Below are 55804 nucleotides of genomic sequence, written 5' to 3' on the forward strand. Positions count from 1 at the left end.
TGAGTTGCGCACGAGTCACACAGGAGTCCTACCCGATCAGCACTCCGTCCGGGACTCAAAACTCGATTCTGATCACAACCACAGACAGCCCCTAGCGTGCTGGTCATGGCAACCACCACTTCCACCGCAGCCAACACGTCCCTTGCGTCCGTCACCCTTGAGGTGGCCGACCCCGAGGCCGCCCACCGCTTCTACAGCGCCTTCGGCGTGGACACGTACATACGCCTGCGGGCGTCCGAGGCGCACTCCACCGGATTCCGCGGCTTCACCCTGGCGCTCACGGTGTCCGGGCCGGCCACCGTCGACAGCTTCGTCGGCGCCGCCGTGGACGCCGGCGCCACGGTGCTGAAGCCCGCCGCGAAGTCGCTGTGGGGCTACGGCGGTGTCGTCCAGGCCCCGGACGGGACGATCTGGAAGATCGCGACCTCGGCGAAGAAGGACACCGGCCCCGCCACCCGCGAGATCGACGAGGTCGTCCTGCTGCTCGGCGTCGAGGACATGAAGGCCACCAAGCAGTTCTACGTCGGCCGGGGCCTGACCGTGGCCAAGAGCTTCGGTGGCAAGTACACCGAGTTCGCCCCCGGTCAGTCCAGCCCCGTCAAGCTGGCGCTGTACAAGCGCCGTGCCCTTGCCAAGGACCTCGGCGTCCCCGCCGACGGCACCGGCTCGCACCGCATCGTCCTCGGCAGCACCGCCGACACCTTCACCGACCCGGACGGGTTCGCCTGGGAGGCTGCCGTGTCGCTCGCCTCCACACCGTCCTGACTCCCGGCCCCCGCACTCCCGCCCCGCCTGATCCTGTACGAGAGGAAACTTGCCGAGCCGTCCACGAAGTCGCCCGCCGAGGACTCCGCCACGACCACCGAGAAGTACAACGGATTCACCGCCGAGGAGCGGGCCGCGATGAAGGAGCACGCACGCGGGGAGAAGAAGGCGGCGGCGCGGCGCGGTTCGTCCCGGGCGGAGAAGGAGGCGACAACGGGCACGGCTCGCCGACATCCGCGACAACCTCGTCGCCCGCATCACCGAGGCCGAGCGCGAAGGCCGGCTCGGTGAGGTGGCGGGCCTTCCGGTCAGCCTCGCCGGCACCCAGGACAAGCTCAACAGCTCGATGCCGAGGCGCACCGGATTCAGCGGCGAGAGCCGATCCGCCTCGGCCTACCAGCCATCGGCTCCTGGAACGGATCAGGACACCGACACCAGCGGGACCTTCACCGACGTCGATCTGGAGACGCGCCGCCCCGACCGGCCGGTACCGCCGCTGGCCGGTACCGCCGCGATCGGGGCGGTTGTGCTTCTGCCGGCCGCCGCCATCGAGGAGGGCCGGGGCCTCTCCTCGATGGCGGCGTCCTGGCCGACGCCGCCTTACCGTTTGCTGCGGGTCAGGCGGCCCGGCCTCACCTCAGGTGCCGGGCGAAGAACCGGTCCCCGTCCTTCACCTCGAACCACGGGGTGCCGGTGTGTCCGCCCATATTGGCGTGCAGCGTCTTCTCCTTGGTGCCGAAGGCGTCGAACAGGTCCAAGGCCCGCTGCCGGGGATTCCCTTCGTCGTCCCACTGCAGCAGGAACAGCAGCGGAATGCTGACCTGCCGGGCCTCCTCGCGCTGGGCGCGGGGCACGTAACCCCCGGCGAAGAGACCGGCAGCCTTGATGCGCGGCTCGACCACTGCCAGCCGAATGCCGACGGCGGTCCACCCCGAGTACCCGACCGGGCCGCCGATCTCGGGCAGCGCAAGGAGGGCGTCCAGGGTGGTCCGCCATTCCGGGACCGCCTTTTCGACCAGCGGGCCGATGAAGGACTCGAAGATCTCATCGACCGGCTCACCGGCCTGCATCGCCCGGCGGAGGTCGGCGCGAGCCTGCTCGTCGGCGGCGGAACGGGGCCGGTCACCGCACCCGGCGGCGTCGATGGTGGCCACCGCGTAGCCGTAGGCCGCGGTTTGCCGGGCCCGGGCCACCAACCGGGGTTCCCCCTTGGGCAGGCCGTTGTTGTGGGCCATCAGGATCAGCGGGGCCGGTGCGGAGGATCCGGGCGTCCACAGGGTGCCGGGGATCTCGCCGAGGGTGAATTCGCGTTCGAGGACACCGTCGTCGAGACGCTGTTCAGAGGTGAAGTGCATGGACGTGCCTTTCGGGAGGGCTCAGAGACGGCGCTCCCGGACGACCTACCGCCCGACCGTGACCCCGGAGGGGAGCACCCATGTCGATACTGCGTTCACGGGTACCACCTCCTCGTTCTCTCGCACGGCCTCCGGAAAAGTAGCAGTGGTCGCCGTGGTTCACCAACGGGTTTTCACGGAGGCTCCGGGGCCGCCCTGTCCTACCGCAAGAGCCCCCACCTTCCCAGCGCCTCAACCCATCGTGCCAGCACTGGAGTTGATGCATCAGGCCGATGTACAGATCGGTGGACGCTCGATCAGGCCCGGACTCCTCGGCCACCCCGATCTCCAAAAGCTCGACGCGGACGGCGACGAGGCCGTCGCGTAGGGTGCGGTGGCCAGGGCCTCAAGGTCCGGGTTCGCAGCCCGACCTGCGGGGCCCTCTCCTCTTGTCCGGGCCGCCGAGCCGTGCGGAACGGCTCTGCGGTCGTCCGATCCGGAAGGAAAGCACATGGCACTACAGGTTCTGCGGGCGCAGGAGAGAACACCCGCGCCGTGGAAGAACGGCGGAGGTGTCACCACCGAGGTGGCCGCCCGTCCCGAGGGAGCGGGGACCGGCGATTTCCTCTGGCGTGTCAGCATCGCCGATGTCGCGCAGAGCGGACCGTTCTCCGTCTTCGAGGGCGTGGACAGGACCATCACCGTCGTCGACGGCCCCGGCATGGCCCTGACGGTCGACGGCACCCCGCACGTGATGGCCGCCCCGTACGAGCCGTTCGCCTTCTCCGGTGACTCCGACACGGAGTGCGAGCTGCTCGGCGGCCCGATCGTCGACTTCAACGTCATGGTGCGGCGCGCCGATGCGACGGCGCGGGTCCGGATCGTGCGCGACCGCGTCGCGGTGCGGCCGGAAGCCGGAACGTGCGTGCTCGCAGTGGTCCTGGAAGGGTCGGCCGCCCTCGGCCGGGAGTCCGTCCGCCTCGACCGCCTGGACGCCGCACTGCTCGCCGAGGGAGACGCCGACGACATCGACGTCGATGGGCATCTCGCGCTGGTCACCGTCACCGACCACGGTTCGGACTGACCCGGCGGGCCCGGTTGCCCCATCCTGCTCATCGCCTGGCCACCGAGGCCGTGATGAAGCCCGTCCGCCGCTCCGAGCGCGACCGGCCAGGCGTGCTCGGCTGGCAGCTGCCGCTGGAGTTAGGCGACGTTCCGGGCCGTTGCCCGCACCTCGACCGGTACGCATCTCACTCAGCGCGGGCCTGCCCCTCCCGTCACGCATCCTTCAGCGGCAGCGGCAGCGTCGGCGCGGTCTGGGTTGGCATCGCCTCGTGAGGGCGTCTTCGTACTCTCCCCGGCCGCCGGTGTACCGCTCATCGCCAGGGAGCGAACGAGCCGACGACCCTTCCGTTGCCCGCACCGGCTACCCGCCGAGCAGGTCGGCGAGTTGGGTGCGGGAGCTGATGCCGAGCTTGGGGAACGCCCGGTAGAGGTGGTGTCCCACCGTGCGCGGGCTCAGTAGCAGCTGGGTGGCGATCTCCCGGTTGGTCGCGCCGGTCGCGGCGAGCCGCACCACCTCGCGCTCCTGCGGACTCAGCCGCGCGATCGGCGAGTCCGCGGCGAGCGCCGGGTCGTGGTGCCCGCCGGCCGCCCGCAGCTCGGTCCGGGCCCGCCGCACCCACGGCCGCGCGCCCACTCGGTCGAAGCGCTCCAGCGCGGCGCGCAGCCGGTCGCGTGCGTCGAGCTTGCGGCGCTGCCGGCGCAGCCACTCGCCATAGAGCAGCTCGGTGCGGGCCCGCTCGAAGCTGTCGTCGGCCGGGTGCAGATCGAGGGCGGCGAGGTAGTGCTCCTCGGCCCGGGAATCCGGTCCGGTCAGGGCCCGGCAGCGGAGGGACTGCGCGCCGATCGCGGGCTGCCGGAGGGCGTCCGCGCAGGCCGCGAGGGCTTCCGCGGGTGCCTTCGCCCGCTCCGGGCGGCCGGCCCGCACGGCGGCCTCGACCAGGTCGGGCAGCAGGTGGCGGGCCATCAGCGGGTGACCGGCCGCGTCCCGCGCCGCCTCCAGCCAGTCCAGCGCCCGCTGGCCCTGCCCGGAGCCGAGGTCGAGCAGGCCCAGCGCCCACAGCGCGTCGGAGGCGCCCCGGCCGACGCCCCGCGGGCGGGTGTACTCCAGGGCCCGGTCGGCGAGTTCACGGGTGCGGTCCTCCTCGCCGCGGGCGGCGGCCAGCACGGCGAGCAGGGCGCGCAGGTGGGCGACCCGGTGGTCGAGGTCGTAGTAGTCGGCGAGCCGGAGCGCCTCGGCGGCGTGAGCCCGGGCGTCGTCGCGCCGGCCGAGCGCGAGCTCCACCTGGGCGAGCAGGTGCAGCGTGGTGGGCAACCAGCCGCCGACGCCGCGGTCGCGGCAGTGCGCCACGGCGGCGGAGGCGACCCGGTGCGCGGTCGCGTGATCGGCGAGCAGATGGCAGTAGTGCCCGGTCATCAGCCGGTCCATCAGGCTGACTTCGGCGCGGTCGCAGGCGGCCACCAGCTCGGCGAGCGACCGCCGCGCACCGCGGACAGCAGAGGCAGCGGGGGCAACGGGGGCAGCGGGGACGTCGTCCGCGTCCCCGTCCCCGTCCCCGCGCCGGGCGGCCGCCGCATCGGTGAAGACGTGCGCCGGCACCGCGAGGACCGGCAGACCGGGCGCGCGGGCCGCGATCCCGGCGATCAGCGCCGCGTCCCCCGCGGCGAACGCCGCGTGCAGCGCGTCCGTCAGCAGCACGGGGAGCTTGTCGGGGCGCTCCGCGGCGGTCGCGTCCGCGCCCTCGGCGAGGATCCGGGCGGCCCGCGTCGGGCTGCCGAAGCCGAGCTCGACCACGGCCCGCACCCGGGCGAAGTCCGCCGCCATGCCAGGGTCCCCCAGCGGCTGCGGCACCTGGTCGGCGAGGGCGCCGCAGCGCTCGTCCTGTCCGGCCTCGCTGGCCCGCTGCGCCGCGCCGATCAGACGCCTTGCCCGCACCGCCGGGTCCGCGGTCAGTTGCGCGGCCCGCTCGTAGGCAGCGGAGGCCGACGCCATCGCCTGCCGGCTGCCCGCCCACTCGGCGACGCGCTCCAGCTCCGCGGCCACCCGCTCGTCCGGCCCGGTCGCCGCCGCGGCCAGGTGCCAGGCCCGGCGGTGCGCGTGCCCGGCGCCGTCCAGCGTCTCCGCCAACGCCCGGTGCGCCGCGATCCGCTCCGCGAGCGGCGCGCTCCGGTAGGCGGCGAACCGGACCAGCGGATGCCGGAAGCGCAGCCCCGCGCCGGAGACGGCCAGCAGCCCGGCCCGCTCGGCGGGCGCCAGATCGTCGACCGAACCCCCGGACCTGGCCGCCGCCGCCAGCACCGCGGCCAGGTCCCCGGTGTCGTCCGCGGCGGCCACCGCGAGGATCCGACGGGTGGCCTCGGGCAGCCGGCGGATCCGCTCAGCGAGCGCCTCCTGCAACCGGCTCGGCAGCGCCGACGGCACCTCCGGCAGTACCAGCGGCCCCAGTTGACCGGACCGCTGCGCCGGGGTGAGCGCTGCGGACAGCTCCCGCAGCGCCAGCGGATTGCCTTGCGCCTGGTCGATGATCCGCTCGGCGACGTGCGGCGCGAGCCCGGGCAGCAGTACCGCGGCCGCGGTCCGGTCGATGCCGGTGACGTGCAGCCTGGGCAGCGCCCGCGCCGTACTGCCGGGCAGGTCGCCGCGGGCGGCGAAGAGCATCGCGACGCCCTCGGCGCGCAGTCTGCGGGCGGCGAACGCCAGCACGTCCACGGACGGCTGGTCCAGCCACTGCACGTCGTCGACGAGGCACAGCAGGGGCGTGTCGGCGGCGGCCTCGGCGAGGACGGACAGCGCGGCGAGGGCGACGGTCAGCCGGTCCCGCACCGGCACGTCGACGAGGCCGAAGACCGAGCGCAGCGCCTGGGCCTGCGGGGCGGGCAGCCGGTCGAGCACCTGGAGGATCGGCCCGAGGAGCTGGTGCAGCCCGCTGAAGCCCAGCTCCATCTCGGACTCGATGCCCTCGACGCGCAGCACCCGCAGGCCCTGCGCGCAGGCGGCGGCGTGTTCGAGGAGCGCGGTCTTGCCGATGCCGGCCTCGCCGTGCAGCAGCAGGGCGCCGCTCTCGCCGCGCAGGGCGTCGGCGAGCATCGACTCGATCCGCCGCAGCTCGTCGTCGCGTCCCTGCATCCGTGCCCCCGGATCCGCCAACCCGGCCACCGTCGGGCCTCGTTGATCGTCACTGTACGCGGGCCGGGCGGGACGGACCGGGGACGATCCCGGGGGCGGCGACCGCTGCGCCTACGGCGCTCGCTCCTGCTCGGCCACCGGCGCCGACCAGATCATCCGGATCTCCGCGGTCCGGTAGCCGGCGCGGGCGAAGGCCGCCGCCATCGGCGCGTTCCCGGTGTCGGTGGTGGCGGTGATCAGCTCGGCACCCGCCTCTGCATGGCTCCGGGTGACCTCGGCGAGCAGGTCGTCCACATAGCCGCGGCCGCGGAACTCGGGCAGCACGCCGAGGAATCCGACGTTCCGGGCGTAAGGCGTCGCGGAGGGGATCGCCAGTCCGACGAGCCGCCCGTCGGGGCCGTACGCCAGCCGCCACCACTCCCGCTCGCCCGGGCAGCCGAGGTAGAACTCCAACTCCTCTCGGGCGGCCGCCTCGACGCCCATCGCGGCGACGTTCCGGCGGGTCTCGTCGTCCAGGCTGCCGACCGCGATCCGCCGGAACATCCCGAGGAACTCCTCGTCGGAGGCCGGGGCGAAGGCGAGCCGGCTCCCGCCCCCCGGCAACGCATCGCCGGCGGCCCACTCCAGCCGCAGCCGCTCCACCTCGTGGCCGAGGCCGGCGGCCCGCGCGGCGGTCCGGCGCCAGGTCACCGCGTCCGCCGCCACCGGGTCGTCGCGCCAACCGACCGGCAGCGTCAGGTTGTACAGCGGCGGCTTCGGCGCGCCCGCGGCGGCGAACGCCCGCAGCCCGGCGGTGAGCAACCGGGTCGCCACCCGGGCCCGGTCGCCCGCCCCGGGGTCGACGTGCAGGCAGTCCAGGGCGACCGGGTGGGCGCTGTCCGCCCGGCCCCACCACAGGGCGCGGGCCAGCAGCCGGCCGTCGCCGTCCTCGGCGACCCAGGTCCACTCCGGCCGGTACATCCCTTGCCGGAGCTCGTCGCGGTAGCGGTCAGCGTCGATCCAGCCGACGGGTTCGGGGACCGTTACCGCGGCGACGCGGTCGACCTCGGCACCGGTCGTGGGTCGAAACAGCATCGGTGCTCCTACGGTCGGACGTAGCTGGTCAGGGTGGTGCCGGTGAGGAAGACCCGGGAGTCGCGGAGCTGCCAGGTGGCGGGGGTGAAGGGGGCGCGGAACAGCGGGGTGCCGCTGCCGAACACCACCGGGTAGCGCTTCACCACCAGTTCGTCGATCTCGCTCAGCAGCTGCCCGGCGAGGCTCGCCCCGCCGCACAGCCAGATGCCCGCGCCCGGCTGCCGCTTGAGGCCGCGGACGAGCTCCACCGGGTCCCCCGACACCACCTCCACCTCGGGCTCGGTCCGGGGCAGGGTGGAGGAGAAGACGTACTGCCGCAGGTGCGGATAGGGGCTGGTGACGCCGATCCGCAGGGCGGGCTCGTAGGTGGCGCGGCCCATCAGGATCGTGTCGAAGACCTTGTTGGGTACGTCGGCGAGGCCCAGTGCCTCGCGGGCGTGGGCGGGAATCGTCTCGGGGTACTCGGTGAGGATCGCGTCCTTCAGGTCGCCGTCGAAGCCGGAGGAGTCGGTCTCCCCGTCCGGTCCGGCGATGAAGCCGTCGAGGCTGCAGCCGATGTAGTAGGTGAGCCGGCGCATGGGCCGCCTTCCGCTTGTCGCTGGGTGACCGTCGGGCCGCGGGCGACCGACGAGGACGGTCCGAACCTAGGCCGCGGTCGCCGCCCCGGGCATCGGTCACGGCGACCCAATGTGCCGGTCCGCCCTGCCGACCCTGTCGGCTGCCGTCGTCAGCCGTCGACCTGGAAAGCTCCCGGATCGCGGCGGCGCTCCGGGCCGACTGAAGGCCGAGGCCGCGCGCACCGGCACGAAGGTCGTGGCGATCGGCCCCGCCTCCAGGCGGTGGGCGTCGGCGGGTGGTTCAGCGAGGTGCACCGCATCGTCCACGTCGCGGTGTGGCGGCGGTGGCCGTCGGCGGTGAGGTGGCCGGACGCGGACCGGGGCGCCCGTCCACTCCTCGGACGGGCGCCCCAACTCCTGCAAACTACCGCGCAATGCGCCCGGGTTCAGGCCCGGGCGCCGGGTCAGCGTACGTGGACGGTCTTGGTCTGCGTGGTGATGTCCGCGCGCGGGTGGCCGCCGCGCGGGCCGTCGACGCCGTAGAGCACCCCGCGGAACTGGAGCACGCCCCGATGACCGGCCTTCACCCTCACATCGACCTTGGCGTCGCTGGTGTCCACGGCCACGACGCGGCCGCACTTGACGGTGTGCCACGCACCATGCGTCCCGACCCGCTCCTGCGCGCAGAACTTCGCGAACTGCAGCGCGTCACTGTCCCCCTGCCCCTTGACGTGGACGCTCTGGCCGACCTTCACGGTGCCCGGCGACACACTGACAGTGGCACTTCCCTTGGCGAACGCCGGCGTCACCGCCAACACGGCCGCGGCCACCCCCAAGACACCCACTGCGGCGAACCTCGCCCCCCGCCGCCCGAACATCCCGCTCGCCGCGCGCCCGTCTCCACGATCCGTCATCGCTGCCCTCCCGTTGCTGCGTTCTCTCGTCTCACTCCCGGACGACAATCAGCTTCAACGGTCAGGTTGGCGTTGCACTAACGGACGGCTAATGCGGTGCAGCAGCGCACGGCAGCGCGCCTGCCGCCGACGACATCACCGTCTTCATCCCTGACATTCAGGTGTGCCCGATGCGGCTGTTGCTCCAGACTCCGGGCCACGACTTTTTCGTCCAGGTTCGGCGCGTGAGCAGGACGCGCCCTTCGCGCCCGAGCAAGGCCGGAGATCGGCGAGGCGCTGCGTGCGTACACCCGGCAACGCACCGTCCTGCGAAGGCACGCATCGTCACGGGTCCGAACGGGACGTAGGTCACACAGCGAGCCCCTGGGGTGCGGCTCCGAATTCCCCTACCGTTGTCGACATAGGGAACAAAATGGACTATTTGCTTCCGTTTCATCGCAAGACGTAGGCGATCCAGGAGCAGGCGCATCGGCTGCCGAACCCGTCAGCGCGGCTCAGCCGGCGATCACGCCGGCGCAGCCCGCTCCCCCGTCCCTGCCGTGCGCGAGACACCACCACATCACCGCTGAACAGGCACGCCCGCCCGGGTGCCGCTGGAGGACCTGCTGTGGCATTGACCAGTTCGAAGAAGACGGCAGCCACCGTTGCGATGGCGCTCGCCGGAGCCACCCTGGCGGCGTGCGGAACGCATGCGGCACAGGCGTCGCTGGCAGCCGGGACACCGTCCGCCGCGCCTTCCCGGTCCGTCGTCGCCACCGGCTCGGCCTCCCCTTCCCCGACCCCGTCGCCCAGCGCGTCGTCCGACGCATCGAGCGCCGCGCCGTCGCCCTCGTCGCCCTCCGCCTCGCCCTCCGCCTCGCCCTCCGCCTCGCCGAGTGGCCCGGGCATCGCTTCCACCAGCTCGTCGAGCGGGTTCACGGTGAGTAGCGCGCTCCAACACAGCACCGAGGACGGCGGCAGGTCCGTCGCGCTGACCTTCGACGACGGCCCGGACCCGCGCTGGACGCCGCAGGTACTGGCGCTGCTGGCCCAGCACCATGCCAAGGCCACGTTCTGCGAGATCGGCCCGAACGCGCAGCGTTACCCCTACCTCACCAAGGCGATAGCCGCCGCCGGCGACCGGCTGTGCGACCACTCGGTACACCACAACGAGCGGCAGAGCAGCATGCCGCTGGACTACAACGTCCACGAGATAGTCGACGCCCAACGGGAGATATCCGAAGCGGCCGGTCCCGGGGCCAAGCTCTGGTACTACCGGGCACCCGGCGGTGACTTCAAACCCACCATCCGAAACATCGCCGCCCAACACGGACTTCGCCCCCTCGGCTGGAGCGACGACTCCAACGACTGGAAACGACCCGGCGCCGCGAACATCCTGCGGAACATCAACCGGAACCTGCACCCGGGCTCGATCATCCTGATGCACGACGGCGGAGGCGACCGCTCGCAGAGCGTCGCAGCGCTCGCCAAGCTGCTGGATCAGCTGGATGCCCAGGGCTACACCTACAGTTTCCCGGCCCGCTGAACCTCACCCGTACCCGGCGCCGGGAAGAGCCCGAGCCGAAGAACCCGCCGAGGCCGGCCGAGGTCGACTGTTGCCGATCTTGACGTGACTGACGAGCGTGAAGGCAGATGCGGAACTACGCATTTCCGCGAGCACGAAGTGTGACGAGTGGCGGTACACCGTGGCACGCGGGGCCCGGCTGGAGCGTGTCGTGGGCGCGTGCAGAGGAGGGTGGCGACCCAGCTGCGGTAGGGCCTCCACCGGTCGGCGGCCCTCGCCAGTCGGGCGATGTCGGCGGCGGCCGGGGCGTCGAGCCCGTATGCGGTGGCGATGACTCGGTGGACGCGCGGTTCGTGGCGGGGGAGGACGTCGGGGTGTCCGGCTCCCCGGATGAGGACGAGCTCGGCGGAGAAGGGTCCGATGCCGGGTAGGGCGCACAGTTCGGCGAGGGCGTAGTCGGTGCCGGTGCCGCCGCCTGTTCCCAGGTCCTGCTGGATGGCGGCCGCGACCACGGAGGTCGCGTCGTCGGCGGGGAAGGCCAGGCGGAGGATCCCGTCCGCCGCGTGGTGGTGGCTCGCGGGGGTGAAGCCCTCCAGGAACCGGACGCTGGAGGCGAGCGAGAAGAGCCCGGCCGGGACGAAGGCGGCGGCGTTCACGGTCAGCCTCCGTGTGCGGTGAGCGTGTAGCCCTCCGGGCCCTCGAAGGAGAACATCGACCCGAAGGGGCTGGCCGTCATCGGGGTGAGAATCTTGATCCCGGCGGCGGTGAGCTGGTCGTGGAGCTCGTGAGCGTCGGAGGTCCGGAACCAGAGCGCCACTCCGAGGCCGGGCCGCGCCGTGTTGGCGAGGTCGATGCCCGGGAGGAGCTCGCGGATGGCGAACGGGATCGGCTTGGTGTCGAACACGACCGCGTGTGGCGGCGACACCGCGGCCCGACGCAGGCCCAGATGTCGCTCGCAGAATGCGGCTGCGGCGTCCACGTCGCGGACTTGCAGGGCGACGAAGTCGGGGCCGTCGATGGTGACAGGCATGAGCCTTCCTCAATCCTTATGTCAGGACTTTGACATTGTTGAGGCTAGGGCGCCGGGGTGGCCATGTCAAAATGCTGACATGACGGAGAGCATGCCGACCGAGCCGACCGAGCCGCCCCACCTCGCGAAGGACGTCACCCAACACGTGGGATACCTGCTCAAACGCGCCCAGGCCGCCCTGCGCGGCGCCATGGACAAGGTCTTGCGCGAGCACCGGCTGACCGTGCCGCAGTACTCCACCCTCGAACTCCTGGCCCTGCACCCCGGTATGTCCAACGCCGACCTCGCCCGCGCGACCTTCGTCACCCGGCAGTCCGGCAACGTCGTCCTGCGGGGCTTGCAGGAAGCGGGACTGATCACCCGCCCCGCCACCGCCGACCACGGCCGCGCCCGCCCCGCCCACCTCACCGAGGAGGGCCACGCACGCCTCGCCACGGTCCAGGCCGCCGTCTACGCCATCGAACAGCGCATGGCCCAGGCGATCCCGCCCCAACACATGACAGTGCTCCTCACCGACCTCGACCGCATCGCGGCAGCCCTGGAGGAATGACCCGCCAACCCCTTGCGGAGGCGCCCCGCATGAGGCGCGGGCGCGGACGTTCGCGCCCGGGCCCCGTTCGTTGGCCGCCGCGATCAGCTTCGGCGCGCTCCGGTGCAGCTTGGTGCCGTAGGGCCGTAGGCCGGGGTGTCGGGGCCAACGTCCAGGCGGCCGGTGCCTGTTGGGGCCTTCAGGCTGCCGTTCTCCCGCATGAGCAACGTCAGCGCTCCTGACGGCCAGGGGCGGGTGAGAACGCGGGCTCGGAGCGACTCGTACAAGGCCGGGCCGACAGTGACGGCGTCGACCAACACGTCACCACATCGCCTCACCACGCGTGTGGTGAATGGCGTGGCTGTCAGGTGTTGGGGTGCCCATACGCCCGTGGTGTGTTGGGGGTTGCTTGAAAATCCCCGGCCCTGCTCTTCGGCTTGGTTGCGGGCTCAGTCAGGGGGCGTGTGCGCCCCATGGACCGACGACCGCACCAGCCCACCGGATGGCTAGCCTGGCGGCATGGAAGCAATTCTGGTCAGCGCGTGTCTGCGTGGGGTGCCCTGCCGGTTCGACGGGCGTCACAAAGCGTCGTCGGAGGTGGAGGAGGCAGTGGCCGGTCGTGAAGTCGTGTCCTTCTGCCCGGAGGTCGCGGGCGGGCTCGCGACACCGCGGCGGCCTGCGGAGCTGGTGGGCGGCGACGGGCACGACGTGCTCGACGGGACGGCGCGGGTCGTTGAAGACACTGGGCATGACGTGACGGCGGAGTTCGTGGAAGGAGCACGGCGCGCACTCGCGGCAGCGCGGCACGGAGGCTGCACGGAGGCGCTGCTGATGCCTCGTAGTCCGTCGTGCGGCCGGGGTGTGGTGTACGACGGGTCGTTCGCCGGGCAGCTGGTGCCGGGAGACGGGGTGACGGCGGCGCTGCTTGAGCGGAACGGGGTCGCCGTGCGGCGGGCACCCGGTGTCTGAGGTCGTCTTTCCCGGCGATCAACCGGTACCTGTCTGTCTACGACGTGGACTCAACGACGACCAGGGGCTGTCCGATGGGTCATGTGACGGATAGGCGGTCGGCAGGAAGGCGCGGAGCGACCTGGCCGGTTCAGGTGTAGGCCACCAAGATCCGGGCAGGCGGCGGTGGAGAACGGACCACGAACTACGGACCACGGACTACGGGGTGAACACCATGCACGGCGGCGGAGGGTTCAGCGGGGGCGGCCACCACGGGGGTGGGGTTGGCGGCCACCATCACAGCGGGGGGTTGGGCCACCACGGCAGCCACCACCATCACACCGGGGACTCGCAGGGTTTCGTCTGGATTCCGTCGTTCCGGCGTCGTGGGTCGTCAGGCGCTGCCAGGGGAGCGGCTCCCCTGCCCGTGGCGCTGGGTCTGCTGCTGGCCGGGCTCATCATCGGGGCGCTGCTGGCCGGCCGCTAGATGAATGAGTCATCTAGCGGCTGCCTGACAAGTCGGTAATGGCCTGCACCGCGGATCGTTACCGACCCAACCTTCCCGTTCTCGGCTATCGGCTATCGGCTGTCGGCGGCGAGTCGGAGGGCGTGGCCGGCTCGGTGGCGTCGGGTGTCGCTGGTCGGGGTGGTCCGCTTCGGGCACAGCACCAGGCTGGACCACCCCGACGGTTTGGCGCGGGCGAGCGAGCGCGGGCACGGTGACTGGCCGAGTACCGCGTCGAGAACGGCGTCAAAGCCGTTGATCAGCGCGTTGCCGGCGAAGTGGAACCGCTCGGCGTCGTCTACCCCCGCGCCACTGTGGGCGGCCTCGGGCGGTGACGCCGAGCGGACGGTTACGGCCGCGCCTGCGCCATGGTCGGGTAGTCGGTGTAGCCGCGATGGTCGCCGCGGTAGAAGGTGGTGTGATCGGCCTCGTTGAGGGGGGCGCCGGTGCGGAGGCGGTCCACGAGATCGGGATTGGCGATGAAGTGCGTGCCGAAGGAGAGGATGTCCGCGAGCCCCCCGTCCACCAGGTGCAGTTGACGGGGGCCGGCGGGCCAGTCCTCGGGGGCCTCGTGCGGGTTGAGCATGTACACCCCGTCCCAGCTGCGGCGCAGTTCCACCGTGAGGTCGCGGTGGCCGGGGAACTCGAAGACATGCAGGTAGGCCAGCTGCGGCGGCAGCTGATCGATCAGGGTCAGGTAGAGCTCGTGCAGGTCGGGCTCTACGAGGCCGAACGCGGGGCAGCCGGGGCTGATGCGAAGTGCCAGCCGTTCCTCTCCGATGCGTGCGGCCACGGCTTCGACGAGTTCGACGGGGAACCGGACGCGCCCGGCGACGCTGCCGCCGTAGGCATCGGTGCGGCGGTTGGCGTTGCCCGAGAGGAACTGCTGGATGAGGTAGCCGTATGCGCCGTGCAGCTCGACGCCGTCGAATCCGGCGTCGATCGCGTTCGCGGCCGCGTCGGCGAAGTCGGCGATGGTACCGGCGATCTCCTGCGTGGTCATGGAGCGCGGCACGGGGAAGGGCTTGCGGACGGCGGGCTCGCCTCCGTGGATGCGCACCACCCCGTCGGCTGCGACGGCTGACGGTGCGAGGGGATGCCGGCCGCCGCCCAGGAGTTCGGGGTGGCTGTTGCGGCCGGCGTGCATCAGCTGTGCGTAGATGCTGCCGCCCGCTTCGTGGACGGCCTGTGTGACGGGGCGCCAGGACTCGACCTGGCGGGCGTCGTGCAGACCGGGGGTGTCGGTGTAGCCCTGGCCGACGTGGTTGGGTTGCAGGGCTTCGGCGATGAGCAGTCCTGCGGTGGCACGCTGCCGGTAGTACTCGGCCATGAGCGGGGTCGCTGACAGGCCCTCACCGTAGGCGCGGCGACGGGTCAGCGGTGCCATGGCGATGCGGTTGGCGAGGGTGAGCGGACCGACGGTGATCGGGTCGAACGCGGTGTGCATCGGGACGGTTCCTTCTGTCCGAACGGGTTTCACGCGCCCACCGTCGTCGAACCCACCGTCCGCCACCAGGAAAGCCCCCGGAAATCGGCGATATCCGATGCGCCAGGGCCCTCTGCCGGCGCTATCCGACGATTCCGACGATTGGGAAGGCTTGCTTGAACACGCGCATGCCGGGTGCGCTCTCCACCGACCGGACCCCGGGCGGCGCCGCAGCTCGCCCCGCATCACCGGCGTCTACGTATCGCTCAAGTCCCCCGGGGCCCCCGCCCGAGCCCCACAGCAAGTCCTGCGCAGCCGCCATAACCCATCGCCGCATGGCCAGTGGTCGTTGTCGCCCAAGGGGAACGCCTCGCCAGGAACCGAAGCCTGAGTGCCGCACACCTGGCACAGCCAGGCAGCGCCGTGTCATCAGGCATCCGATCGCCCTGGCCAGGATGCTCTGCGGGGCGTACCGCGTTGACCGGCGAGTCGGCTCGTGCGTCGGGCTCAGCGTTGCAGAGCGGGGATGACTCCCGTCCCGTACGCGTCGATGAGGTCCTCGCGGGCGTCGTGCATGGCGTACACCGCGAACTGGTCGACGCCCAGTGCCTGCAACGCCCGCAGTTTGTCGAGGTGTTGCTCCTCGGTGCCGATGACGCAGAAGCGGTCGACGATCTCGTCGGGTACGAAGGCGGTGTCGGGATTGTCGGCGCGGCCGTGATGGGCGTAGTCGTAGCCGTCGCGGCCCTTGATGTACGCGGTGAGGGCCTCGGGGACGGCGGCGGAGTGCTCGCCGTATTTGGCGACGAGGTCCGCGACGTGGTTGCCGACCATGCCGCCGAACCAGCGGCACTGCTCGCGTGCGTGCGCCAGCGCGGCGGGCGAGGTGTCGGCGGTGAGGTACGCGGGTGCGGCCACGCAGATCTTCAGCGAGGACGGGTCGCGGCCGGCGGCGGCCGCCGCGTCCCGTACGGCCTTCACCATCCACTCCGTCAGATACGGGTCGGCCAGTTGGAGGATGAAGCCGTCGGCTTGCTGGCCGGCCAGGGCCAGCGCCTTCGGACCGTACGCCGCCATCCATACCGGAAGGCGCCCGTCGCGCACCCAGGGAATCCGCAGCGCCCGCCCGTCCACCTCGGCCTCGCGACCCTCCGCCAGATCGCGGATGACGTGGATCGCCTCACCGAGCGTGGCCAGCGTGTTCGGCTTCCGTCCGGCGACCCGCATCGCCGAGTCGCCCCGGCCGATACCGCACACCGTGCGGTTGCCGAACATGTCGTTGAGCGTCGCGAAGGTCGACGCGGTCACCTCCCATGTGCGCGTCCCCGGGTTGGTCACCATGGGTCCGACCGTCAACGCAGTCGTGTGCTCCAGGATTTGGCTGTAGATGACGAAGGGTTCCTGCCAGAGCACTGCCGAGTCGAAGGTCCAGCCGTAGCGGAAGCCGTTGCGCTCCGCGCGCCGCATCAGGTCGACGACCGTCGAGGCGGGCGGGTCCGTCTGCAGAACGAGTCCGAAATCCACTGTGGAGCCTCCTAGTTCAGGTACTGGCAGGTGGCGCGCGGCATGTACTGGCCGTGGCCGGCGCGCCCGGTGAACTTCCGCTGGTCGATGACGAGTTCGCCGCGCGACAGGACCGTCTCCACCCGGCCCGTGACGTGCTTGCCCTCGTACGCCGAGTAGTCGACGTTCATGTGGTGCGTCGCCGCCGACATGACCTGCTCGGCGGTCGGGTCGTAGATGACCACGTCCGCGTCGGCGCCGGGCGCGATGGTGCCCTTCTTGCCGTACAGGCCGAACATGCGGGCCGGGGCGGCGCAGGCGATCTCGATCCAGCGGCGGCGGGTGATGTGCCCGTCCACGACCGCCTGGTGGAGCAGGTCCATCCGGTTCTCCACTCCGGGCAGACCGTTGGGGATCTTGGAGAAGTCGTCGCGGCCCAGTTCCTTCTGGCCCACGAAACAGAACGGGCAGTGGTCGGTGGAGACCACCTGGAGGTCGTTGGTGCGCAGGGCCCGCCACAGAGCTGCCTGGTGTTCACGTGGCCGCAGCGGCGTGCTGCACACGTACTTCGCACCCTCGAAGTCGGGCTCGGCCAGGTTGTCGGTGGACAGGAAGAGGTACTGCGGGCAGGTCTCGCCGAAGACCGGCAGACCCATGTCCCTGGCCTCCGTCAGCTCCGCGACGGCCTCCTGCGCCGCCACATGCACCACGTACAGCGGCGAACCCGCCACCCGCGCGAGCTGGATCGTCCGGTGCGTGGCCTCCGCCTCCAGCAACGCCCTGCGTACCTCGCCGTGGTAGCGGGGCGCGGTCTCGCCCCGCTCCAGGGCCTGCCGCACCAGCACGTCGATGGCGATGCCGTTCTCGGCGTGCATCATGATCAGGCCGCCGTTGTCCGCGGCCCGTTGCATCGCCCGCAGGATCTGCCCGTCGTCGCTGTAGAAGACGCCCGGGTACGCGGTGAAGAGCTTGAACGAGCTCACTCCTTCACTCACGAGCCCGTCCATCTCCCTCAGCGTCGACTCGTTCACGTCGGAGAGGATCATGTGGAAGCCGTAGTCGATCGCGCACTGGGCGTCGGCCTTCGCGTGCCAGAGATCCAGCCCCTGCCGCAGCGGCTGGCCGACCGACTGGATCGCGAAGTCGATGATCGTGGTGGTGCCGCCCCAGGCGGCCGCGCGGGTGCCCGATTCGAACGTGTCGGACGAGGTCGTCCCGCCGAACGGCATCTCAAGGTGCGTATGGGCGTCGACGCCGCCCGGGATGACGTACTTGCCCGAAGCGTCGATGACGCGCTCGGCGGTCCAGTTCTGCGTTCCGGTGGAAGCGAGGGCCACGATGCGGCTGTCTTCGATCAATACATCCGCGTGGGTCTCTTCGGCGGCCGTGATGACGAGGCCACCGGTGATCAGAGTGCGGGTCATCCTTCGCGCCTCCCTGCGCGCACCGGGTACTTCCGTGATCCCGGGGCGGTCGTCGAGTCGAACGTGGTCCTGCGTGCCCGGAGATGGCGGCGCAGTACGGGTGGTGGGGCCGGTCGTGGCACCCCGGCCTCATCGGTGCGCATCGGTGTCTGCACACGGCACGGCCGTCTCAGCCGCGCCCGCCGGCCGCTCCCCCCGCTCCACCGGACGGGCCGAGCCGGTCGCACTCGGCGGTCGGGCTGTCGGGTGCCGCGAGGGCGGCGATCCGGCCGTCCTCGATCAGGACGTCGGCGCGCATTTCCTCGGCGGCGGTGATGACCAGTCCGCCCCGGATGACCGTACGGCTCATCTCGGCTCCCTATCTGACGCCACGTCACAACCTGGTCTACACCCGTAGATTCCGGACGGGAAGGAGACACCGTAGAAGCATGTCACCCACCGTGGCAATACCGTGACGGAAGATCGGTCACCGGGTGGGTGTCGCGGCGGCGGTCAGCCGGGTGGTTGAACGGGGGGTGCGCAAGGGGCGCCGGGGGCGGGGGCCGGGAGGGGTGCGGGGGCGGCCGGATGGGCAGGTAACAGACTTCGGACCCACAACTTCGAAAGTCATGACGGAACCGCACCTTCACAATCCGCACCCAGGACGTCAAAAGACACACATGACGTCAGAAAGGCGATGCGCCATGGAGCAGAGCACACCGTGGGAGTTCTCCGACGACCGCGGGCGCCTGGTGGTGGCCGGAACCCGGCCGGAACGGATCGTGGCCTACATACAGGCGGGAGCCACGCTGTGGGACCACGGCATCCGCCCCGTGGGCCTGTTCGGCTCCCAGCACGACGGGGTGGCGGCCGACCCGGCCAAGGCCGGTGAACTGCCGCTGGCCGAGATCCGGTACCTCGGCTCGGGCAGCGCGCTGCACCCGGACACCCTGCTGGAGGCCCGCCCGGACCTCGTGGTGGCGGTGACCTACGACGAGGAGCAGGTGTACGGCCTGGAAGCGAAGGTCGCGCAGGAACTGGAGGTTCAGGTCCCGGTGGCCACCGTCGCGGTGGGCCCGGGGCGCAGCCTGGCCGAGGTGCGGGAGCGCTTCGCGGCACTGGCCGGCTCCCTGGGACACGGCGAACCACTCGCCCGGGCCAAGGAGTTGGACGCGGCCGAGGACGAGCTGCGGAAGGCGACCGGCGGTGCGGTACGGCCGCGGGTGGTGGCGCTGTCCCCCGCCGGACCGGACAAGGTGCACCTGGCCCGGCCCGGCACCTGGCCGGACCTGCGGGCCCTGGCCGAACACGGCGCGGAGCTGCCGGAGCCGGTGGCCGGCGCCGGGGCGAACTGGTCGACGGTCGGCTGGGCGGAGGCCGCCGCGCTCGCCCCGGACGTCGTCCTGATCGACGCCCGGGTCAACGCCGCCCGGGTAGAGGCGCTGCGCACGGACGAGAACTGGCGGGCGATCGAGGCCCGCGCCCGGCTACTGCCGTGGAACCCGGAGGCCCCGGTCAGCCGGCGCGCCCACACCCGCTTCTTCACCGAGGTGGCCGACGCGGTGCGCGCGGCCGCCGCCCGGAAATAGCGCCCGGGATCCCGATGCACCGGACGGCGGCCGCCCGGCCACCCCCTTGACGTCGACTGGCAACAAACCTAACTTTCACTCCCGTCCCCTGCCCCCACATGCCGGGAGTCCCCCATGAAGCGATCCCTAACCCCCCACCTCCGATGGGGCGTTGCCCTCTTCACCGGAATCGCGCTGACCGGCGCCTGTTCCGCGACCGCCCAGCAGGCCCCGTCCGCGGTCCGGCCCGGCGGCGCACACCCGGCCGCCGATCCCCACGCGGCCGTACTGTGGCGTGCCGACCCGGCCAAGGGCGCCGCCAACTTCGAGGGCACCGAGACCAAACCGGGCACCGTGAAGGTCGTCGACGACCCGACCGGACAACACGGGAACTCCTTCGAACTGCACACCTCCGGCGACAAGATCGACGGCCCCACCCGGGTGCGGGTGGAGACCCGCGGTCACCGCACCGGCAACGGTCCGCTGCGCTACTCCCGGCAGGGCGACGTCTACTACATCGGCTGGCGTTCGATGTGGGGCCCACTGCCCATGAAGAAGGGCGACTGGGTCGTCCTGTGGCAGCTCAAGGACTACGGCTCGGGTGCCGCCACCCCGCCGCTGTCGCTGCGCGCCCGCGGCGACGGCACCGTCGACCTGGAGTACTGCGACCCGCAGCTGAAGACCACGCAGCTCTGGCACGCCCCGATCGCCCTCAACACCTGGCACGACTTCGTCCTCGGCATCAAGGTCTCGAAGGATCCGGCCCGCGGCTGGGTGCGGCTCTGGCACGACGGCACCGCCCAGAAGCTGCCCGGCGGCACCGAGCAGTACCCCGCGGCGACCCTGCGCGGCGACTGGGTCACCGACAAGTGGGGCGTCTACCGCTCCGACGGCGTCAAGGGACCGGCCACCGCCTGGCTCAACAGCCCTGCGGTGGGCCGGAGTTACCAGGACGTGGCTCCCGCCGACTGAGGTCCCGTGCCTCCGGGTGAGGACCTCTTCTCGTCCCGGACGAAGGCGTCTCCGGGATCCGCGTCCCGCCGAGCCGGTTGCCCGGTGCGTCAGCTGCCGAAGGCGCCCTGGCACAGCCGCAGCAGGTCTGACCTGACCTTGCCGGAGGCCATCTGGCAGATGACGCGCGGGTCCATCGTGGTCCGGGGGCGCGGTGGCCCTACGGCCGGGCGGTGCTGGGGCGGTGCGGCGTGCGCGGGGCGCGGCCGGTCGTGGTGGTGCGGGGGCGGCCCTGCGTGCTGCGGTGGCGCGGGGTGCCGGCGTCGGTCCGGTGCCGACGACTCGGCCCGGGCCCTCGCGTCGACCGCCGTCCCGTCCGGGTCGGCTGCCGGTGCCGTGGCGTCCTCGGGGGGCGCCGATCGGCGTGGTGCGGTCACCACCTGCTGGTGCGGGGCCCGCTCCGACGGCACCGGGGCCCCGGGACGCTCGGGCACGGAAGGTGCCGGAACGGGCCCGGACGGCACCGTCCGGGGCACCGGGACGGAGACGGACACGCAGCCGGTGGCCGTGGCCAACACCGCGGCCGTCAGGGCGAGGAGATGAGGGGCGCGCACCCTCCCACCGTCCCGACCGCACTCCGGCCGGACAAGCAACACGCCGGGGAACCACGCGCACGAGGGAGCGCGACGGCCTCCGGTCGACGCGCGCCGCACCGGGGCGGAGCCGTCTCCCCGGCGCGGCCGAGGAGACGGCGCGGGCCGGGTGGGACGCCGTCGGCCCCGGCCGTGATCCACCGGTCGCGAGGCAGACGGGAATTTGACGACAGGTCCTAGCCCGCGGTGAGTTGCTGTTGCGTCCACCGCAGGGCGTCGGCGAGGAGTTCCGCGCCGTGTTCCGCCTCGGCGACGGTGAGCGTGAGCGGCGGCGCGATGCGGAGCGAGGCGCCGCCCTGGCCGCCCTTGCCGACCAGCAGACCGCGTTCCCGGGCTGCCTCCAGCACCAGCGTGGCGGCCTCCGGCGCAGGCGCGTCGGTGCCCGGCCGGACCAGCTCGACCCCGATCATCAGGCCCCGTCCGCGGACCTCCCGCACCACGTCGAGGCCGGCCGCCACCGCCCGCAGGCGCTCGATGAGCAGTCCGCCGACCCGCCGGGCGTTGCCCTGGAGGTCGTGCTCCAGGAGGTAGCCGAGGTTGGCCAGGCCCGCGGCCATGGTGATCGGGCTGCCGCCGAAGGTCGAGATGGAGTTGGCGGGCAGGCAGTCCATGATCTCGGCGCGGGCCACCACCCCGCCGAGGGACATGCCGTTGCCGATGCCCTTGGCGAAGGTGAGCAGGTCCGGCGGGCCGTTCTCGGCGTGCGCCTGCCAGCCCCAGAAGTGGTCGCCGGTGCGGCCCCAGCCGGTCTGCACCTCGTCGCTGATCCACAGGATCCCCTCGCGGGCCAGCACCTCGCGGAACGCGGCGTACAGCCCGTCCGGCGGTGCGGTGAACCCGCCGACGCCCTGCACCGGTTCGGCGATCAGTGCGGCGACGCCGCCCGCGGTCTGCTGGAGCATGTCCGTGAGGTCCGCGACGCAGGCCGCGATGTACTCCGCGTCGCCGAGGTCGGCGTACGGGCCGCGGGACCGCACCCCGCCGTGGACGTAGAGGGTCTGGAGCGGCGAGAGGCTGGTGGGCGACCAGCTCTGGTTGCCGGTGATGCCGACGGTGGAGAAGGAGCGGCCGTGGTAGCTGTTGCGCATCGCCAGGACCTGGTTGGACCGGCGGTGGGTGGTGGCCAGCAGCAGTGCGGTGTCGTTGGCCTCGGTGCCGGAGGTGGTGAAGAAGACCCGGGCGTCGGGGATCCCGGAGAGCGTGGCGATCCGCTCCGCCAACTCGACCATGGGGCGGGAGAGGTACAGCGTGGAGGTGTGCAGGATCCGGCCGGCCTGCTCGGTGACGGCCTTGGTCACCTCGGGCAGGGCGTGCGCGGTCATGGTGGTGAGGATGCCGCCGAAGAAGTCGAGGTAGCGGTTGCCCTCGGCGTCCCAGACGTGCCGGCCCTCGCCGTGGGTGAGCTCCAGGGGCCGGTCGTAGTAGAGGCTCAGCCAGGACGGCATCACCGCCTGGTGGCGGGCGTGCAGGCTTCCGGTGTCGTGCGTCATGGCTGCACCAGCCCCTCGTAGGCGTCGGGGCGGCGGTCGCGGTAGAACGCCCACTGTTGGCGGACCTGGTCGATCTGGGCGAAGTCCAGGTCGCGGACGACCAGTTCCTCTTTGGTGTCGCTGGCGGGCTCGCCGACGAACTGGCCGCGCGGGTCGACGAAGTAGCTGGAGCCGTAGAACTCGTTGTCGCCGTACTCCTCCACGCCGACCCGGTTGATCGCGGCGATGAAGTACTCGTTGGCGACCGCCGCCGCGGGCTGCTCCAGCTTCCACAGGTAGCCCGACAGGCCGCGCGAGGTGGCGGACGGGTTGTAGACGAGCTGGGCGCCGTTGAGGCCCAACTGGCGCCAGCCCTCGGGGAAGTGGCGGTCGTAGCAGATGTAGACGCCGATCCGGCCGACGGCGGTGTCGAAGACCGGCCAGCCGACGTTCCCCGGGCGGAAGTAGTACTTCTCCCAGAAGCCCTGGACCTGCGGGATGTGGTGCTTGCGGTACTTGCCGAGGACGGTGCCGTCGGCGTCGATGACGGCCGCGGTGTTGTAGTAGAAGCCGGCCTGTTCGACCTCGAAGACCGGGACGACGATCACCATTCCGGTCTCCCGGGCGAGGTCCTGCATCCGCCGTACGGTCGGGCCGTCCGGCACCGGCTCCGCCCAGCGGTAGTGCTCCGGGTCCTGGACCTGGCAGAAGTACGGGGCGTTGAAGACCTCCTGGAAGCCGATCACCTTCGCACCCTGCGCGGCCGCCGCCCTGGCGTGCTCCTCGTGTTTCGCGATCATCGATTCGGTGTCGCCGGTCCAGGTCGCCTGGACCAGTGCGGCACGCACAACATCGGCCATGAGCTGCTCCTTTGTCGATGCGAGAGCCTGCGGCGCGCGGATCTACGCGTGTGGAGGCGACCGTAAGCCCCGTCACCGACGGTGGCAAGACCATCTCTCTGCGCGGCGCGGCGGGCGGGCGGGCGGGCCGGTCAGGGTGCGGCGGGGTGCCCGGCGGCGCGTAGGGCGTGCGCGAGGTCGCGGTGCCGGTCCGGGGAGACCGCCCGCGCCGCGGCCAGCAGCAGCGGCCCGAGGGTCCCGGGGTCGGCCGCGGCCAGTGCGGCCGCCTCGTCCGGGGTGCGGGACCGGGCGACGGCGGCCAGTAGTTCCCTGGCCTGGCCGGGTCGTGCGCGGTCGAGCAGGGCCCGCGCGGTCGCCGCCACCTCGGCGACGGGGCGGGCCACGCTCTGCCGGAGCAGTGCCGCGGCGTCGGCGGTGCGGCCGGCGGCGGCCAGGGCGTCGGCGGCCGCGGCGAGCCGGGCGGGTGGCAGGCCGGCCGCCTCCCAGAGCAGCACGGGGACGTCGGAGGCGAGTTGGGCCTCCTCCAACGCGGCCAGGAGCAGGGGGAGTTCGGATGCGGGGCGGGTTGTGGCGGCGCACAGTTCGGCGTGTGCGGGGCCGCTCGCGCCGCTCGCACGGAGCTGGGCGAGGCGGCGGGCGGTCGCGGTGGCGGCGTGGCGCGCCTCGGGCCCGGGGTCCGGGTACGCGGGCGGGGCGTCGGGGCCGCGGTCCGGTGCGCCGTCGGCCGTTTCGTGCGGTGTGGTGTACGCCCCGGCGAAGCGCGCGCCGCGCGGGGCCGGTCCGGGTGCGGCGGCGGGCGGCGGGGAGGGCGGCCCGACGGGCACCGGGTCGGCGGCCGGGGGGCCGTCCGACGGCTCCAGCCCGGCGAACCGCGCGCCCCTGGGGCGGGCGGCTTCGCCGGGTGACTCGGGGACGGGCCCGGGGGCGGACTCGGGGGCGGGCCCTTCGGCGGCCGCCGCGCCGCCGGCCACGGGGACCCGGGTGTCCGCCGCGCCGCCGGCCACCGGGGTCGAGGCGGCCGCCGCGTCGCCGGCCGTCGAGACCGGGGCGTCCGTCGCGTCGCCGGCCGTCGGGCCCGGGCCATCCGCCAGCGCCGCCAGTCGGGCCCGCAGTTCCCCGACGCGGGCCTCCGCCCGGACGAGGTCGTCCCGGGCCCAGGCCAGTTCCCGGGACAGTCGCTCCCGCTCGGGCGGTTCCGCGGCGGCCCGGGCGGCGGTCTGTAGTTCGTCGGCGCGGCGGGCGGCCCGCCGCTGGGCGCGGCGCATCAGTTCCAGGCGCTCGCGGAGCGCCGGTCGGCCGCCCGGCTGGGCGTCGTGGTCGGCGACCGCCCGGGCGTGCAGCCGCCGGGCGCGCGGGCCCATGGTGCGTACCGCCTGGTCGCCGTGGCGGGCCGCGAGGTCGTGCAGCAGCGACTCGACCACGTCCCAGGGCGGCAGCTCCCGGCCCTCCAGACAGGCCCGCAGGCCCTCCGGGTCGCGTTGCGCGAAGACCCTGTACCACCCGGCCGCCGGATCGAGCAGCCGCCCGAGACCGGTCAGGAAGTGGGCGAACTCCGTGGCGGGTGAGGTGAGTTGAGTGTCCGTCATGCCATACCTTCCCCCCCTGCGGCCGGACCCCTCCGGCTCGTCCGCATTGCACACCCGGCGTGTTCGGGGGCGGTGACCGGCGTGCTACGGGAGGTTTTCGGAATCCGCACGGTCGGGCGGCCGCTCGGGCCCGCGCCTCGGCCACGCGGGCCCGCACCGGCCACGCGGGCCCGCACCGGCCGCCCGGGTCCGGCCGCGCCGCTCGACGGACCGGGCGCGCCGACACAGCAAAAAAGACAGAAGAACTTGCAAGTTTCCCTGTCGACAATCTACGCTCGAAGTATGCCCACCAAGGACCAGGAACGGCTCGGCACCGACCTCGGCGCGACCGTGTCCCTGCTGATGCGCCGGCTGCGTGCCGCCTCCCCGCAGGGTGAACTGACCCCTACCCAGCGCGCGGTGCTCGCCCGGATCGACGCCGACGGGCCGTCCACCATCGCCGCGCTGGCCCGCGCCGAACTGGTGCGTCCGCAGTCGATGCGGATGACCGTCGGCGCCCTGGAGGAGCTCGGGATCCTCGCCCGCAGCCCCCACCCCACCGACGGCCGCCAGGTGGTCTTCTCGCTCACCGACGGGGGCCGCCAGGTGCTCGCCGACGTCCGGGCGGCCAAGAACAACTGGCTGGCGGTGGCCATCGCCGACCGGTTGACCGACGACGAGCAGCGGACGCTGGCCGAGGCGACCGCGCTGATACGACGGCTGACCGAGGAATGAGCGCCCCCGACGCCTCGGAGCGGACGCCCGGCCGCACCGCCGCCCGGGCCGGCGAGCACGACCAACTCCCCTCCGGCGACCGCGGTTTCGGCGCCCGTCTGATGACCCCGCTGCTGCTGGGGTCGCTCCTCAACCCCATCAACTCGACGATGATCGCCACCGCGCTGGTGGCGATCGGCCGGGACTTCCGCGTCGGCGCCACCGACACCGCATGGCTGATCTCGGCGATGTACCTCGCCAGCGCGGTGGGACAGCCGTCGCTGGGCCGGGTCGCCGACCGGATCGGGCCGCGGCGGGTCTTCGTCGCCGGCACGGTGGCGGTCTGCGCGGCCGGCCTCATCGGCGCGCTGGCGCCGACCTTCACACTGCTGATCGTCTCCCGGATCCTGCTCGGCGTCGGCACCGCGGCCGCCTACCCGGCGGCGATGGCGATGCTGCGCGCCGAGTCGCGGCGGGTGGGCCGGCCCACGCCCCGGTCGGTGCTCGGCCGGATCTCCCTGGCCGCGCTGGCCAGTGCGGCGGTCGGCCCCACCCTCGGCGGCCTGCTCGCCGCGACCGCGGGGTGGCGGGCGGTCTTCGCGGTCAACGTCCCGCTCGCGCTCCTGGCGCTGATCGGTGCGCTGGCCTGGCTCCCGGCCGACCGGGACGACCGGGCGGCGGCCGCGTCCGAGGGGTCCGGCACCGCGGCCCGGGGCTCCCTCGACCCGTTCGGCATCGCGCTCTTCGCCTCCGCGCTGACCTGCGCGATGTTCTTCCTGCTGCGCCTGGACGCGCCCCGGTGGCCGCTGCTCGCGCCGACCGCGGCACTGACCGCCGTCCTGGTGTGGTGGCAGCTGCGCCACCCGCAGCCCTTCATCGACCTGCGGATGCTGGCCCGCAACCGCGCACTGGTGCTGACCTATCTACGGCACGGGCTGGCCTATCTGGTCATCTACTGCGTGCTCTACGGCTTCAGCCAGTGGCTGGAGCAGGCGCACGGCTTCTCGTCCTTCCACGCCGGGCTGGCGTTGCTGCCGATGTCCGGCGCGGCCGCGCTCTGTTCGCTCGCCGGCGCTCGGACGAAGGGCATCCGCGCCCCGTTGGCCGTCGCCGCGGGCTGCCTGATCGCGGGCAGTGCGGTCTTCCTGCTGCTGCGCGACACCAGTCCGTTGCCGGTGCTGCTGGTCGCGGGGGCGCTGTTCGGCATCCCGCAGGGGCTGGCCGCCACCGGCAACCAGGCCGCCGTCTACGCCCAGGCGCCGGCCGACGGCGTGGGCGCGGCGGCCGGACTCCAGCGCACCGCCCAGTACCTCGGCGCGATCACCGCCTCCAGCCTGATCGGGCTGCTGTACGGGGAGCGCGCCACGGACGCGGGGCTGCACGCGATCGCGCTGGCCGGTGCAGTCTGCGGCGCGCTGCTGCTCGCCCTCACCCTCGCCGACCGGACCCTGCGCACCACGGGCCGCCGAACCCTCGGCTGACGCACCATCAATTATCGTTCGACCAAGAGGAGTTACCGTGCCTGCCAGCACTCTGGACCGGACCACCGCACTGGTCCTGATCGACCTTCAGAAGGGCATCACCGGGCTGCCCACCGTCCACCCCGCCGCCGAGATCGTGGCCCGCGGGGCCCGGCTGGCCGAGGCGTTCCGCTCCCGCGGGCTGCCGGTCGTCCTGGTGAACGTCACCGGTGGGGCGCCGGGCCGTACGGAGGCCGGGCAGGCGGGCGGCACCCCGCCGGCCGACTGGGCCGAGCTGGTCCCCGAACTCGGCCACCAGCCGGGCGACCTCCTCGTCGCCAAGGAGCGGTGGGGCGCCTTCCACGGCACCGAGCTGGATGCCGAGCTGCGCCGCCGCGGGGTCACCCAGATCGTGTTCGGCGGGATCGCCACCAGCATCGGGGTGGAGTCCAGCGCCCGCGCCGCGCACGAGCACGGCTACCACGTCACCGTCGCCGTCGACGCGGTGACCGACCTGGACGCGGACGCGCACCACAACAGCGTGCAGCGGATCTTCCCGCGGCTGGGCGAGACCGACACCACGGAGGCGATCATCGGTCTCCTGGGCTGAGGTCGGCGGCCGGTGCGGGCTGTGGGTCGGGGCGCCGCTCGTGCCACCGCAGGGCGTCCTGGAGCTGGGCGGCCAGCGAGATCAACCGCGGTTCGCCGTGCGCCGGGCCGAGCAGCTGGGCGCCCAGCGGCAGCCCGTCCGCGCTGAAGCCGGCCGGCACACTGATCCCCGGCCAGCCCAGCACGTTCCACGGCCAGGCGTACGGACAGGCCGCGATCATGGCCTTGTCGGTCTGCCAGCCGCTGAGCCTGGCGAGGGTGCCGACGCGGGGCGGCGGGGTGGCGGTGGTCGGCGTCAGCAGGACGTCGTAGCGGCCGAACAGCGCGCCGATGCGGCGCTGCTGGCGGCGCTCCGCGGCCCGGGCGCCGCGCAGCAGCGGTCCGCCGAGCAGGCGGCCCAGCCGCACCGCCTCCCGGGTGCGGCGGTCCAGCAGCCGGGGGTCGGGGACCCGGGCGGCCCACTCCCCGACGCCGGCCGTGGCGCGCGGGACGAAGGCCAGTCCGACGAGTCCGTAGTCCGGTTCGGCCTCCTCGACGAAGTGGCCGAGGCCGGCCAGGGTGCGGGCCACCGCGGTCACCGCGGTCCGGACGTCGGGGTGCAGCGGTTTGCGGGTGAAGGTGATGGCGGCCTGCCAGGAGAGTGCGATGCGCAGCCGCCCGGGGTCCCGGCCGGCCGCCTCATGGGCCGCGATGGCCGGCGGCCGGTGCAGGTCGCCGGCGTGGTTGCCGCTGGCGACGTCCAGCAGCAGCGCGGCGTCCTCGACGGTGCGGGCCAGCGGGCCGATACCGGTGATGCCCTGGAACGCCTCGGGGTCCGGCCAGGTCGAGATCCGGCCGCGCTGGGGTTTGATGCCGACGAGGTGGGACCAGGCGGCGGGGATCCGGACCGAGCCGGCGCCGTCGGTGCCGAGGGCGGCGGGGACCAGTCCGGCGGCGACCGCGGCGGCCGAGCCGCCGGAGGAGCCGCCGGGGGTGTGCGCGAGGTTCCAGGGGTTGCGGGTGTTGCCGAAGGCCGGGCCCTCGGTGAACGGCCACTGGCCGAGTTCGCAGGCGTTGGTCTTGCCGACGATGACCGCGCCGGCCGCGCGCAGCCGCCGGACGACCTCGGCGTCGTGCTGCTTGGGCGGGAACTCCCCGGCGCAGCCGAACGCGGTGGGCTCGCCCGCCACGTCGGTGTCGTCCTTGACCGCGACGGGCACGCCGAGCAGTGGCGCCCGTTCCCCGTCGGCGAGCCGGCGGTCCGCCTCCGCCGCCTCGGCCAGTGCCGCCTCGGCCCGGACCCGGCGGAAGGCGTTGACGGTGTCCTGGGTGGCCGCGATGCGGTCCAGGCAGCGTTGCACCAGGGCGGTGGCGGTGACCCGTCCGTCGGCCAGGGCGCGGGCCTGCTCGGCGAGCCCCTCCCACTGGCCGTCCAGGTGCCCCGTCGGGGCGTCGGATGCCGGGCGGCGGGGGCGCTCCGGGGACGACCCGGTCCGGCGTTCCTGGCTCTCGTCAACGCTCACGCTGCGTGCCCTCCCTGGGACCGCTCATTCGAACGAACGGTCCCAGGAGGCTAATCGGACCCGCGGGAGGCGGCAACGATGCCGCGCGGCGCGGCACATCGACGACACACGGACGGCACACACGGCCCGTCCGGGTGGCATCGGGGTGTCGTCGGGGTTGCGGACCGCCTCGCGCGCGCGGGTGTTACGGCGCGGGGTCGACGACCATCGCCGAGCCGCCGCCGCGCCGGACCTTCTCGGCCGCCGCGAGCCAGCGGCCGTCCGGCAGCCGCTGCACGCCGGTGGCCGCGCCGATCTCCGGGTTCAGCTTGAAGGTGTGGCCGAGGGCTTCGAGTTGCTTGCGGAGCGGGCTGTTCCACAGGGCCGGTTCGAGTTCGGTGGCGGCGGCGTTGCGCTGGCTGGCGCGCGGTGCGGCGATGGCGTCGACCAGCGACATTCCGCGGTCGAGGTGGTTGACCAGGGTTTGCAGCACGGTGGTGATGATGGTGGCGCCGCCGGGCGAGCCCACTGCCAGCACGGGCGAGCCGTGGCGCAGCACGATGGTCGGGGAGATGGACGAGCGGGGCCGCTTGCCGGGGCCGGGCAGGTTCGGGTCGTGCACCGCCGGGTTGGCGGGCGCGAAGGAGAAGTCGGTCAGCTCGTTGTTGAGCAGGAAGCCGCGGCCGGGGACGGTGATGCCGCTGCCGCCGGTCTGCTCGATGGTGAGGGTGTAGGCGACGACGTTGCCCCACTTGTCGGCGGCGGTGAGGTGCGTGGTGTTCTCGCCCTCGTACGTCGTCGGGGCGGCCTGGCCGGTGGTGCCGCAGGGCGTCGGGTGGCGCGGGTCGCCGGGCGCGAGCGGGCTGGTGAGCGCCTTGTCGTCGTTGATCAGGCACTCCCGGGAGGCGGCGAACCGCTTCGAGGTGAGGCCCTTGACGGGGACGTTCTCGTAGGCGGGGTCACCGACCCAGCGGCCGCGGTCGGCGAAGGCGATCCGGCTGGCCTCGATGTAGCGGTGCAGGAACTGCGTCTCGGTCAGGTGCGAAAGGTCGCTCTTCTCCAGGATGTTGAGCGCTTCGGCGACCGTGGTGCCGCCGGAGGACGACGGTGCGATGCCGTAGACGTCCAGGCCGCGGTACGTGGTGTGGGTCGGTGGGTGGCTGAGCGTGTGGTAGGCGCGGAGGTCGGTGGCGGTCAGGTCGCCGGGGCGGACCTTGCGGGTGGCGCCGGAGCGGACGGGCGGCTGCTGGACGGTGCGGACGATGTCCTGGCCGATCGCGCCGCGGTAGAGCGCGTCGACGCCCTTCTCCCCCAACTCCCGGTAGGTGCGCGCCAGATCGGGGTTCTTCAGCGTCGAGCCGACGACCGGGAGTTTGCCGCCGGGCAGGAAGAGGTCGGCGGTGGCCGGGAAGTCGCGGAACCGCGCCTCGTTGTCCGCGGTCTGCTGGCGGAAGGTCGCGTCGACGGTGAAGCCCTTGGCGGCGATCTTCTCGGCGGGCCTGAGCACCTGCGCCAGGGGGCGGCTGCCCCACTTCTTGAGGGCGCTGTCCCAGGTGGCGGGGGTGCCGGGGGTGCCGATGCTGAGCCCGCTGGTGACCGCGTCGTCGAAGGGTATCGGCTTGCCGTTCTCCAGGAAGAGGTCCTTGGTGGCGGAGCGCGGGGCGGTCTCGCGGCCGTCGAGGGTGCGGATCGTCTTGGTCTTGGCGTTGTAGTAGACGAAGTAGCCGCCGCCTCCGACGCCGGCCGAGTAGGGCTCGGTGACGCCCAGGGCGGCGGCGGTGGCGACCGCCGCGTCGACCGCGTTGCCGCCCTTGCGGAGCACCTCGATGCCGGCGGCCGAGGCGTCCGCGTCGACGCTGGAGACCGCCCCGCCGTAGCCGACGGCGACCGGGGTCTTGGCGGGGGTGGCGGGGTCCTGGGCCGCGGGGCCGGGTCGGGGTGCCGCGGTCCGGGCGGCGGCCGGGACCGCCATCAGGGAGCCGGCCAGTGCGGCCGTGACTCCCAGGACGGTGAGACGTCGGGCGTTCGACATACCTGGACTTCCTCCAAGGGCAGCGCGATGGGGGGCGGCAGAGGCCGGAGCCTACCGGGGGCAACAGCGCGCCGACAGGGGGTATTTCGGGTGTCCGGCCGCCATCCGGGGGCGGCGCGGAGGCCGGGACGGTTCGGGGCCGAGCCGTACGGTTCCGCCGTACCGGGACGGACCCGCTGTACCGGGATGGTCCCGCCGTACCGAGACGGACCCGGGCAAGCGGTACGGGCCGACGCCCCGACCTCGAACACCCGCCCGACAGCCGGTACGCTCGCCCGCCATGAACGACACCCTGCTGCTCCTGACCGCGGCGGTCGCCCTCCTCGTGGGGCTGGCCGCCGGCTGGGCCGGACTCTCGGCGGTGGCCCGCCGGAAGCTGACCCGCGAACAGGGCTTCTTCGGGCTGCCCGACGGTTCCGAGTGCGTCCTGGTCACCCACCGGGACAGCGCCTCGGCCCAGTGGAGCATCCCGCGGCACGACGCGTTGGCGCTGCTGGGGCTGGCCTCGGTGATCGAGAACTGCGGTGCGCACCCGGAGGTCGCCCCGCACGACACCGGGCTCCAGGGCTTCGGGGCGCGGACCGAGTTCTGCGTCGGCGACCCGACCGCGCACCGCCGGCTGGCCGCGCACATGACGAACCTGCTGCCGGGCGTCGCGGTCCACCCGGGTGACGCGACCGGTGCCGGCCGGGGCACCTTCACCGTCGGCGGGACGGCGTACCGGGTGGAGCCGGGGGCGGTGGAGTACGTGCTGCTGGCCCGGCTGACGGCCGGGGAGGGCGGCCGGCCGGTGTTCCTGGCGGCCGGTCAGCGCCCGGTCACCCACCGGGCCGCGGTCCGTCACCTGGTCCGCAACCGGTCCCGGCTGGCCCGTCGGTACGGAACGGACGGGCAGTTCGCGCTGCTGCTGAAGGTGGTCAACTCGCAGGCGTACGGGCCCGACGTGGTGGAGCTGGTGGCCGACGTCAGCAAGGCGGCGCTGGCGCCGGTGGAGACCAAGGGGCAGCACCGGGCGACCGCCTGAGGCCACTTCACCGACGGGCGGGCGCCCGACTTCTCTGCCAAGCTCGGGGGCATGACCCCCCGCCCGCGTACGCCCTTGCTGCACTGGGCCGGTGCGCTGCCGGTCGTGGCGGTGGTGCTGCTGGCCCTGATCTGGGGGCGGTCGCTGCCGACGGCACTGGTGGCGGTGGTGTCGCTGTTCCTGGCCGCGGCGGTACTGGCCGCGGTGCACCATGCTGAGGTGATCGCGCACCGGGTGGGCGAGCCGTTCGGGTCGCTGGTGCTGGCGGTCGCGGTGACCATCATCGAGGTGGCGCTGATCGTCACGTTGATGGTCGACGGTGGGGAGAAGAGCGCCGGGCTGGCGCGGGACACGGTCTTCGCGGCCGTCATGATCACCTGCAACGGCATCGTCGGGCTCTGTCTGCTGATCGGTGCGCTCAAGCGGCGGGTGGCGGTCTTCAACGCCGAGGGCACCGGGGCGGAGCTGGCCTCGGTCGCCACGCTGGCCGGGCTCAGCCTGGTACTGCCGTCCTTCACCACCACCACGCCCGGGCCGCAGTTCTCCGGTCCGCAGCTGATCTTCGCGGCGCTCGCCGCGCTGGCGCTGTACGGCCTGTTCGTCACCACCCAGACCATCCGGCACCGGGACTACTTCCTGCCGGTGACCACGGCCGGCGAGGTGATCGACACCGAGGACCACGCCGACCCGCCGACCCGCCGGGCCGCGCTGGGCAGCCTTGGGCTGTTGGTGCTGGCGCTGATCGCGGTGGTGGGGCTGGCCAAGGCGGTCTCGCCCACCATCGAGTCCGGGGTGGCCGCGGCCGGCCTGCCGTCGTCCGTGGTGGGCGTGGTGATCGCGCTGCTGGTGCTGCTCCCGGAGACCATCGCGGCGGTCCGCGCGGCCCGTCGGGACCGGATCCAGACCAGCATCAACCTCGGGCTGGGCTCGGCGATGGCCAGCATCGGCCTGACGATTCCCGCGGTCGCGCTGGCCACGATCTGGCTGAAGGGCCCGCTCATCCTGGGGCTGGGCGCCAGTCACATGGTGCTGCTGGCGCTCACCGTCGTCGTCGGCACCCTGACGGTGGTGCCCGGCCGGGCCACCGTGCTCCAGGGCAGCGTCCACCTGACGCTGCTGGCGGCGTACCTCGTGCTGGCGGTCAGCCCCTGACGGCCTGCCGGCGGTCAGCCCCTGAACGAGAGTGCCGGCGGTCCGGCCCTTGCGGACGGCACCAAGGACCTCGTCCCGTGCCGCCCCGGCCGGGCCGGTGGGCGGCACGTGAGAGCGGTCACCCCGGGCCCCGGAACGCCCAACAATGGTTTATCGTTCAATTGGCAGCGCGCCCAATGGGCCGCGCCCCTCGATCTGCCCCGGCCGGGTTCCCCCGTCCGGCCGGGGCTTCCCCCCTCTTCTGTGCCCGGTACGACGGCGTCCCGCCCCGTACGCCCGCGGCCGCCCCCTCCGTCTCGCTCCCCCGAGTACCGTGCCCGCCGTACCGCGGTCGCCGTGACGCGGTCATCACGACGTGGTGGCCATCGTGACGTGGTCATCGTGCGGTCGTCGTCCTGCTGCGGTGGGGTCACGCGCTGCCGGCGGTGGATCCGGAAGGGGTGGCGCGATCGCTTCCCGGGCCGCCGCGGCCCGTCCTGCGGGGACCACCGGCTCCGCCGATCATCGGAGTATGGCCTCGACCCCCGGGGGCGGCGGCGCGACCCCACCCCCGTATCCCGTGATCCGGCCGATGCTGGCCGTGCTCGGGCCGCTGCCGCCGGAGCCCGAGCAGACCGACTGGGCGTTCGAGGCCAAGTGGGACGGGGCCCGGTGCCTGGTCAACGCACCGGGCGACGGCACGGTCCGCTTGGTCACCCGGGCCGGCAACGACGCCACCACGACCTACCCCGAACTGAGCCCGCTCGGGCAGCAGCTGCGCGGGCGGCCCGCGGTGCTGGACGGCGAGGTGGTGGTGCTGGACCCCGCCGGACGGCCCGACTTCGGGCTGTTGCAGCGGCGGATGGGCGTGCTCAACCCGCGCCGCACCGCCCGGCTGGCGATGGAGTTGCCCGTTCAGCTGGTGCTCTTCGACGTGATGTACCTCGGCGGGTCGCTGCTGGACGCGCCGTACCACGAGCGGCGGGCGGTGCTGACGGGACTGGGTCTGGCCGGACCCAACTGGTCGGTGCCGGGGTACCTGGCCGGCCACGGCGACCGGGCGTGGGAGGCGGCGCTGCGCGGTGGCCTGGAGGGCGTGATGGCCAAGCGGCTGTCCTCGCCGTACCTGCCGGGGGTGCGCTCACCCGACTGGGTCAAGACCAAGTACGTGGAGACGCTGGACGTCGTCATCGGCGGCTGGACGGAGGGGCACGGGGCACTCGGCGGACTGCCCGGGTCGGTCCTGGCGGGCGTGGCGGAACCGGGCGGGCTGCGGTTCGTGGGGGCGGTGGGGTCGGGACTCTCCGACCATGAGCGGCGGGAACTGGCGCACTACCTGAGCGTGATCCCGCTGGACCGCTCGCCGTTCGTCAACCCCGTGGACCTGACGGGGGTGCACTGGGCGGAGCCCCGGCTGGTGGCCGAGATCGCCTTCAGCGGCTGGACCTCGGCGGGCCGGATCCGGCATCCCGTCTGGCACCGACTGCGGCCCGATCTGACCCGGCTGGGCTGAGCCGCCCCGACCGGGCCGGCCGAGCGGTGGAGCGCGCCGCGGCGGGTGACGACCGTGGGACGGCACGGCCGTGGCTACCGGACGGGTCGCCTCACCGGCGGCCCGGTGCCGTCACGGGCGGCAGAACCGGGTGACGGCGACCGAGCCGCCGGCGTTCTCGTCGTCGGAGCCGAGGATCCCGTCCCGGGAGCCCGGCAGGCAGGCCAGCGCCTCGACCTTGTGTCCGGAGACCGTCGCGAGCCGGTGCGGCCGGTCGGACACCGTCAGCCGGATGCGGCCGTCCCGGGAGACGGTGACCCGACCGGCATCGTAGAGCGCGGAGGCGAACGGGCCGTCGTCGCCCGGGTCGGATGCCGACGACACGGTCAGCCGGCCGTCGGCGGCGAGCTTCACATCCGAGACGTGCCGGACGTGCTCCGTCGGGTACGGCGCCCGGAATTCCGCCGATACCGGCTTTCCGAAGGAGTTGTCCGCCGGATTCCACTCGGCTGCCGACAGCGTCGCCGGACGGTCGTCCTGGCCGCGATCCGCCCAGACCGCGACGTATTTCCCGTGGACGACGAGGAGCGCGAATCCCTCGTGATTGGCATCCGGGGAAATGCCGGGCAGCCGGAATGTGCCGAGCACCCGCACGGTGTCCTTTTCCCGGACGACGCGGTAGGCGGTGCCGCCGCTCGCCAGCGCCACGAACTCGTGCGGCCGGCCGGGGACCGCGTCGATCGCCTCCAGGTCCACCGGCAGCTCGCCGGCCCAGTCCAGCGGCCGCACCCGCGGCGCGGCGCCCGGGCGGAGACCTATCGCCACCAGCCGGTTCTGGCCGGGCTTCTTGTTGTCGCGGACGCCGACGACGTCGATCGCGGCGCCGTGCCGGTCCTCGACGGCCAGGCCGCTGATGCCGGCGGTGATGCCGTCCCCGACCCGCTGCCAGTCGGTCGCGCCGGGGTGCGTCGCGGGGGCCGGATGCCGCTCCTGTGCGGTGGCCGTCGTCGGCGCCAGCAACGCGACGCCGACGAGGGCCACACCTATTGCCTTCTTGATCATCGGGCGATGATAGGTGAATTCCGCCAATTACCGGTGAGTTGGGGATTTCGATTTCCGTGCAACTGCCGGACATTCCGTCAGGATTCACCGTGCGCCGGGCGGCTGACGCACCGGGAGAATCCCCCGGCGCCGCGGGAAGGTATTTCGGGACACCGCCCCTCGACCTCGACGGAAGGAACCGGCGATGCCCGCCCCCGACTCCGCCCCCGCCCCCGGCGACGACGGCAACCCCGCCTACGGCCACCGGCCCTTCAAGCGCTCCCGGAGCCACTTCGCCGACCGCGTCACCGCCGACGGCCGCGACGGCTGGCCGGTGGCGGCCGGCCGCTACCGGCTGGTGGCCAGCCGCGCCTGTCCCTGGGCGAGCCGCGCGGTGATCTCCCGACGGCTGCTCGGCCTGGAGGACGCCCTGTCGCTGGCCGTCGTCGACCCCCTCCAGGACGACCGCAGTTGGCGCTTCACCCTCGCCCCGGGCGGCCGGGACCCGGTCCTCGGCATCCGCTTCCTCAGCGAGGCGTACGACGCCCGCGAGACCGGCTACCCCGGCGGCGTCAGCGTCCCCGCACTCGTGGACGTCCCCAGTGGGCAGCTGGTCACCAACGACTTCCAGCAGATCACCCTGGACTTCGCGACCGAGTGGACGGCGCTGCACCGACCCGGCGCGCCCGACCTCTACCCACCGGCGCACCGCGCGGAGATCGACGCCGTGATGGCGGACGTCTACCGGGACGTCAACAACGGGGTGTACCGGGCCGGTTTCGCCACCGGCCAGGGCGAGTACGACGAAGCGTTCGACGTGCTCTTCGGGCGGCTGGACCAGCTCGCCGACCGGCTGTCGGACCGGCGGTACCTGGTCGGCGACACGATCACCGAGGCCGACATCCGCCTGTTCACCACGCTGGTCCGCTTCGACGCCGTCTACCACGGCCACTTCAAGTGCAACCGGTTCAAGCTGGCCGAGGACCCGGTGCTGTGGGCGTACGCCAAGGACCTGTTCCAGACGCCCGGTTTCGGCGACACGGTGGACTTCCACCACATCAAGCAGCACTACTACCGGGTGCACACCGGCATCAACCCCACCGGCATCGTCCCGCTCGGCCCGGACCTGTCCGGTTGGCTGACCCCGCACCACCGCGAGGAGCTGGGCGGCCGGCCGTTCGGCGACGGCACACCGCCGGGTCCGGTCCCGCCGGGCGAGGAGGTCCCGCCGTCGGGGCGCCCCTGATCCATCCGCCGATCCATCCGCTGATCCATCCGCTGATCCACCCGACCGGAGCGGGCACCGATTGTCGGGTCCGACAGAGTGGGCCTTCCCTAACGTGAGGGATCGAAAGGGAAGGAGACCGAGGTGCTGGAGCGGCTGAACGAAGCCATGGAGCACATCGAACGCCATCTCGACCGTCCGGTCGAGGCGGGCGAACTGGCGCGGATCGCGATGACGTCGGAGTACCACTTCCGTCGGATGTTCTCCGCGCTGGCCGGGATGCCGCTGTCGGAGTACCTGCGGCGCCGGCGGCTGACCGTCGCCGGCGCCGAGGTACTGGCCGCCGAGCGGACGCTGCTGGACATCGCGGTGCGGTACGGCTACGGCTCGGGCGAGGCGTTCGCCCGGGCGTTCCGGGCACTGCACGGCGTGGGCCCGGGCGAGGCCCGGCGGACCGGTGCGGCACTGCGCTCCCAGCCCCGGATGGCCTTCCGTCTCGTCATCGAAGGGAGCAGCACCATGGAGTACCGGATCGTGGCGAAGGAAGAGTTCCGGGTGGTCGGGAAGAAGGCCCGGGTACCGCTGGTGTACGAGGGGGTCAACCCGGCCATCGCGGAGTTCGTCAAGGGTCTGGGCAAGGAGACGGTGCGGCGGATCCACGAGCTGTCCGACCAGGACCCGGAGGGGATCGTGGCGGTCTGCGACGGCCTCGACCCGAGCCGCGCCGAGGGCACCGAACTCGACTACTACCACGCGGTGGTGACGAACGTCCCGGTGCCCGACGACCTGGACGCGCTCACCGTCCCGCCCGGGACCTGGGCGGTCTTCGCGAACACCGGCCCGTATCCGCAGGCGCTGCAGAGCCTGTGGGCGGACGTCTTCGCCCAGTGGTTCCCGTCGAACCCGTACCGCAGCCGGCCCGGCCCGGAGATCCTGCGCACGCGGATCACGTCGGACGGGGCGGAGGCTACCGCGGAGCTGTGGATACCGGTGGAGCGGACGCCGGTGTGAGGGACCGGGTTCCGCCGCGCCTACGGGAGCGGCGGAGCCCGGACCGCTTCGATGTAACGAACTCCCCCTTCGCCGAGGGGAGTTGGTAACCATCACTACTCCGCGCCGGTGTCCTCCGGGGTGCGGCGGACCAGCCCGGCCAGGACGTCGAGGGCGTCGGACAGGACGTCGACGGGCGGGGAGGCCAGGGCCAGCCGGACCGCGTTGGGGACGTGGCCGGCGCCGACGGCGAAGGCACCGGACGGGGTGACCGCGATGCCGTGGCGGGCCGCCGCGGCCACGAAGGTGTCGGCCCGCCACGGCTCGGGCAGCTCCCACCAGCAGTGGTAGGAGTGCGGGTCGGCGCGGAGCCGGTGGCCGGCCAGGCGGTCCGCGACGATCCGCTGGCGGGCCGCCGCGTCGGCGCGCTTGTCCGCTTCGACGGCGGTGGCGGTGCCGTCACCCAGCCAGCGGACCGCCGCCTCCAACGCGAAGCCGGCGGCCGTCCAGGCACCGGAGCGGAGCGCGGCGGCGAAGTCCGGGGCGGCATTGCGGTCGGGGGGCACCAGGAATCCGAGGGTCAGCCCGGGGGCGAGCCGTTTGGAGAGGCTGTCGACGAGCACCGTGCGGTCCGGCGCGAGGGCGGCGAGCGGCGGCAGGTCGGGGCGGAGGAAACCGTAGACGGCGTCCTCGACCGCGTACAGGTCCAACGCGCGCAGCGTCGCGGCGAGTTCCGCGCGGCGCGCGCCGGGCATGGTGGTGCCGAGCGGGTTGTGCAGTGCGGGCTGGAGGTAGACCGCGCGCAGGGGGGCGGCGGCGCGCAGCGCGTCGGGGGTGACGCCGTGCTCGTCCATGGCCAGCGGGACGAGGGTGATGCCGAGGCGGGCCGCGATGCCCTTGACGACGGGGAAGGTGAGCGCTTCGACGCCGAGGCGTTCACCGGGCGGGACCAGGGTGGCGAAGGCGGCGGCGAGGGCCTGCCGGCCGCTGCCCGCGAAGAGCAGCCGCCGGGCGTCGGGGGCCCAGCCGGCCCGGGCGAGGTGTGCGGCGGCGGCCTGTCGGGCGGCCGGGGTGCCGGCGGCGCCGGCCGGGCGCAGCGCCGCGGCCCGCGCGTCGTCCTGCTGGAGCAGCTGGCCGAGGCTGCGCGCGAGGAGTGCGGGCTGCCCGGGCAGGACGGGGAAGTTCAGCTCCAGGTCGATGCGGTGGCCGCCGGGTTCGGCCAGTGCGGGCTCGGTCGCCGGGGGCGCCGTGCGAACGAAGGTGCCGCGGCCTACCTCGCCCACCGTCAGGCCGCGCCGGCCCAGTTCGCGGTAGACCCGGGCCGCGGTCGAGTCGGCGATCCGCCGCCGTTGGGCGAACCGGCGCAGCGGCGGCAGCCGGTCCCCCGGGCGGAGCCGGCCGGCCGCGATGGCCGCGGCCAGTTCGTCGGCGATGGCGCGGTAGTCGTCCCCCGACATAGGCGCTCCCCTCCCTGACATTGCACCGAGCACATTGTTCCTATTGTGCCGAGACAATGCTCCTCATAGCATCGGTCCGTCAACCCCCGGATGCAGCAAGGTCGCAGGCAGAGCGGCCAGGAGAGGTGTGTTATGGCATCGGTGCAATGTGGCGGGATCACGGTGGAGTACGAGGACGAGGGCAGCGGCGAGCCGCTGGTGCTCGTCCACGGGCACCCCTTCGACCGCTCGATGTGGCGCCCGCAGATCACGCACTTCGGCCGCGCCGGGATGCGGGTGATCGCGCCGGACCTCCGTGGCTACGGCGGCAGTTCGGTGGTGCCCGGCAAGACCCCCCTGGAGACCTTCGCCCGGGACATCGCCGACCTGCTCGACCAGCTCGGGATCGAACGGTGCGTGCTGGGCGGGCTCTCCATGGGCGGGCAGATCGTCATGGAGTGCTACCGGCAGTTCCCGGAGCGGATCCGGGCGTTGCTGCTCGCCGACACCTTCGCGGCGGCGGACACGGAGGCGGGCCGGGCGGTGCGCCTGCGCACCGCCCAGCGGCTCCTGACCGAGGGGATGGCCGGGTACGCGCACGAGGTGCTGCCCAAAATGATCTCGCCGGCCAACGTCACGGCGCTGCCGGCGGTCGCCGAGCACGTCCTGGGGATGATGCGGAACGCCTCCCCCGAGGGCGCCGCGGCCGCCCTGCGCGGTCGGGCCGAGCGGCGGGACTACACCGGGCTGCTGCCGCGGATCACGGTGCCCACCCTGGTCGTGGTGGGCACCGAGGACGAGTTCACCCCGGTCGCCGACGCCCGGCTGATCCACGAGGCGGTGCCCGGCTCGCGCCTGACGGTCATTCAGGACGCCGGTCACATGCCGAACCTGGAGCGCCCGGAGGAGTTCAACGCGGCACTGGCGGACTTCCTGGCCGCCCTGCCGGACCCGGTCACGCCGGCGGGCTGAGCGCGCCCCGGCGAACGGCCCGCGCCGGGCCGTCCGTGCGCGGCGTAGCTGCCCTGTTAGCGGCCGAGCCCGGGGCCCCGCACCGTGCCGTCGCTCCAGCGATCGGCGCCGGCCGCGACCCGACTACCCGCCGACCTGCCCGGACGCCAGCAACGCCGTGTGCGGCAAGGCCAGTTGCCCGTCCGGTGCGGTGAACTCGGCGGCCAGGTCGACGAAACGGCGCCTGATCCGCTCGGCGGTCGCGGGCCCCTGAGAGGTGACGACCCGGCCGATGGTCGCCACGCCGGCCGCCGGGCCGCACCACCATTCCTCCGGCGTGGTGCGGTGCTCCCAGGACACCGTGGCGCACCGCACCCCGGTCAGCCGGCCGGCGGTGCGCAGCAGCTCCGCGAGGCCGTCCTCGGTGCGCGGGAAGTCGTCCTCGGGTGCGAGGGCGGGGATGTCCGGCGGTCGGGGCACACCGGCCGCCCGTACCGCACGGCCGAGGAGCGCCTGGCCCGGTGCGGGCGGCGCGGACCAGATGGTCAGCGCGATCCGACCGCCCGGCCGGGTCACCCGGCGCAACTCCGCGAGGGCCGCGCCGGGCCGCCCGACGTGGTTGAGCACGAAGTTCCCGACGACGGCGTCGAACGCGCCGTCGGGGAAAGGGAGTCGGGGGAGGGTGGCGACCCGGACGGTGGCCTCGGGGGCGGTGGCCGCGGCGCTGTGCACCATGTCGGGTTCGGCGTCGACGGCGGTCACCCGGGCCCCGCGGGCGCAGGCCGCCGCCGCGGCGGTGCCGGTGCCGGTGCCGACGTCCAGCACCCGGGTGCCCTCGCCGACACCGGCGGCGTCCAGCAGCCGCGGCACCGTATACGCGCACAGCCGGCCGAAGCCCGCCGCGTACGCCGCGGCCCGGCCGGCCCAGGCCCGTCGCTCGCTGGCGTCGAACGGCGTCTGCGCCGCCTCGGGCACCCGCCCCTCCCCCGCGTCCGTCACGCTCGTCCCGCCTTTCCCTCGCGCCTCGTTCCGTAACGTGCACTCCGCCAACGCCCCGGAGCGTGCCGAACTCTCCCCTCTCACGCCGGTGTTACCCAGCCGTAACCTACCGACGGGTTACCAGAGGTAAGCAGTGGACCTTACCCTCCAGTCACATCGAGCCGCCGGGCGCCCCTCCTGTCCTTGAAGTCCTTGAGGACAGCGTCCCGTGCGGCTCGCGTCGAGATCTGGAGCAGAAGATGACGCCCTCCCGCACCACTCTGCGCGCCGCGATCGGCACCGTCTCCGCGGCGGTGCTCGCCACCACGGTCCTCACCGGCGCCCCGGCGAGCGCCGCGCCGGCACCGGCCCGCACCGCGGCCACCGCCCGGCCGGCGGCCACGGACTCCCCCACCCTGCGGTTCGTCGACATCACCGGCGCGGGCGGGATCACCCTCAAGGCGAACGTCTTCACCCCGGCCGGCGCCGACGGCAGCCGGCGCTATCCGCTGATCGTGCTGCCCACCAGCTGGGCGATGCCCCAGGTCGAATACCTGGCGCAGGCCCGCAAGCTGGCCGGCGCCGGATACGTCGTGGTCGGCTACAACTCGCGCGGCTTCTGGCAGTCCGGCGGGCAGATAGAGACCGCCGGACCGCAGGACGTCGCCGACGCCTCCAAGGTCATCGACTGGGCGCTGGCACACACCCCCGCCGACCCGCACAAGGTCGGCATGGCCGGCGTCTCCTACGGCGCCGGGATCAGCCTGCTGGCCGCCGCGTCCGACAAGCGGATCAAGGCGGTCGCGGCACTCAGCGGCTGGGCCGACCTGATCGGCTCGATCTACAGCGGACGCACCCCGCACCTCCAGGCGGCGGCGATGCTCGGCGGCGCGGGCGCGCTGACCGGGCGCCCCAGCCCCGAACTCCAGCGGATCCTCAAGGACTTCCTCACCGCCAACATGGCCAAGGAAAAGGACATGATCGCGTGGGGCCGGAAACGCTCCCCGGCCACCTACCTCGACCAGATCAACGCCAACGGGGCGGCGATCCTGCTCGGCAACGCCTGGGGCGACTCCCTCTTCCCGCCCAACCAGTACGCGGCGTTCTTCGAGAAGCTCAAGGGACCCAAGCGGCTGGAGTTCCGCCCCGGCGACCACGCCACCGCCGAGGGACTGGGCCTGCTCGGACTGCCCAACGACACCTGGAACGACACCAAGCGCTGGTTCGACCACTACCTCCACGGCGCGAACAACGGCATCGACCGCGAGTCGCCGGTCCTCCTCAAGTCCCGTTCCACCGGCGCCTACGAGGGCTACAAGAGCTGGCAGGACGTCCCCTCCGCACACCGCCGGATCGCCCTGGGCGGCACCCAGCGCGTCCGCACCGGAATCGACTCCGGCGCCGACGGCGGACTGATCTTCCTCTCCAGCATGCTGGACCAGTTCCTCCGGCTGCCGCCGATGGCCTCCATCCCGCTGCTGCCGCGCTCGGCCGCCGCCGTCTGGCAGTCCGCGCCGTACGAGAGCGGGCAGCGGGTGCGCGGCACCACCCGCCTGCACACCACCGTGACCCCCACCGCCGCCAGCGGCACCGCCATCGCCTACCTCTACGACGTCGGCCCGCTGGGCCTGGGCAAACTGGTCACCCACGCGCCGTTCACCTTCCACGACAAGACCCCGGGCCGGCCGTTCGGCATGGACCTGGACCTCTCCGCCACCGCCTACGACGTGCCCGCCGGGCACCGGCTCGCGGTGGTCGTGGACACCGTCGACCCGCTCTACATCGCCCAGAACCCCTCCGGCGCCCGACTGGCGTTCTCCTCTCCGGCGGACGACCCGTCGTTCGTGTCGGTGCCGGTCCGCGACTAGGGGCTGTCCGCCCCTGATCCATCGGACAGACCCAAAACCGTAGGGCGGCGGTCCGGACCTACGACCGTCGCCCTACGGCTCGCGCCCGAAGCGGTGGGCGGAGCCGGCTCGTTACGCTCCCCGCCATGAGAACTCTCCCCCCACCCCGCGACGCCGGACAACGCAAACGGGACGCCCTCCGACTGCTGGAGACGGAAGAGGACGCCTGGGTCTCGTCCGCCTCCGCCGACGGCGCACCCACCCTGGTGCCGCTGTCGTTCGTCTGGCACCGCGAGCGCCTGGTGATGTCCACCAAGGGCACCAACCCCACCGCCCGCAACCTCGCCTCCCGCGGGGAGAGCCGGGTGGCGCTGGGGACCACCCGGGACGTGGTGCTCGCCGACTGCACCGTCGAGGTCCTGGCCAACGACGCCCTGCCACTGGACGCGGCGGACGCCCTCGCCGTCAAGCTCGGCTGGAACCCGCGCGGCCACGCTTCATGGGTCTACCTCCGCTTCACCCCGCACCGCCTGCTGGTCTGGCGTGAGGAGAACGAGCTCGCCGGGCGGGAACTACTGCGGGACGGCGTCTGGCGGATCTGACGCCCCCGCTCTCCGCAGCACGCCCGGAACCTCCCGATCCGACATGATCACAGCCATGGGACACGGCGACGAGACCTACCAGGAGCTGATCGGGCACGCCGCGCCCGACCCGTGGACGGCCCGCCGGTTCCGCTGAACGGGCCGCCGGGCGGCGCCCGTTCAGCCCCGTGCCCGGTGGTCCTCCTGTTGGAGCGTCGCCGGCTCCGGGGCCGCCACCTCGCCCGCCTCGACCTTGGGGTTGCGCCGCTGCCGCCGGGCGACCCAGGTGGCCGACCAGGACAGCAGCATGCACATCCCGATGTAGATCGGCGAGATGATCATGACGACGGGGATGAACGGCAGGTCGTAGTCGAGGTTGGACGCGATGAGCTTGCCGGCGTGCAGGAACTCCTCGTAGGTGATGAGGAAGCCGAGCGAGGTGTCCTTCAGGGCGACCACCAGCTGGGAGATGATCGCCGGCAGCATCGCCCGGACCGCCTGCGGCACCAGCACGTGCGCCATCACCTGGGTCTTGCGCATCCCCAGCGCGTACGCGGCCTCGCCCTGGCCGCGCTCGACGGAGTTGACGCCGGAGCGGAAGACCTCCGCCAGCACCGAACCGTTGTACAGCGTCAGGCCGCTGACCAGGGCGGTCAGCGGCTCCGCGTGCAGCGCGACGTAGATGAAGAAGATCATCACCAGCACCGGTATGGCGCGGAAGAACTCCACCAGCAGGGTGCACGCCCACCGCAGGGGCCGGTGCACGGAGAGCCGCCCGGCCGCCAGCACCCCGCCCAGCACCAGCGACCCCACCGCCGCCAGCCCGAACGCCCGCAGGGTGTTGGCCACTCCGGTGAGCAGCAGTTCCTGGATGCCCTCGTAGGTGAAGGGGGTCCACTTCGCCGCGGCGAACTGGTGGGTGCGGAAGAGGAGGGCGAGGATCCAGCCGACCAGGGCGAGCAGCACCAGCGTCCCGGCGAGCCCGAAGTACCGGTGCCGGCGCCGGGTCCGCGGGCCCGGCAGGTCGTAGAGGACGGTGGTCATCGGGCGACTCCGTAGCGCTTCTCCAGCGCGTTGAAGACCGCGCTGATGGTCAGGGTCACGAGGAGGTAGCCGACCGCGATCCAGACGAAGGACCAGACGATGCCGTAGCCCATCTCGTTGAGTGGTTTGTAGACGCCGAGGAGTTCGACGACGCTGAACGAGCCGGCGATCGCGGAGTTCTTGGCGAGCGCGATCAGGGTCGAACCGATCGGCGGGATGACCGAGCGGAACGCCTGCGGCAGCACCACCAGGCCGAGCGTCTGCCGGAAGGTCATGCCCAGACTGCGGGCCGCCTCGCCCTGCCCGGCCGGCACGGTGTTGATGCCGGCGCGCATCGCCTCGCAGATGAACGCGGAGGTGTAGCAGCCCAGCGCCAGGACGGCGAAGACGGTGAAGGGCAGCACCAGGCCGAAACGCGGCAGCCCCAGCAGCACCGCGAAGAACAGCAGCGTGAGCGGGGTGTTGCGCAGCACCGTCACCCAGGCCGTGCCGAGGACCCGCAGTGACCGGACCGGTGCGACCCGGAAGGCCGCCATGAGGAAGCCGAGGGCGAGGGCGAGCAGGGCGGCGTAGACGGTCAGTTCCACGGTGCCCAGCAGACCGCGCCCGTAGAGGGAGAGGTTGTCGAGGAGGACGTTCATGGCTCGGCCCTGCTCCAGTTCCTGATCGTTCCGGTCGTTCCGGGCCGTCCGGCCCTTCCGGGTGGTCCGGTCGTGGTCCGGTCGTTCCGGGTGCGCGGTCCGGCGCCGGCCGCGGGTGCTCAACCCGCCGGATAGCGGTTGATCGGGGGCGGTGCCGGCGCCGGCACCCCGGACACGCCGAGCGTGCCCCGGTACGCCTGCTGCCAGGTGCCGTTCCGCTCCGCCGCGGCGAGCGCGTCGTCCAGCGCGAACCGCAGCGCGTGGTCGCTGCGCCGCACGCCGATGCCGTACGGCTCCTTGGAGAACGGCGCGCCGACGACCTTCAGTTGGTCGGGCACCTTGGCCGCGTAGCCGAGCAGGATCGCGTCGTCGGTGGTGACCGCGTCGACCTGATAGGTCAGCAGGTTGTCCACGCACACCGAATAGGTGTCGTAGGCGACCAGGACGGCCCGGGGGTAGTCGGCCTCGATGCGCTGGTACGGGGTGGAGCCGGCGGCCGAGCAGACGCGTTTGCCGGCCAGGTCCTGCGGGCCGTGGATGTCGTGCTCGTCGCTGCGCACCAGGAGGGACTGGCCGGCCAGGTAGTACGGACCGGCGAAGCCGACCTGCTGCCTGCGCTTGGCGTTGATGGTGTAGGTGCCGACGTAGAGGTCGATCTGGCCGTTCTGGAGCGCGGTCTCGCGGTTGGCGGAGGCGATGGTGCGAAACGTCACGGCGCGTTCGGGGAAGCCGAGCGCGGCCGCCATCATCTTGGCGATCTCGATGTCGAAACCGCGGTAGGTCCCGCTGGCCGGGTCCCGTTCGCCGAGGTAGGGCTGGTCCTCCTTGACGCCGATGATGAGCCGGCCGCGGCGCTTGGCGGCCGTCCAGGTCGGCGAGGCGGGCAGCGAGAAGTTCCGGGCCACCGGATAACTGGGCAGGTCAGCGGCCTTGGGGCCCTTGACGGGTGGGCTGCCGGGCCGGCCGCAGCCCACCGCGGCCAGCGCCAGGAGGGTCAGCAGGAGCGCACCGAACAGCGACGGGCGGCGACGGGACGACGGGGTGGGAAGGTGCGGCATCGCGGCGCCCCGTTCAGTGCTTGAGGATCTTGGCCAGGAAGTCCTTGGCGCGTGCACTGCGCGGCGCGGTGAAGAACTCCTCCGGGGTGCGGTCCTCGATGATCCGGCCGTCGGCCATGAACACCACGCGGTGGGCGGCGTAGCGGGCGAAGCCCATCTCATGGGTGACCACGACCATCGTCATGCCGTCCCGGGCGAGCTGCCGCATCACCTCCAACACCTCGTTGATCATCTCGGGGTCGAGGGCCGAGGTGGGCTCGTCGAAGAGCAGCGCCTTGGGTTCCATGGCGAGTGCGCGGGCGATGGCGACGCGCTGCTGCTGGCCGCCGGAGAGCTGTGCCGGGTATTTGTCGGCGTGGGCGGCGAGTCCGACCCGGTCGAGGAGTTCGCGGGCCCGCCGTTCCGCGTCCTCCTTCCGCTTCTTGCGGACCTTGATCGGCGCCAACATCACGTTGTCCAGCACGGTCCGGTGTGCGAAGAGGTTGAACGACTGGAAGACCATGCCGACGTCGGCGCGCAACCGGGCCAGCGCCCGGCCTTCCTGGGGCAGCGGTACGCCGTCGAGCAGGATGGTGCCCGATTCGATGGGCTCCAGGCGGTTGATGGTCCGGCACAGGGTCGACTTGCCGGATCCGGAGGGGCCGATGATCACCACGACCTCGCCACGGCCGACGGTGAGGTCGATGTCCTGGAGGACGTGCAACGGCCCGTAGTGCTTGTTGACCCCGCGCAGCTCGATCAGCGCGTCATCGGCCATGGACGCACCCGCCCCTCTCATCCGTACAGCGGAGAGACCGCAACCTACCCGTACGAATGGGGCACTTCGCCGGTGACACGCGCGGGGGCGGACCGATCGGCCCGGCGCGTCAGCCCTCGGCGATCTCGGCGTAGACCTGGGAGAGCTCGGGGGCGCCGTCGTCGGCCCAGGCATGCCCGGCGGCCACCACGTCGACCTCCCGGCCGGATGCCAGCCGCACCACCGGCTGCCCGTCCGGCCAGACGTACCAGACCGCGTCGCGGACCGTGCGCACCACGACGGTGCCGAGGTAGAGCCCGGCGTCGTTGCCGAGCCAGGGCAGCACCTCCGGGTCGTCGCGCCACACCGGCTGGAGCTGGTCGAGTTCCTCCAACGACCGTACGGAGTCGTCGAGTTCGACCCCGGCGGTGGCCGCCTGGTCGCGCAGCAGCTCGCATTCGGAGAGCAGCTCGACGACGCTTTCGGGATCCGCGCGCACCGACTCGGCGAGCGGCACCGACCCGGCCACGTCCGTGCGCCTACGCCACTTGTCCAGGAAAGACAGGTTCATGGTGCGAGGGTCCCACCCGCCCCCGTGCCGCGGCCACAGGCGCGCGGCACATCGCCGGGGCCTCCTCGGTGCCCCCACGCGCCTCCCCGGCGCACCGGGGAGTCAGCCGGCGCACGACCGGCTCACACGTCCAGGTCGACCACCACGGGCGCGTGGTCCGAGGCGCCCTTGCCCTTGCGCTCCTCGCGGTCGACGTAGGCGTCCGAGACGGCCTTGCCGAACGGCGCGTTGCCGTAGACGAGGTCGATGCGCATTCCGCGGTTCTTGGGGAAGGCGAGCTGGCGGTAGTCCCAGTACGTGTACGGCCGGTCGTACTTCAGCGGGCGGGGCATCACGTCCGCGAGGCCGGCCTCGCGCAGGGCGCCCAGGGCGGCGCGCTCGGCGGGCGTGACATGGGTGAGGCCCTCGAAGACGGCCGGGTCCCAGACGTCCTCGTCGGTCGGCGCGACGTTGAAGTCGCCGAGGACCGCGAACGGGCGGCTGCCCGCCGCGTCCTCGGCGACCGCGGCCTTCAGGGCCTCGAACCAGCCGAGCTTGTAGGCGTAGTGCGCATGGTCGACCTCGCGGCCGTTGGGAACGTAGACCGACCAGACGCGGGCCGGGCCGCAGGTCGCCGAGACGGCGCGGGGCTCCTGGACGCCCTCGTACTCCGGGCCGCCGGGCAGTCCCTTGACCACGTCCGTCAGGCCGACCTTGGAGAGCAGGGCGACGCCGTTCCACCGACCGGTGGCGTTGACCGCGGCTTCGTAGCCCAGCTCGCGGAGCTGGTCGTAGGGGAACTGCTCGTCGGAGCACTTGGTCTCCTGGACGCACAGCACATCCGTGCCGGACTGCTCCAGCCAGGCCAGCAGCCTGGGGAGGCGAGCGGTGATCGAATTGACGTTCCAGGTCGCGATGCGCATGTCTGTAAACCTACCGCGCGGCACTGACAGTCAGCCCACCTCGGAGTGGGCGCCCGGGGTGAGGCGGCCGTGGTCGGTCCCGCCCAGCTTGTCGATCAAGCCGTCGTAGACCGGGCGGGCGTGGTCCGCCAGCAGGCTGTCGTGGATGTCGATGGCCCGGCGCGGGGCGACCGCGCGGACGTAGTCGATGATCTCGGCGACCTTGTTCCACGGCGCGTGGACCGGCAGTAGCAGGGTGTCGACGGTGCGGCCCTCGGGGACGGTCAGCGCGTCGCCGGGGTGGAAGACGGTGCCGTCCAGGAGGAAGCCGACGTTGGTGATGCGCGGGATGTCCGGGTGGATCACCGCGTGCAGCTGTCCGTGCACCTCGACGTCGAAGCCGGCGGCGGTGAAGGCGTCCCCCTCGCCGACGGTGTGCACCCGGCCCGGGAAGGCCGCCGAGATCTGGTCGGCGACGCTGGCCAGGGTCCAGATCTCGGCGGCCGGGTCGGCCTCCATGGCCCGGCGCAGGTGGTCCTCGTGGAAGTGGTCCGGGTGCTCGTGCGTCACCAGGATCGCGTCCGCGCCGACGGCCGCGTCCTCCTCGCTGAACACCCCGGGGTCGATGACCAGCGTCCGCCCGTCCTTCTCGATCCGGACGCAGGCGTGGGTCTTCTTGGTGAGTTCCATGGGGTCATCTTGCCGCGCCGGGACGGCCGCCCGGGCGAGCTGTGGACAACCGCCGGGGAGCCGTGCGGACCCCGCCCCCGCCCTCACGCCTCCGGGGTCGTCTCCTCCTGTATGACCTTCTGGGCCACCGCGAAGGCGGAGTTGGCGGCCGGGACGCCGCAGTAGACCGCGGTGTGGAGCAGGATCTCCTTGATCTCCGCTGGCGTGAGGCCGTTGCGGAGGGCGGCGCGGGTGTGCAGGACGAGTTCCTCGTGGTGGCCGCGGGCGACCAGCGCGGTGAGGGTGATGATGCTGCGGGTACGGCGGTCCAGACCGGGCCGGGTCCAGGTCTCGCCCCAGGCGTAGCGGGTGATGAAGTCGTGGAAGTCGGCGTTGAAGTCGTCGGTGGCGGCCTCCACCCGGTCCACGTGCGCGTCGCCGAGCACCTCGCGGCGGACCTTGATGCCCTGCTCGTACGTGCCGCCGCGGACCTGGGCGGGCTGTGACAGGCCGGACTCGATGGCGGCCGGGGCGTGGGTCGGCATCGGCGGTGCGATCTGCGGCTTGGGGGCGGCCGCGCTGATGGCGGCCGGGCCGGGCTTGTCGTGCCAGGCGGTGCTGAAGTGGCGGATGAGCAGTTCGGAGACGGCCGCGGGCTGCTCGACGGGGGCCAGGTGCGAGGTGCCCGGGATCAGCGCCAGGCTCGCGTCCGGTATGCCGGCGACCAGGGTGCGGGCATCGGTGGTGGGCGTGACCTGGTCCTCGGCGCCGACGACGACCAGGGTGGGCACGCCCACCCGGCCCAGGGAGGACCGCACGTCGTAGGCGGCCAGTGCCTCGCAGGCCGCGATGTAGCAACCGGGGTCGGTGGTGCGCACCATCTGGACGGCCCATTCGACGATGGCCGTCTGGGCGGTGGCGAAGCCCGGGGTGAACCAGTGCTCGGGCGCGGTCCGGGCGATCGGGTCGAGACCGTTGGTGCGGATCACCACCCCGCGCTGACGCCAGGCGTCCGCGGTGCCGTAGCGCGGCGAGGAGGAGACCAGCGCGAGGGAGGTGACGCGGTGCGGGCGGGTGAGGGCCAGCTGGGTGCCGACGGCGCTGCCGATGTCACAGCCCGCGTAGCCGAACCGCTCCACGCCCAGGGCGTCGAGGGTGGTGACGAGCCGGTCGGCGAGTTCGGCGATGGAGCTCGCTGCGTGGGCGGGCGATCCACCGTGGCCGGGCAGGTCGAACCGGATGACGCGCCACTGGCGGGTCAGCTCGGGGATCTGCCGATCCCACATATGCCATGTTGTACCTAGTGCGGCGCCCAAAATCAGCACTGGGGCGTCTTCTGGCCCGTCAGAGCGGTATTGCAGGGTGCGCATCGGTGTCTCACTCACGCCCTGCACGCTCTCACATCTCACAATTTCTCACGCGCTTGGGTCTGATCCCCATGCAAGTCATCCCAGGTTGTGGCGGCTTCGCGAAGATCCTCCACGTCCGGCTTGACGTACCACTTCTTGGCATTTCGCACGTTTGCATGCCCCGGCAGCTGTGCCGGCAGGTGGGCGATACGGGGAGCGTCGTATCCGGCGTCGAGGACGATGAGGATCTCCGGGTCGTCCTTTGAGCGGTCCGGGCAGGTAGCCGCGTCCGGCCGCAGCCACGGCCCCGCCGCCTCACGCGCGACTACGCGGCTCTCCCGGCGCGATCCGACACCGCAGGATCAAACGCGATCCACAGGGTGAAACACCGGGAGAAACGCCGGGAGAAAACGACCTCTGACGAACTACCGGTAGTTGCCGGTCAGTTCACCGCCGCGACTGCGTTCGCTTGGTGGAGAAGCTGCTCCAGCTTCAGTTTCTGGGCTTGGAACATGGGGAGGAGCGCGGTCCGCTGCTCAGGGGAGAGCTCAGGGAGCCGCCGACCCAAGAGCCTGCAAGTGCTGAGCCATTCGACGAGCGCGGGGTCGGCGGTCCATCGCACGATCCGCTCCTGGATGTCGCCGAAGAACTGTATCCAGTCCAGGGCGGAGTCCGGGTGCCGCGAGGGTGCGCACAGTGCGTTCTTGGTGTCGTCGTCGGCGTAACCGGCCTCGACGTGAGCGGTGAGTGCGGCGCTGAACACCTGCTGGCAGGGAACCACCGCCTGCAACGTGATGCTTGCTCGGTCGAACACCGGCACCGTCGGCCGTCGCTCCAGGCCGTCGGCGGTGCAGTCGATGTAGAGGGCTCCGGCCTGCGCGGGAAGGGTGGCCTGGTCGAGTTCGATCGCGTTCTCGTCGATGCGCTTGACCCTGCCGTGGCGGACGATGTCGCCGATGCGGCGTAGTTGCTCCAGTTCGGCGCGGGCGACCGTCGCGCAGCGGTAGGCGGTCGGCTCGATGTCGGGCGACAGTCGCAGCAGCAGGCCGCTGTCCTCCAGCCGTGCGAACAGCTCTTGGACCGTGTGGGCGCCGGCCACGGCCTCGCGGCGGGCCGCTTCCGTTTCGAGGACGGAGGAGTTCCCGGGCTGGGTGTGGGCGCGGTCGATCAGCCAGGAGTCGCGGGGCATGATCCAGGTGATGTCGGAGGGATCGGTGCCGCGGCTGAGCAGCCACAGGCAGGCGTCGATGCCCGTCTTTCCCGCCCCGACGACGGTGTAGTGGGACGCCTGGTCCTGCAAGGCGGGCAGCTGGTTGGGGGTGATCAGGCGGACGCCGGAAGCGACCTCGTACTTGGGCGGGGCCATGGCCGGCACCGTGACGTTCATGTAAGTGGCGTCCACAGTGCGCCGTTTGACGGTCACCTCGAAGCCGGCCCCGCTGACGATGGAGTGGAAGCGCTGGACGTCCGGCCGCTGTGGATCCGGGCCGTCGTAGCTCGACTTGGGGAAGTAGGAGACCCGGCCGGTCGGCAGGAGTGTCTTGTGCATCACCTGGTCGAAGTAGGCCAGGATCTCGCCGGCGGAGGCCAGCTCGTGCATTCCGGCGTTCCAGCCGTCCCGGTCCACCGTGCCGCTGCCCAGCTCGCGGGAGTTGACGCCGTAGAAGGCCGACGGCTGGTGCAGGCGCACGAAGGGGTAGGCGACCGTCCAGTGACCACCGGGCTGGTCATAGCGGTCGACGATGGCCACCGTCGCGTCGGTTTCGGCGAGGAGGGTGTCGGCGAAGGCCATGCCCATGGCTCCGGCCCCGACGATCAGGTAGTCGACCTCGAAAACTGTCGGTTTCACCGCATGCCGTCCTTCCGTGGTTGCTTTTCGAAGGTGGGGAGCCGGCCGTACTCAGCGCGGCCGGTGGTTACTGGTGACACACCGCAGCAGAGCCACGGAGTGCGGGGGGGCGTCTCGTTCGCGCGATGTCCAGCCGCCAGGCTCAGCGCACAAGTCCGCAGCGGGACGGCATGGCTGCCGGGGCCGTTGACCACACGCGGTGGCTCACACCGGTGCGATCACGGCCGCACGCAGATCCGGGCCCTGCGAGGAGCGAGGCATCGGGCCCGGCGAGGAGCGCCTCGGGAGGTACGAAAGCGCTCAGGAACCGGAGGGGTTGAAGCCGGCAACATGCTCTTCCTCGGCGGTCGTGAGGGCGACCACCGGCATGTCCGTCAGTCCGGGGCGGACGCGCAGACCGTCCAGGACGATCGTCAGGCAGCGCCTCCACACCGCGCCTGAGACCGGCTGGGTGTGCTGGATCGCGCAGCTCACCATGTAGAAGATCAGGGGCAGATCGGTCGTCGCCAAGTCCGGGCGCAGCAGGCCGGCGTCCTGGGCACGACGCATGACCGCGTCGGCTGCGGGCAGGAACCTGCGGCGCGCCCGCGCTACCAGGGGACGGCCGCCGACCTCGGAGAACACCACTTCTCGCAGTCCGCGATCGGCCGCCATCAGTTCCAAGATCATGGTCAGTAGGTCGACGAACCCCGCCCACGGGTCGTCATTGGTCAGAGCCTGCTCGGCGGCCGCCGCCAAGGCGTCGACGCGCTCTTCGAACAGCTCGTTGATCAGCGCTTGTTTGTTGCCGAAAAGCCGGTAGGAAGTCGCCACTCCGACGCCGGCATGGCGGGCGATGTCGTCGAGGTTCACTCCCAACCCCCGGTCGGCGAAGACCTCCCGAGCGGCCTGGAGCGTGCGTTGCCGGTTGGCCTCGGCATCGCGTCTCAGGCGCCGTGCGCCACGGGACGCGGGGGAATCCGTTCCGTCCATGAGCGCACAGTAGCACTATCTGGAGTTGGCAACTCCAGTACGCGGTGACGGCACGGCGGGTGCTCGGCCCGGAGAAGCAGGATCCAGGCCGCGCCGATCCACGCCGGGCACCGTGGCGCGGACCCCTTCCCGGCGATCGCCTCGGCCGGCGACCCCGCCGGGCAGCGCATCGCGGGTCACGAACCGTCGGGAGCGCCGTCCAGCAGCCGAAGAACCGTGCCGGCGGGATCGTCCGGCAAGAGCAAGTAGCCTCCGGCAGGAGCAAGTCGCCTACAGCCGCGGCCGGTTGATCAGGCGGGAGAGCACGATCACGCTCTCGGTGCGGTCGATGACAGGGGCCGCACGGACCCGCTGAATGGCCTGCTCCAGGTGCGCGATGTCGGCCGCGAGCATGTGCAGCATCGCATCCGCCGCGCCGGAGACGGTGCACGCCTCGACGACTTCCGGGATCTCGTCCAGATTCCGTCGCAGTTCGGCGGGCGAAGGATTCCCCTTGCAGTACACCTCGACGAACGCCTCGGTCCGCCACCCCAGTGTCTGGGGGTCGATGAGCGCGGTGAACCCGCGAATTGCGCCCGTGGCAACGAGCCGGTCGAGTCGGCGCTTGGCAGCGGGCGCGGAGAGCCCGGCCGCTTCACCGATCTCGGCGTAGGTACTGCGGGCGTTCCGCAGAACGCAACGGATGATCTCTTCGTCGACAGCGTCCACGCCGCCACCTCCCGGGGAGAGAAGACCTCTACGGAGCGGAAGAAATCTCCACAGCAGCCTGAAATAAGCAAGAAATCGATGCCACAAGGAAAGAAATGGTGATTGTTTGCGCCCAGGCGCGAACATAGCATCCGTGGTCATTCGCTGAGCCGCAATGACGGGAGTGACCACATGACAGCAGTGCTCAGTGCCGAGGAGCGCGCTGCCCTGGACGAGATCGACGAGGCTGCCATCGCCCGGATGCTGCTGGAGCTTCTCGCGATTCCGAGCGTGACCGGGAGTGCCGCCGAGAGCGAGATGCAGCACCGGCTGGCCGGACAACTGGACCGGCTCGGCCTCGACGTCGACCTGTGGCCCGTGGACCTGCCCGCCGTGCGCGCGCACCCCGACTTCCCCGGGACCGAGGCACCGCGCGACGAGGCTTGGGGGCTCGTGGCGACCACCTCGGGCGGCGGTGACGGGCCGACCGTGATCCTTCAGGGGCACGTCGATGTCGTCCCGCCCGGCGACCTCCGGCAATGGGACGGCGACCCCTTCGTCCCGCGAGTGTCCGGGAACGTCGTCCATGGCCGCGGCGCCTGCGACATGAAAGCCGGGCTGGTCGCCAACCTCGCCGCCCTGGCGGCGATCCGCACCAGCGGAGCCAGGCTGCGCGGCCGGGTGGCGGTCCACTTCGTCGTCGGCGAGGAGGACGGCGGGCTCGGAGCCTTCGCCACCCTCCAGCGCGGACACTCCGGCGATGCGTGCATCATCACCGAGCCGACCAGCGGCACGCTGGTGACCGCGAACGCCGGCGCGCTGACCTTCCGCATCGAGGTCCCCGGCCAGGCCACACACGCGAGCACGCGCGACGCGGGAGTCAGCGCCATCGACGCGTACGTGCCCCTCCACCAGGCGCTCGCCCGCCTGGAAGCCCGGCGCAACACGGCGGCCGACCCGCTGATGGCGGAGTACCCCACCCCGTACGCACTCTCCGTCGGCACGCTCCGCGCGGGTGACTGGGCAAGCAGCGTGCCGGACCGGCTCTTCGCCGAGGGCAGGCTGGGCGTTGCCCTCGGCGAGGACCCGGCCGCGGCGGTCGCCCAATTCGAGACCTGCGTGGCCCGGGCATGCGCACAGGATCCCTGGCTGCGCGATCACCCGGCGATCGTGACCTGGCCCGGCGGCCGGTTCACGAGCGGCCGACTGCCCGCGGGCCATCCGCTCGGGGCTCTGGTCCGGGACGCGCACGCTGACGCGGTCGGCGGGCCGCGGGTGCGCGAACGCGGCGCGCCGTACGGAAGCGACCTGAGGCTTTACGCCGCGGCCGACATACCGACCCTCCAGTTCGGGCCCGGCGACGTGCGACTGGCCCACAGCACCCGGGAGCAGGTCCGCGTCCCCGAGATCGCCGCGGTGGCCCGCACCCTCGCACTCGCGGTGCTGCGCACCGTCGGCACCACATAGCGAACACACGACAGCAGCCAGCACATGGGAACGGCCATCAACTCCGGGCAGAACGCGGCCACTTGGCCGGGCGAACGGGTCATCCACGCCGAGCAGAACCAGTGCCCGATGCCCCGCCCACAGGAGACCAGACGCCCGATC

The 55804-nt window shown here is 72.6% G+C and carries 51 protein-coding genes; 19 read left to right on the forward strand and 32 right to left on the reverse strand.

Going from position 1 to position 55804, the window contains the following annotated elements; genetic code table 11:
• Positions 1–105 precede the first annotated feature (105 nt).
• Positions 106–765 (forward strand): glyoxalase, encoded by a 660-nt coding sequence (locus tag ACFVT2_RS31055; RefSeq protein WP_390023171.1) that lies wholly within the window; start codon positions 106–108, stop codon positions 763–765.
• 632 nt (positions 766–1397) lie between these two features.
• Here ACFVT2_RS31055 and ACFVT2_RS31060 read toward each other — a convergent pair.
• A complete protein-coding gene (locus ACFVT2_RS31060; protein ID WP_390023173.1) occupies positions 1398–2120 on the reverse strand; it encodes a dienelactone hydrolase family protein in 723 nt (240 codons plus the stop codon).
• A gap of 490 nt (positions 2121–2610) precedes the next feature.
• On the opposite strand from ACFVT2_RS31060, the gene ACFVT2_RS31065 reads away from it, so the two are divergent.
• Positions 2611–3183: a HutD family protein gene (locus tag ACFVT2_RS31065; RefSeq protein WP_390023175.1), complete on the forward strand. Its 573-nt coding sequence runs from the start codon at positions 2611–2613 to the stop codon at positions 3181–3183.
• A gap of 342 nt (positions 3184–3525) precedes the next feature.
• Here ACFVT2_RS31065 and ACFVT2_RS31070 read toward each other — a convergent pair whose 3' ends face one another.
• The 5 genes from ACFVT2_RS31070 to ACFVT2_RS31090 form a co-directional block, all read right to left on the reverse strand.
• Positions 3526–6288, reverse strand: coding sequence for an ATP-binding protein (locus ACFVT2_RS31070; protein ID WP_390023178.1), 2763 nt, complete (start codon positions 6286–6288; stop codon positions 3526–3528).
• A 111-nt stretch (positions 6289–6399) separates the two neighbouring features.
• Complete coding sequence (locus ACFVT2_RS31075) at positions 6400–7362, reverse strand: GNAT family N-acetyltransferase (RefSeq protein ID WP_390023180.1); 963 nt, start codon at positions 7360–7362, stop codon at positions 6400–6402.
• A gap of 8 nt (positions 7363–7370) precedes the next feature.
• Positions 7371–7940 (reverse strand): dihydrofolate reductase family protein, encoded by a 570-nt coding sequence (locus ACFVT2_RS31080; RefSeq protein WP_390023183.1) that lies wholly within the window; start codon positions 7938–7940, stop codon positions 7371–7373.
• Positions 7941–8383: 443 nt separating this feature from the next.
• Positions 8384–8833, reverse strand: a complete 450-nt coding sequence (locus ACFVT2_RS31085; protein WP_390023185.1) for a hypothetical protein — start codon at positions 8831–8833, stop codon at positions 8384–8386.
• Positions 8834–9265: 432 nt separating this feature from the next.
• Entirely contained in the window at positions 9266–9751 is a 486-nt protein-coding gene (locus ACFVT2_RS31090) for a hypothetical protein (protein WP_390023187.1), read from the reverse strand.
• A 1-nt stretch (position 9752) separates the two neighbouring features.
• On the opposite strand from ACFVT2_RS31090, the gene ACFVT2_RS31095 reads away from it, so the two are divergent.
• Positions 9753–10358 (forward strand): polysaccharide deacetylase family protein, encoded by a 606-nt coding sequence (locus ACFVT2_RS31095; RefSeq protein ID WP_390023189.1) that lies wholly within the window; start codon positions 9753–9755, stop codon positions 10356–10358.
• On the opposite strand, the gene ACFVT2_RS31100 is transcribed toward ACFVT2_RS31095, so the two are convergent.
• Together ACFVT2_RS31100 and ACFVT2_RS31105 are read right to left on the reverse strand one after the other, a co-directional pair.
• Positions 10337–10993 (reverse strand): hypothetical protein, encoded by a 657-nt coding sequence (locus tag ACFVT2_RS31100; protein ID WP_390023192.1) that lies wholly within the window; start codon positions 10991–10993, stop codon positions 10337–10339. The two genes, ACFVT2_RS31095 and ACFVT2_RS31100, sit on opposite strands and share 22 nt — an antisense overlap.
• A 2-nt stretch (positions 10994–10995) precedes the next feature.
• A complete protein-coding gene (locus ACFVT2_RS31105; RefSeq protein WP_390023195.1) occupies positions 10996–11367 on the reverse strand; it encodes a VOC family protein in 372 nt (123 codons plus the stop codon).
• 79 nt (positions 11368–11446) lie between these two features.
• On the opposite strand from ACFVT2_RS31105, the gene ACFVT2_RS31110 reads away from it, so the two are divergent.
• Both ACFVT2_RS31110 and ACFVT2_RS31115 read left to right on the forward strand, forming a co-directional pair.
• Positions 11447–11917 carry a MarR family winged helix-turn-helix transcriptional regulator gene (locus ACFVT2_RS31110; RefSeq protein WP_390023197.1) on the forward strand — a complete coding sequence of 157 codons (471 nt, stop codon included), beginning with the start codon at positions 11447–11449 and terminating at the stop codon, positions 11915–11917.
• A gap of 498 nt (positions 11918–12415) precedes the next feature.
• Complete coding sequence (locus ACFVT2_RS31115) at positions 12416–12865, forward strand: DUF523 domain-containing protein (protein ID WP_390023199.1); 450 nt, start codon at positions 12416–12418, stop codon at positions 12863–12865.
• Positions 12866–13698: 833 nt separating this feature from the next.
• Here the strand turns inward: ACFVT2_RS31115 and ACFVT2_RS31120 are convergent.
• From ACFVT2_RS31120 to ACFVT2_RS31135, 4 genes are all read right to left on the reverse strand, one after another.
• Positions 13699–14796, reverse strand: a complete 1098-nt coding sequence (locus ACFVT2_RS31120; RefSeq protein WP_390023202.1) for an alkene reductase — start codon at positions 14794–14796, stop codon at positions 13699–13701.
• A gap of 486 nt (positions 14797–15282) precedes the next feature.
• The gene (locus tag ACFVT2_RS31125; RefSeq protein WP_390023204.1) at positions 15283–16299 is read right to left on the reverse strand and encodes a TIGR03842 family LLM class F420-dependent oxidoreductase; all 1017 of its coding nucleotides are present in this window, start codon (positions 16297–16299) and stop codon (positions 15283–15285) included.
• A gap of 11 nt (positions 16300–16310) precedes the next feature.
• Complete coding sequence (hydA, locus tag ACFVT2_RS31130) at positions 16311–17702, reverse strand: dihydropyrimidinase (protein ID WP_390023206.1); 1392 nt, start codon at positions 17700–17702, stop codon at positions 16311–16313.
• 169 nt (positions 17703–17871) lie between these two features.
• Positions 17872–18051 (reverse strand): hypothetical protein, encoded by a 180-nt coding sequence (locus ACFVT2_RS31135; RefSeq protein ID WP_390023209.1) that lies wholly within the window; start codon positions 18049–18051, stop codon positions 17872–17874.
• 334 nt (positions 18052–18385) lie between these two features.
• Here ACFVT2_RS31135 and ACFVT2_RS31140 point away from each other — a divergent pair, with 334 nt between their 5' ends.
• Positions 18386–19270, forward strand: coding sequence for an ABC transporter substrate-binding protein (locus tag ACFVT2_RS31140; protein ID WP_390023212.1), 885 nt, complete (start codon positions 18386–18388; stop codon positions 19268–19270).
• 114 nt (positions 19271–19384) lie between these two features.
• Positions 19385–20221 carry a heparin lyase I family protein gene (locus ACFVT2_RS31145; RefSeq protein ID WP_390023215.1) on the forward strand — a complete coding sequence of 279 codons (837 nt, stop codon included), beginning with the start codon at positions 19385–19387 and terminating at the stop codon, positions 20219–20221.
• 89 nt (positions 20222–20310) lie between these two features.
• On the opposite strand, the gene ACFVT2_RS31150 is transcribed toward ACFVT2_RS31145, so the two are convergent.
• The 4 genes from ACFVT2_RS31150 to ACFVT2_RS31165 form a co-directional block, all read right to left on the reverse strand.
• A complete protein-coding gene (locus ACFVT2_RS31150; RefSeq protein WP_390023217.1) occupies positions 20311–20814 on the reverse strand; it encodes a hypothetical protein in 504 nt (167 codons plus the stop codon).
• Between the two features lie 215 nt (positions 20815–21029).
• Positions 21030–22343, reverse strand: a complete 1314-nt coding sequence (locus ACFVT2_RS31155) for an aspartate aminotransferase family protein (RefSeq protein WP_390023219.1) — start codon at positions 22341–22343, stop codon at positions 21030–21032.
• Positions 22340–23182, reverse strand: a complete 843-nt coding sequence (locus tag ACFVT2_RS31160; protein WP_390023221.1) for a nitrilase-related carbon-nitrogen hydrolase — start codon at positions 23180–23182, stop codon at positions 22340–22342. The genes ACFVT2_RS31155 and ACFVT2_RS31160 overlap by 4 nt, the downstream gene beginning before the upstream one ends.
• 131 nt (positions 23183–23313) lie before the next feature.
• Positions 23314–24768 carry a hypothetical protein gene (locus ACFVT2_RS31165; RefSeq protein WP_390023224.1) on the reverse strand — a complete coding sequence of 485 codons (1455 nt, stop codon included), beginning with the start codon at positions 24766–24768 and terminating at the stop codon, positions 23314–23316.
• A gap of 282 nt (positions 24769–25050) precedes the next feature.
• On the opposite strand from ACFVT2_RS31165, the gene ACFVT2_RS31170 reads away from it, so the two are divergent.
• Genes ACFVT2_RS31170 through ACFVT2_RS31180 form a run of 3 tightly spaced genes read left to right on the forward strand, consistent with a single transcriptional unit; the run spans position 25051 to position 27531 of the window.
• Positions 25051–25482, forward strand: a complete 432-nt coding sequence (locus ACFVT2_RS31170; protein WP_390023226.1) for a MarR family winged helix-turn-helix transcriptional regulator — start codon at positions 25051–25053, stop codon at positions 25480–25482.
• Positions 25479–26942 carry an MFS transporter gene (locus ACFVT2_RS31175; RefSeq protein ID WP_390023229.1) on the forward strand — a complete coding sequence of 488 codons (1464 nt, stop codon included), beginning with the start codon at positions 25479–25481 and terminating at the stop codon, positions 26940–26942. The genes ACFVT2_RS31170 and ACFVT2_RS31175 overlap by 4 nt, the downstream gene beginning before the upstream one ends.
• A 37-nt stretch (positions 26943–26979) precedes the next feature.
• Complete coding sequence (locus tag ACFVT2_RS31180) at positions 26980–27531, forward strand: isochorismatase family protein (protein WP_390023232.1); 552 nt, start codon at positions 26980–26982, stop codon at positions 27529–27531.
• On the opposite strand, the gene ACFVT2_RS31185 is transcribed toward ACFVT2_RS31180, so the two are convergent.
• Together ACFVT2_RS31185 and ggt are read right to left on the reverse strand one after the other, a co-directional pair.
• Positions 27512–29032 (reverse strand): amidase, encoded by a 1521-nt coding sequence (locus tag ACFVT2_RS31185; RefSeq protein WP_390023234.1) that lies wholly within the window; start codon positions 29030–29032, stop codon positions 27512–27514. The two genes, ACFVT2_RS31180 and ACFVT2_RS31185, sit on opposite strands and share 20 nt — an antisense overlap.
• 184 nt (positions 29033–29216) lie before the next feature.
• Positions 29217–31043, reverse strand: a complete 1827-nt coding sequence (gene ggt / locus ACFVT2_RS31190; RefSeq protein ID WP_390023236.1) for a gamma-glutamyltransferase — start codon at positions 31041–31043, stop codon at positions 29217–29219.
• Positions 31044–31323: 280 nt separating this feature from the next.
• On the opposite strand from ggt, the gene ACFVT2_RS31195 reads away from it, so the two are divergent.
• The 3 genes from ACFVT2_RS31195 to ligD all read left to right on the forward strand — a co-directional run bounded on the left by ACFVT2_RS31195 (position 31324) and on the right by ligD (position 34711).
• Positions 31324–32067 carry a hypothetical protein gene (locus tag ACFVT2_RS31195; protein ID WP_390023239.1) on the forward strand — a complete coding sequence of 248 codons (744 nt, stop codon included), beginning with the start codon at positions 31324–31326 and terminating at the stop codon, positions 32065–32067.
• Positions 32068–32118: 51 nt separating this feature from the next.
• On the forward strand, positions 32119–33219 hold the full coding sequence (locus ACFVT2_RS31200) for a calcium:proton antiporter (protein ID WP_390023241.1): 1101 nt from the start codon (positions 32119–32121) through the stop codon (positions 33217–33219).
• A 511-nt stretch (positions 33220–33730) separates the two neighbouring features.
• Positions 33731–34711: a non-homologous end-joining DNA ligase gene (gene ligD / locus ACFVT2_RS31205; protein WP_390023244.1), complete on the forward strand. Its 981-nt coding sequence runs from the start codon at positions 33731–33733 to the stop codon at positions 34709–34711.
• 111 nt (positions 34712–34822) lie between these two features.
• On the opposite strand, the gene ACFVT2_RS31210 is transcribed toward ligD, so the two are convergent.
• On the reverse strand, positions 34823–35752 hold the full coding sequence (locus tag ACFVT2_RS31210) for a hypothetical protein (protein WP_390023246.1): 930 nt from the start codon (positions 35750–35752) through the stop codon (positions 34823–34825).
• A 184-nt stretch (positions 35753–35936) separates the two neighbouring features.
• On the opposite strand from ACFVT2_RS31210, the gene ACFVT2_RS31215 reads away from it, so the two are divergent.
• Positions 35937–36977, forward strand: a complete 1041-nt coding sequence (locus tag ACFVT2_RS31215; RefSeq protein ID WP_390023249.1) for a glutathione S-transferase family protein — start codon at positions 35937–35939, stop codon at positions 36975–36977.
• Positions 36978–37100: 123 nt separating this feature from the next.
• A complete protein-coding gene (locus ACFVT2_RS31220) occupies positions 37101–37967 on the forward strand; it encodes a GyrI-like domain-containing protein (protein ID WP_390023251.1) in 867 nt (288 codons plus the stop codon).
• Between the two features lie 95 nt (positions 37968–38062).
• On the opposite strand, the gene ACFVT2_RS31225 is transcribed toward ACFVT2_RS31220, so the two are convergent.
• A complete protein-coding gene (locus tag ACFVT2_RS31225; RefSeq protein ID WP_390023254.1) occupies positions 38063–39403 on the reverse strand; it encodes a PLP-dependent aminotransferase family protein in 1341 nt (446 codons plus the stop codon).
• Between the two features lie 132 nt (positions 39404–39535).
• Between ACFVT2_RS31225 and ACFVT2_RS31230 the strand changes: the two genes are divergently transcribed.
• The gene (locus ACFVT2_RS31230; RefSeq protein WP_390023257.1) at positions 39536–40354 is read left to right on the forward strand and encodes an alpha/beta fold hydrolase; all 819 of its coding nucleotides are present in this window, start codon (positions 39536–39538) and stop codon (positions 40352–40354) included.
• 123 nt (positions 40355–40477) lie between these two features.
• Here the strand turns inward: ACFVT2_RS31230 and ACFVT2_RS31235 are convergent, their stop codons facing one another.
• A complete protein-coding gene (locus ACFVT2_RS31235) occupies positions 40478–41332 on the reverse strand; it encodes a class I SAM-dependent methyltransferase (protein WP_390023260.1) in 855 nt (284 codons plus the stop codon).
• Positions 41333–41571: 239 nt separating this feature from the next.
• Here ACFVT2_RS31235 and ACFVT2_RS31240 point away from each other — a divergent pair, with 239 nt between their 5' ends.
• Together ACFVT2_RS31240 and ACFVT2_RS31245 are read left to right on the forward strand one after the other, a co-directional pair.
• The gene (locus ACFVT2_RS31240) at positions 41572–43179 is read left to right on the forward strand and encodes a CocE/NonD family hydrolase (RefSeq protein ID WP_390023263.1); all 1608 of its coding nucleotides are present in this window, start codon (positions 41572–41574) and stop codon (positions 43177–43179) included.
• 125 nt (positions 43180–43304) lie between these two features.
• Entirely contained in the window at positions 43305–43760 is a 456-nt protein-coding gene (locus tag ACFVT2_RS31245; RefSeq protein WP_390023266.1) for a pyridoxamine 5'-phosphate oxidase family protein, read from the forward strand.
• A gap of 159 nt (positions 43761–43919) precedes the next feature.
• On the opposite strand, the gene ACFVT2_RS31250 is transcribed toward ACFVT2_RS31245, so the two are convergent.
• From ACFVT2_RS31250 to ACFVT2_RS31300, 11 genes are all read right to left on the reverse strand, one after another.
• On the reverse strand, positions 43920–44783 hold the full coding sequence (locus tag ACFVT2_RS31250) for an amino acid ABC transporter permease (RefSeq protein ID WP_390023268.1): 864 nt from the start codon (positions 44781–44783) through the stop codon (positions 43920–43922).
• The gene (locus ACFVT2_RS31255) at positions 44780–45424 is read right to left on the reverse strand and encodes an amino acid ABC transporter permease (protein ID WP_390023343.1); all 645 of its coding nucleotides are present in this window, start codon (positions 45422–45424) and stop codon (positions 44780–44782) included. Before ACFVT2_RS31255 ends, ACFVT2_RS31250 begins: the two co-directional genes overlap by 4 nt.
• A 119-nt stretch (positions 45425–45543) precedes the next feature.
• Entirely contained in the window at positions 45544–46482 is a 939-nt protein-coding gene (locus ACFVT2_RS31260) for a glutamate ABC transporter substrate-binding protein (protein WP_390023271.1), read from the reverse strand.
• Positions 46483–46495: 13 nt separating this feature from the next.
• Positions 46496–47239 (reverse strand): amino acid ABC transporter ATP-binding protein, encoded by a 744-nt coding sequence (locus ACFVT2_RS31265; protein ID WP_390023273.1) that lies wholly within the window; start codon positions 47237–47239, stop codon positions 46496–46498.
• A gap of 109 nt (positions 47240–47348) precedes the next feature.
• Entirely contained in the window at positions 47349–47789 is a 441-nt protein-coding gene (locus ACFVT2_RS31270; RefSeq protein ID WP_390023275.1) for a DUF6278 family protein, read from the reverse strand.
• Between the two features lie 122 nt (positions 47790–47911).
• Entirely contained in the window at positions 47912–48691 is a 780-nt protein-coding gene (locus tag ACFVT2_RS31275; protein WP_390023278.1) for an exodeoxyribonuclease III, read from the reverse strand.
• 30 nt (positions 48692–48721) lie between these two features.
• Positions 48722–49360, reverse strand: coding sequence for an MBL fold metallo-hydrolase (locus ACFVT2_RS31280; RefSeq protein WP_390023280.1), 639 nt, complete (start codon positions 49358–49360; stop codon positions 48722–48724).
• A gap of 83 nt (positions 49361–49443) precedes the next feature.
• Positions 49444–50724 (reverse strand): 4-carboxymuconolactone decarboxylase, encoded by a 1281-nt coding sequence (gene pcaC, locus ACFVT2_RS31285; RefSeq protein WP_390023282.1) that lies wholly within the window; start codon positions 50722–50724, stop codon positions 49444–49446.
• 406 nt (positions 50725–51130) lie between these two features.
• Positions 51131–52537: an NAD(P)-binding protein gene (locus ACFVT2_RS31290; RefSeq protein WP_390023285.1), complete on the reverse strand. Its 1407-nt coding sequence runs from the start codon at positions 52535–52537 to the stop codon at positions 51131–51133.
• A gap of 300 nt (positions 52538–52837) precedes the next feature.
• Entirely contained in the window at positions 52838–53509 is a 672-nt protein-coding gene (locus tag ACFVT2_RS31295) for a TetR/AcrR family transcriptional regulator (RefSeq protein ID WP_390023287.1), read from the reverse strand.
• 270 nt (positions 53510–53779) lie between these two features.
• The gene (locus ACFVT2_RS31300) at positions 53780–54217 is read right to left on the reverse strand and encodes an Lrp/AsnC family transcriptional regulator (RefSeq protein WP_390023290.1); all 438 of its coding nucleotides are present in this window, start codon (positions 54215–54217) and stop codon (positions 53780–53782) included.
• A gap of 171 nt (positions 54218–54388) precedes the next feature.
• Between ACFVT2_RS31300 and ACFVT2_RS31305 the strand changes: the two genes are divergently transcribed.
• Positions 54389–55663: an ArgE/DapE family deacylase gene (locus tag ACFVT2_RS31305; RefSeq protein ID WP_390023293.1), complete on the forward strand. Its 1275-nt coding sequence runs from the start codon at positions 54389–54391 to the stop codon at positions 55661–55663.
• Positions 55664–55804 lie beyond the last annotated feature (141 nt).

Origin of the sequence: Streptomyces sp. NPDC058000 (genome assembly GCF_042886435.1) — a bacterium.
Lineage (GTDB): Bacteria > Actinomycetota > Actinomycetes > Streptomycetales > Streptomycetaceae > Streptomyces.

Excerpts from the sequence above, each read along its gene's own strand:
- ACFVT2_RS31175 (WP_390023229.1), top strand. The coding sequence starts at position 25,479 with ATGAGCGCCCCCGACGCCTCGGAGCGGACGCCCGGCCGCACCGCCGCC.
- hydA (WP_390023206.1), bottom strand. The coding sequence starts at position 17,702 with ATGACCCGCACTCTGATCACCGGTGGCCTCGTCATCACGGCCGCCGAA.
- ACFVT2_RS31155 (WP_390023219.1), bottom strand. The coding sequence starts at position 22,343 with ATGACGCACGACACCGGAAGCCTGCACGCCCGCCACCAGGCGGTGATG.
- ACFVT2_RS31085 (WP_390023185.1), bottom strand. The coding sequence starts at position 8,833 with ATGACGGATCGTGGAGACGGGCGCGCGGCGAGCGGGATGTTCGGGCGG.
- ACFVT2_RS31065 (WP_390023175.1), top strand. The coding sequence starts at position 2,611 with ATGGCACTACAGGTTCTGCGGGCGCAGGAGAGAACACCCGCGCCGTGG.
- ACFVT2_RS31240 (WP_390023263.1), top strand. The coding sequence starts at position 41,572 with ATGACGCCCTCCCGCACCACTCTGCGCGCCGCGATCGGCACCGTCTCC.
- ligD (WP_390023244.1), top strand. The coding sequence starts at position 33,731 with ATGGCCTCGACCCCCGGGGGCGGCGGCGCGACCCCACCCCCGTATCCC.
- ACFVT2_RS31260 (WP_390023271.1), bottom strand. The coding sequence starts at position 46,482 with ATGCCGCACCTTCCCACCCCGTCGTCCCGTCGCCGCCCGTCGCTGTTC.
- ACFVT2_RS31265 (WP_390023273.1), bottom strand. The coding sequence starts at position 47,239 with ATGGCCGATGACGCGCTGATCGAGCTGCGCGGGGTCAACAAGCACTAC.
- ACFVT2_RS31250 (WP_390023268.1), bottom strand. The coding sequence starts at position 44,783 with ATGACCACCGTCCTCTACGACCTGCCGGGCCCGCGGACCCGGCGCCGG.
- ACFVT2_RS31120 (WP_390023202.1), bottom strand. The coding sequence starts at position 14,796 with ATGCACACCGCGTTCGACCCGATCACCGTCGGTCCGCTCACCCTCGCC.
- ACFVT2_RS31170 (WP_390023226.1), top strand. The coding sequence starts at position 25,051 with ATGCCCACCAAGGACCAGGAACGGCTCGGCACCGACCTCGGCGCGACC.
- ACFVT2_RS31145 (WP_390023215.1), top strand. The coding sequence starts at position 19,385 with ATGAAGCGATCCCTAACCCCCCACCTCCGATGGGGCGTTGCCCTCTTC.
- ACFVT2_RS31115 (WP_390023199.1), top strand. The coding sequence starts at position 12,416 with ATGGAAGCAATTCTGGTCAGCGCGTGTCTGCGTGGGGTGCCCTGCCGG.
- ACFVT2_RS31275 (WP_390023278.1), bottom strand. The coding sequence starts at position 48,691 with ATGCGCATCGCGACCTGGAACGTCAATTCGATCACCGCTCGCCTCCCC.
- ACFVT2_RS31215 (WP_390023249.1), top strand. The coding sequence starts at position 35,937 with ATGCCCGCCCCCGACTCCGCCCCCGCCCCCGGCGACGACGGCAACCCC.
- ACFVT2_RS31295 (WP_390023287.1), bottom strand. The coding sequence starts at position 53,509 with ATGGACGGAACGGATTCCCCCGCGTCCCGTGGCGCACGGCGCCTGAGA.
- ACFVT2_RS31160 (WP_390023221.1), bottom strand. The coding sequence starts at position 23,182 with ATGGCCGATGTTGTGCGTGCCGCACTGGTCCAGGCGACCTGGACCGGC.
- ACFVT2_RS31075 (WP_390023180.1), bottom strand. The coding sequence starts at position 7,362 with ATGCTGTTTCGACCCACGACCGGTGCCGAGGTCGACCGCGTCGCCGCG.
- ACFVT2_RS31070 (WP_390023178.1), bottom strand. The coding sequence starts at position 6,288 with ATGCAGGGACGCGACGACGAGCTGCGGCGGATCGAGTCGATGCTCGCC.
- ACFVT2_RS31305 (WP_390023293.1), top strand. The coding sequence starts at position 54,389 with ATGACAGCAGTGCTCAGTGCCGAGGAGCGCGCTGCCCTGGACGAGATC.
- ACFVT2_RS31200 (WP_390023241.1), top strand. The coding sequence starts at position 32,119 with ATGACCCCCCGCCCGCGTACGCCCTTGCTGCACTGGGCCGGTGCGCTG.
- ACFVT2_RS31080 (WP_390023183.1), bottom strand. The coding sequence starts at position 7,940 with ATGCGCCGGCTCACCTACTACATCGGCTGCAGCCTCGACGGCTTCATC.
- ACFVT2_RS31135 (WP_390023209.1), bottom strand. The coding sequence starts at position 18,051 with ATGAGCCGTACGGTCATCCGGGGCGGACTGGTCATCACCGCCGCCGAG.
- ACFVT2_RS31245 (WP_390023266.1), top strand. The coding sequence starts at position 43,305 with ATGAGAACTCTCCCCCCACCCCGCGACGCCGGACAACGCAAACGGGAC.
- ACFVT2_RS31230 (WP_390023257.1), top strand. The coding sequence starts at position 39,536 with ATGGCATCGGTGCAATGTGGCGGGATCACGGTGGAGTACGAGGACGAG.
- ACFVT2_RS31255 (WP_390023343.1), bottom strand. The coding sequence starts at position 45,424 with ATGAACGTCCTCCTCGACAACCTCTCCCTCTACGGGCGCGGTCTGCTG.
- ACFVT2_RS31195 (WP_390023239.1), top strand. The coding sequence starts at position 31,324 with ATGAACGACACCCTGCTGCTCCTGACCGCGGCGGTCGCCCTCCTCGTG.
- ggt (WP_390023236.1), bottom strand. The coding sequence starts at position 31,043 with ATGTCGAACGCCCGACGTCTCACCGTCCTGGGAGTCACGGCCGCACTG.
- ACFVT2_RS31270 (WP_390023275.1), bottom strand. The coding sequence starts at position 47,789 with ATGAACCTGTCTTTCCTGGACAAGTGGCGTAGGCGCACGGACGTGGCC.
- ACFVT2_RS31060 (WP_390023173.1), bottom strand. The coding sequence starts at position 2,120 with ATGCACTTCACCTCTGAACAGCGTCTCGACGACGGTGTCCTCGAACGC.
- ACFVT2_RS31210 (WP_390023246.1), bottom strand. The coding sequence starts at position 35,752 with ATGATCAAGAAGGCAATAGGTGTGGCCCTCGTCGGCGTCGCGTTGCTG.
- ACFVT2_RS31225 (WP_390023254.1), bottom strand. The coding sequence starts at position 39,403 with ATGTCGGGGGACGACTACCGCGCCATCGCCGACGAACTGGCCGCGGCC.
- ACFVT2_RS31280 (WP_390023280.1), bottom strand. The coding sequence starts at position 49,360 with ATGGAACTCACCAAGAAGACCCACGCCTGCGTCCGGATCGAGAAGGAC.
- ACFVT2_RS31140 (WP_390023212.1), top strand. The coding sequence starts at position 18,386 with ATGGAGCAGAGCACACCGTGGGAGTTCTCCGACGACCGCGGGCGCCTG.
- ACFVT2_RS31165 (WP_390023224.1), bottom strand. The coding sequence starts at position 24,768 with ATGACGGACACTCAACTCACCTCACCCGCCACGGAGTTCGCCCACTTC.
- ACFVT2_RS31105 (WP_390023195.1), bottom strand. The coding sequence starts at position 11,367 with ATGCCTGTCACCATCGACGGCCCCGACTTCGTCGCCCTGCAAGTCCGC.
- ACFVT2_RS31055 (WP_390023171.1), top strand. The coding sequence starts at position 106 with ATGGCAACCACCACTTCCACCGCAGCCAACACGTCCCTTGCGTCCGTC.
- ACFVT2_RS31110 (WP_390023197.1), top strand. The coding sequence starts at position 11,447 with ATGACGGAGAGCATGCCGACCGAGCCGACCGAGCCGCCCCACCTCGCG.